At 29.3% G+C, this 51,521-nt stretch carries 55 protein-coding genes and 1 riboswitch; of the genes, 4 read left to right on the top strand and 51 right to left on the bottom strand.

From position 1 onward, the window contains the following. Window positions 1–159 precede the first annotated feature (159 nt). From EK368_RS06190 to EK368_RS06050, 29 genes are all read right to left on the bottom strand, one after another. Window positions 160–672: an acyltransferase gene (locus EK368_RS06190; RefSeq protein ID WP_129597537.1), complete on the bottom strand. Its 513-nt coding sequence runs from the start codon at window positions 670–672 to the stop codon at window positions 160–162. Window positions 673–688: 16 nt separating this feature from the next. Further along, a complete protein-coding gene (locus tag EK368_RS06185) occupies window positions 689–1,447 on the bottom strand; it encodes an acylneuraminate cytidylyltransferase family protein (RefSeq protein ID WP_129597535.1) in 759 nt (252 codons plus the stop codon). Further along, window positions 1,447–2,394 (bottom strand): Gfo/Idh/MocA family protein, encoded by a 948-nt coding sequence (locus EK368_RS06180; RefSeq protein ID WP_243109370.1) that lies wholly within the window; start codon window positions 2,392–2,394, stop codon window positions 1,447–1,449. Before EK368_RS06180 ends, EK368_RS06185 begins: the two co-directional genes overlap by 1 nt. Before the next feature lie 4 nt (window positions 2,395–2,398). Then, window positions 2,399–3,376, bottom strand: a complete 978-nt coding sequence (locus EK368_RS06175; RefSeq protein WP_129597533.1) for a Gfo/Idh/MocA family protein — start codon at window positions 3,374–3,376, stop codon at window positions 2,399–2,401. Window position 3,377: 1 nt separating this feature from the next. Next, window positions 3,378–4,547, bottom strand: coding sequence for a UDP-N-acetylglucosamine 2-epimerase (neuC, locus tag EK368_RS06170; RefSeq protein WP_129597531.1), 1,170 nt, complete (start codon window positions 4,545–4,547; stop codon window positions 3,378–3,380). Next, on the bottom strand, window positions 4,544–5,539 hold the full coding sequence (neuB, locus tag EK368_RS06165) for an N-acetylneuraminate synthase (protein ID WP_129597529.1): 996 nt from the start codon (window positions 5,537–5,539) through the stop codon (window positions 4,544–4,546). The genes neuC and neuB overlap by 4 nt, the downstream gene beginning before the upstream one ends. After that, the gene (locus EK368_RS06160; protein WP_129597527.1) at window positions 5,536–6,180 is read right to left on the bottom strand and encodes an acetyltransferase; all 645 of its coding nucleotides are present in this window, start codon (window positions 6,178–6,180) and stop codon (window positions 5,536–5,538) included. Before EK368_RS06160 ends, neuB begins: the two co-directional genes overlap by 4 nt. Continuing rightward, window positions 6,177–7,226 carry a sugar phosphate nucleotidyltransferase gene (locus tag EK368_RS06155; RefSeq protein ID WP_479722766.1) on the bottom strand — a complete coding sequence of 350 codons (1,050 nt, stop codon included), beginning with the start codon at window positions 7,224–7,226 and terminating at the stop codon, window positions 6,177–6,179. Before EK368_RS06155 ends, EK368_RS06160 begins: the two co-directional genes overlap by 4 nt. Window positions 7,227–7,243: 17 nt before the next feature. Then, on the bottom strand, window positions 7,244–8,416 hold the full coding sequence (locus EK368_RS06150; protein WP_129597523.1) for a LegC family aminotransferase: 1,173 nt from the start codon (window positions 8,414–8,416) through the stop codon (window positions 7,244–7,246). A gap of 15 nt (window positions 8,417–8,431) precedes the next feature. Continuing rightward, the gene (locus tag EK368_RS06145) at window positions 8,432–9,412 is read right to left on the bottom strand and encodes an NAD-dependent 4,6-dehydratase LegB (protein WP_129597521.1); all 981 of its coding nucleotides are present in this window, start codon (window positions 9,410–9,412) and stop codon (window positions 8,432–8,434) included. Between the two features lie 89 nt (window positions 9,413–9,501). Next, complete coding sequence (locus EK368_RS06140) at window positions 9,502–11,364, bottom strand: motility associated factor glycosyltransferase family protein (protein WP_129597519.1); 1,863 nt, start codon at window positions 11,362–11,364, stop codon at window positions 9,502–9,504. Then, window positions 11,354–11,977: a hypothetical protein gene (locus EK368_RS06135; RefSeq protein ID WP_129597517.1), complete on the bottom strand. Its 624-nt coding sequence runs from the start codon at window positions 11,975–11,977 to the stop codon at window positions 11,354–11,356. Before EK368_RS06135 ends, EK368_RS06140 begins: the two co-directional genes overlap by 11 nt. Before the next feature lie 77 nt (window positions 11,978–12,054). Then, window positions 12,055–13,434 (bottom strand): motility associated factor glycosyltransferase family protein, encoded by a 1,380-nt coding sequence (locus EK368_RS06130; protein ID WP_129597515.1) that lies wholly within the window; start codon window positions 13,432–13,434, stop codon window positions 12,055–12,057. A gap of 71 nt (window positions 13,435–13,505) precedes the next feature. Further along, window positions 13,506–14,324 (bottom strand): flagellin N-terminal helical domain-containing protein, encoded by an 819-nt coding sequence (locus EK368_RS06125; RefSeq protein WP_129597513.1) that lies wholly within the window; start codon window positions 14,322–14,324, stop codon window positions 13,506–13,508. Between the two features lie 152 nt (window positions 14,325–14,476). Beyond that, window positions 14,477–15,580, bottom strand: coding sequence for a DUF2920 family protein (locus EK368_RS06120; protein ID WP_165000343.1), 1,104 nt, complete (start codon window positions 15,578–15,580; stop codon window positions 14,477–14,479). Between the two features lie 142 nt (window positions 15,581–15,722). Beyond that, window positions 15,723–15,953, bottom strand: a complete 231-nt coding sequence (gene csrA, locus EK368_RS06115) for a carbon storage regulator CsrA (RefSeq protein ID WP_129597508.1) — start codon at window positions 15,951–15,953, stop codon at window positions 15,723–15,725. After that, a complete protein-coding gene (fliW, locus tag EK368_RS06110; protein ID WP_129597506.1) occupies window positions 15,947–16,387 on the bottom strand; it encodes a flagellar assembly protein FliW in 441 nt (146 codons plus the stop codon). Before fliW ends, csrA begins: the two co-directional genes overlap by 7 nt. 26 nt (window positions 16,388–16,413) lie before the next feature. Next, on the bottom strand, window positions 16,414–16,980 hold the full coding sequence (locus EK368_RS06105; RefSeq protein WP_129597504.1) for a DUF6470 family protein: 567 nt from the start codon (window positions 16,978–16,980) through the stop codon (window positions 16,414–16,416). A gap of 12 nt (window positions 16,981–16,992) precedes the next feature. Next, a complete protein-coding gene (flgL, locus tag EK368_RS06100) occupies window positions 16,993–17,937 on the bottom strand; it encodes a flagellar hook-associated protein FlgL (RefSeq protein ID WP_129597503.1) in 945 nt (314 codons plus the stop codon). Between the two features lie 17 nt (window positions 17,938–17,954). Then, window positions 17,955–19,541, bottom strand: a complete 1,587-nt coding sequence (flgK, locus tag EK368_RS06095) for a flagellar hook-associated protein FlgK (RefSeq protein ID WP_165000342.1) — start codon at window positions 19,539–19,541, stop codon at window positions 17,955–17,957. Between the two features lie 12 nt (window positions 19,542–19,553). Then, window positions 19,554–20,051: a flagellar protein FlgN gene (locus tag EK368_RS06090; RefSeq protein ID WP_165000341.1), complete on the bottom strand. Its 498-nt coding sequence runs from the start codon at window positions 20,049–20,051 to the stop codon at window positions 19,554–19,556. Between the two features lie 46 nt (window positions 20,052–20,097). Further along, on the bottom strand, window positions 20,098–20,373 hold the full coding sequence (gene flgM / locus EK368_RS06085) for a flagellar biosynthesis anti-sigma factor FlgM (protein WP_129597496.1): 276 nt from the start codon (window positions 20,371–20,373) through the stop codon (window positions 20,098–20,100). Window positions 20,374–20,456: 83 nt separating this feature from the next. Further along, entirely contained in the window at window positions 20,457–20,864 is a 408-nt protein-coding gene (locus EK368_RS06080; RefSeq protein ID WP_129597494.1) for a TIGR03826 family flagellar region protein, read from the bottom strand. Window positions 20,865–20,887: 23 nt separating this feature from the next. Further along, entirely contained in the window at window positions 20,888–21,625 is a 738-nt protein-coding gene (locus tag EK368_RS06075) for a ComF family protein (RefSeq protein WP_129597492.1), read from the bottom strand. 92 nt (window positions 21,626–21,717) lie between these two features. Continuing rightward, window positions 21,718–22,116, bottom strand: coding sequence for a hypothetical protein (locus EK368_RS06070; protein ID WP_129597490.1), 399 nt, complete (start codon window positions 22,114–22,116; stop codon window positions 21,718–21,720). 57 nt (window positions 22,117–22,173) lie between these two features. Further along, window positions 22,174–24,393, bottom strand: coding sequence for an SF1B family DNA helicase RecD2 (gene recD2 / locus EK368_RS06065; protein ID WP_129597542.1), 2,220 nt, complete (start codon window positions 24,391–24,393; stop codon window positions 22,174–22,176). Window positions 24,394–24,642: 249 nt separating this feature from the next. After that, on the bottom strand, window positions 24,643–25,266 hold the full coding sequence (locus EK368_RS06060) for a hypothetical protein (protein WP_129597488.1): 624 nt from the start codon (window positions 25,264–25,266) through the stop codon (window positions 24,643–24,645). Window positions 25,267–25,329: 63 nt separating this feature from the next. Next, on the bottom strand, window positions 25,330–26,520 hold the full coding sequence (metK, locus tag EK368_RS06055) for a methionine adenosyltransferase (protein ID WP_129597486.1): 1,191 nt from the start codon (window positions 26,518–26,520) through the stop codon (window positions 25,330–25,332). A gap of 95 nt (window positions 26,521–26,615) precedes the next feature. Next, a riboswitch (SAM riboswitch) is annotated at window positions 26,616–26,718 on the bottom strand. A gap of 61 nt (window positions 26,719–26,779) precedes the next feature. Continuing rightward, entirely contained in the window at window positions 26,780–27,247 is a 468-nt protein-coding gene (locus EK368_RS06050) for a COG2426 family protein (protein WP_202976436.1), read from the bottom strand. A gap of 188 nt (window positions 27,248–27,435) precedes the next feature. Between EK368_RS06050 and EK368_RS06045 the strand changes: the two genes are divergently transcribed. The 4 genes from EK368_RS06045 to EK368_RS06030 all read left to right on the top strand — a co-directional run bounded on the left by EK368_RS06045 (window position 27,436) and on the right by EK368_RS06030 (window position 30,219). Next, on the top strand, window positions 27,436–28,149 hold the full coding sequence (locus tag EK368_RS06045; protein ID WP_129597482.1) for a tRNA 2-thiocytidine biosynthesis TtcA family protein: 714 nt from the start codon (window positions 27,436–27,438) through the stop codon (window positions 28,147–28,149). 56 nt (window positions 28,150–28,205) lie between these two features. Further along, window positions 28,206–28,748, top strand: a complete 543-nt coding sequence (yyaC, locus tag EK368_RS06040) for a spore protease YyaC (RefSeq protein ID WP_202976435.1) — start codon at window positions 28,206–28,208, stop codon at window positions 28,746–28,748. Between the two features lie 119 nt (window positions 28,749–28,867). Then, window positions 28,868–29,803 (top strand): aspartate carbamoyltransferase, encoded by a 936-nt coding sequence (gene pyrB, locus EK368_RS06035; protein WP_129597480.1) that lies wholly within the window; start codon window positions 28,868–28,870, stop codon window positions 29,801–29,803. Next, window positions 29,791–30,219: an aspartate carbamoyltransferase regulatory subunit gene (locus EK368_RS06030; RefSeq protein ID WP_129597478.1), complete on the top strand. Its 429-nt coding sequence runs from the start codon at window positions 29,791–29,793 to the stop codon at window positions 30,217–30,219. Before pyrB ends, EK368_RS06030 begins: the two co-directional genes overlap by 13 nt. Before the next feature lie 237 nt (window positions 30,220–30,456). Here EK368_RS06030 and EK368_RS06025 read toward each other — a convergent pair whose 3' ends face one another. The 22 genes from EK368_RS06025 to EK368_RS05920 form a co-directional block, all read right to left on the bottom strand. Then, window positions 30,457–31,437: an acyl-CoA dehydratase activase gene (locus tag EK368_RS06025; RefSeq protein ID WP_129597476.1), complete on the bottom strand. Its 981-nt coding sequence runs from the start codon at window positions 31,435–31,437 to the stop codon at window positions 30,457–30,459. Then, a complete protein-coding gene (locus tag EK368_RS06020) occupies window positions 31,412–32,521 on the bottom strand; it encodes an acyl-CoA dehydratase activase-related protein (protein ID WP_129597474.1) in 1,110 nt (369 codons plus the stop codon). The genes EK368_RS06025 and EK368_RS06020 overlap by 26 nt, the downstream gene beginning before the upstream one ends. Then, on the bottom strand, window positions 32,475–33,482 hold the full coding sequence (locus EK368_RS06015; protein WP_129597471.1) for an acyl-CoA dehydratase activase-related protein: 1,008 nt from the start codon (window positions 33,480–33,482) through the stop codon (window positions 32,475–32,477). The genes EK368_RS06020 and EK368_RS06015 overlap by 47 nt, the downstream gene beginning before the upstream one ends. Window positions 33,483–33,583: 101 nt before the next feature. Then, a complete protein-coding gene (locus EK368_RS06010; RefSeq protein WP_129597469.1) occupies window positions 33,584–33,814 on the bottom strand; it encodes a glutaredoxin family protein in 231 nt (76 codons plus the stop codon). A gap of 69 nt (window positions 33,815–33,883) precedes the next feature. After that, window positions 33,884–34,369, bottom strand: coding sequence for a 4Fe-4S ferredoxin (locus EK368_RS06005; protein WP_129597466.1), 486 nt, complete (start codon window positions 34,367–34,369; stop codon window positions 33,884–33,886). A gap of 176 nt (window positions 34,370–34,545) precedes the next feature. After that, entirely contained in the window at window positions 34,546–35,625 is a 1,080-nt protein-coding gene (locus tag EK368_RS06000; RefSeq protein WP_165000340.1) for a GerAB/ArcD/ProY family transporter, read from the bottom strand. Between the two features lie 138 nt (window positions 35,626–35,763). Further along, on the bottom strand, window positions 35,764–36,936 hold the full coding sequence (locus tag EK368_RS05995; RefSeq protein WP_129597462.1) for a polysaccharide deacetylase family protein: 1,173 nt from the start codon (window positions 36,934–36,936) through the stop codon (window positions 35,764–35,766). Between the two features lie 152 nt (window positions 36,937–37,088). Continuing rightward, window positions 37,089–37,913: a metal ABC transporter permease gene (locus EK368_RS05990; protein WP_129597460.1), complete on the bottom strand. Its 825-nt coding sequence runs from the start codon at window positions 37,911–37,913 to the stop codon at window positions 37,089–37,091. Between the two features lies 1 nt (window position 37,914). Next, complete coding sequence (locus tag EK368_RS05985) at window positions 37,915–38,676, bottom strand: metal ABC transporter ATP-binding protein (protein ID WP_129597458.1); 762 nt, start codon at window positions 38,674–38,676, stop codon at window positions 37,915–37,917. Window positions 38,677–38,686: 10 nt separating this feature from the next. Then, window positions 38,687–39,550, bottom strand: coding sequence for a metal ABC transporter solute-binding protein, Zn/Mn family (locus tag EK368_RS05980; RefSeq protein ID WP_129597456.1), 864 nt, complete (start codon window positions 39,548–39,550; stop codon window positions 38,687–38,689). A gap of 229 nt (window positions 39,551–39,779) precedes the next feature. Continuing rightward, complete coding sequence (locus EK368_RS05975) at window positions 39,780–40,922, bottom strand: Ger(x)C family spore germination protein (RefSeq protein WP_165000339.1); 1,143 nt, start codon at window positions 40,920–40,922, stop codon at window positions 39,780–39,782. Between the two features lie 4 nt (window positions 40,923–40,926). Then, entirely contained in the window at window positions 40,927–41,136 is a 210-nt protein-coding gene (locus tag EK368_RS05970; protein ID WP_129597451.1) for a hypothetical protein, read from the bottom strand. Between the two features lie 3 nt (window positions 41,137–41,139). After that, on the bottom strand, window positions 41,140–42,288 hold the full coding sequence (locus EK368_RS05965; protein ID WP_129597449.1) for a Ger(x)C family spore germination protein: 1,149 nt from the start codon (window positions 42,286–42,288) through the stop codon (window positions 41,140–41,142). Window positions 42,289–42,291: 3 nt separating this feature from the next. Continuing rightward, window positions 42,292–43,839, bottom strand: a complete 1,548-nt coding sequence (locus tag EK368_RS05960) for a spore germination protein (protein ID WP_129597447.1) — start codon at window positions 43,837–43,839, stop codon at window positions 42,292–42,294. 100 nt (window positions 43,840–43,939) lie between these two features. Next, the gene (locus EK368_RS05955; protein ID WP_129597445.1) at window positions 43,940–45,397 is read right to left on the bottom strand and encodes a 4Fe-4S dicluster domain-containing protein; all 1,458 of its coding nucleotides are present in this window, start codon (window positions 45,395–45,397) and stop codon (window positions 43,940–43,942) included. A 342-nt stretch (window positions 45,398–45,739) separates the two neighbouring features. Next, window positions 45,740–46,894 carry an AI-2E family transporter gene (locus EK368_RS05950; RefSeq protein ID WP_129597443.1) on the bottom strand — a complete coding sequence of 385 codons (1,155 nt, stop codon included), beginning with the start codon at window positions 46,892–46,894 and terminating at the stop codon, window positions 45,740–45,742. A gap of 110 nt (window positions 46,895–47,004) precedes the next feature. After that, window positions 47,005–47,397 carry a 30S ribosomal protein S9 gene (gene rpsI, locus EK368_RS05945; RefSeq protein WP_129597441.1) on the bottom strand — a complete coding sequence of 131 codons (393 nt, stop codon included), beginning with the start codon at window positions 47,395–47,397 and terminating at the stop codon, window positions 47,005–47,007. Window positions 47,398–47,419: 22 nt separating this feature from the next. Continuing rightward, entirely contained in the window at window positions 47,420–47,848 is a 429-nt protein-coding gene (gene rplM / locus EK368_RS05940) for a 50S ribosomal protein L13 (protein ID WP_129597439.1), read from the bottom strand. Window positions 47,849–47,981: 133 nt separating this feature from the next. Beyond that, entirely contained in the window at window positions 47,982–48,722 is a 741-nt protein-coding gene (truA, locus tag EK368_RS05935; RefSeq protein WP_129597437.1) for a tRNA pseudouridine(38-40) synthase TruA, read from the bottom strand. 11 nt (window positions 48,723–48,733) lie between these two features. Next, window positions 48,734–49,531 carry an energy-coupling factor transporter transmembrane component T family protein gene (locus EK368_RS05930; RefSeq protein ID WP_129597435.1) on the bottom strand — a complete coding sequence of 266 codons (798 nt, stop codon included), beginning with the start codon at window positions 49,529–49,531 and terminating at the stop codon, window positions 48,734–48,736. Window position 49,532: 1 nt separating this feature from the next. Next, a complete protein-coding gene (locus EK368_RS05925; protein WP_129597433.1) occupies window positions 49,533–50,387 on the bottom strand; it encodes an energy-coupling factor transporter ATPase in 855 nt (284 codons plus the stop codon). Further along, the gene (locus EK368_RS05920; protein WP_129597431.1) at window positions 50,375–51,211 is read right to left on the bottom strand and encodes an energy-coupling factor transporter ATPase; all 837 of its coding nucleotides are present in this window, start codon (window positions 51,209–51,211) and stop codon (window positions 50,375–50,377) included. The genes EK368_RS05925 and EK368_RS05920 overlap by 13 nt, the downstream gene beginning before the upstream one ends. Window positions 51,212–51,521: the final 310 nt, after the last annotated feature.

Below are 51,521 nucleotides of genomic sequence, written 5' to 3'. Positions count from 1 at the left end.
GCTTTATCGAATTCTTAAATAATAAAATTAACCTGTAAAATTCATATAGATTAAAAAATCCCATAGATCAACTAATTTATTAGTCTTTCTATGAGATATATTGATTATATCATCAATGTAGCTGTCACTTTAATTTTCCATTTACTCTCAAATAAATAATTAAATCTTTTTTATAACCTTTGCAGGAACCCCTCCTACAACTGTATAATCAGGTACATTTTTGGTAACAACAGAACCTGCAGCTACAACCGCATGCTTTCCTATTATTACTCCTGGCAATATTATTGCACCATATCCAATCCAAGCACCATCACATATTATAATATCTTTAAAAGTATATCCTTGACTTTTAATTGGTATATTTTTATTTTGATAATTATGATTGCTTACCGTCATATATACATTCGGTCCTATCAATACATCATTTCCTATTATTACTTTTTTGCCTTCATCATTATCAGCATATATACTTGTATATGGTCTTATCGTAATATTATCACCGATTTCTACATTATTAGTCCCTACAATAGTTACATACGGTCTTATATCTAAATTCATTCCATATCTTCCTAATTTTTTATAAAGAAATGATCTTAATGATTTAAAATACAACATCCAATGAGTAAAAATTATATCTGGCCCAAACCTATTTTTAAACTTTGTTAGCAACATTTTCTAGTCTCCCAATTTAAATAAATCTATCATATATATATTTATTTAACTCTAAAAATTCATTATTCAATAAATGAGGTGCTAATAGCTCCATTAATTCAAAATCTTCTTCAGAATCTATATCTAATACTGCTGTATCTTTCATAAGTATAATATCAAATAACCCATCAAACGGAGATGCTTTAAAAACATTATATAAACTATCTCTTTTATAGCAATAAATAGATGCATTCATATCATATACCTGTGGTGCTTGTTGTCTTGCAACAAAACTACTATTTATTACCTTTTTTGCCTTATTATCTTTTACTTCAACCATATTAAAATAAGGATTTCTTCTAGAAGGTACAACAGAAAAAGCAACATCAACATTACTATTTTTTATACATTTTGATAATGCATTTTCTATATCCTCTACTTTCCTTAGTGGAGATGTAATATCTAAATCTATTACATAATCATATTTTATACTTCTAAGTTCTTCCATATATTTTAGTGAATATACTATAACAGGTATCTTTGGTGAATGATCTTGAGCTAACTCTATCGATCTTTTTATGCCTATAACAACACTTGTTTTTGTAGCTATTGAAATTAATTCTTCACTATCACTGTTTACACATATATCTATATTATAATTTGAATTCTTTTCTTTAAATAACATTGAAGATGCAATTGTATAGTTAATAAGTGGAGTTCCAAGAAATTGTTTAATGTTTTTATTTTTTACTCCTTTTGATCCTGCTCTTCCACATATAGTAAATAGAATATTCATTATGATTTTCCTTCCTTCGCAATTTTTAAAGTATTTATAGCAGTTCGAATATCATTCTGATTTTCTTTTTTATTTTTTATTACATCAAAAAAATACTCTATTTCTTTTCGTTGAAAATCATTTCTCTCTTCTTTGAAAGAAATAACTTTATTATTATTCATATAGCGAATTTCACTATTAGCTATATCTGCAATAATAGTATCTTCCTTAGTAAATAACTGAATTTCACGCATGTTATTTCTTCCAAAATAATCCAGATGTACTTCTGCTAGCATTTTAGGGTATTTAGCAATATACACTGATAAATCATCACTATCTATCTCTAAATCAGAATATTTTCCTCTTAAATTATAAACTTCTTTTGGTTTTCCAAATAAATAATTGATGTAATCCCATTCATGAATAAGGTCAATGGAAACCCCCCCACCTTCCTCTAAATGAGCACTATAAGTATTTCTATAATCAACACCTGGTCTCCAGTCAGGTAAATAACTGGAACAAATCACTCTTACGCTATAAACTTTACTCAAGTCAACTTCATTTTTTAAGTATTGGATAACATTTGTATATCTCAAAGGACAAGCAATATAATAAATTCCTGACCTCTTTAAGGATAAATTCTTTATAGATTTATTAGCATCATCAAAGACTGGTTTTTCAATAAACATATGCTTTGTATTCGGTACGTATTGTTTTATGGTTTCATAATGTAGATGAGTAGGATTTGTTATAAATATTACATCATAATCTTTTGGAACATCTTCATATGAACAATAAACTTTATCAATCAACTCTTTTAATTCTTCATTAATACCTTTACCTTTGTTGCTTCTTATTAGATCAATTGAATAAGTTATATTTTTTTCGGATAAGACTTTAGCTATATTTAATAGATGCCTACTTCCTATTGATCCAAGTCCAATAATTGCAATTTTATAATGATTCATTATATCACGCCTCAATTTCATCAATAATTTTTAGTATTGATTTGTCCTTTTCAAAACTGTAAATGGGCTCATTATTTCCATTCACCGTTTCAAAAAAAGATACTATTTCGTTAAAATATGCATTTTCAACAATAAAGCTACTATATTGTTCAAGTTGATCAATCTTATCATACAATTGAATTGTTTTCTCTTCTTTTTTATGATAATCAAATATTTTAAGTCCTTCTGGTGATCCATCCCATTGTAAAAATAGTTTTTCTCCAAAAATCTCTAAATTTCTTACAGCTTTTCTTGACACAACATCTACAATAAATACCCCTTTATGTCCTGTAGCATGTTGCACCATCACCAAATAATTGTCATTATAATTTATATTGAGATTGCTCATTTTACTTTTAACAACATCAATCTTTATAATATCACCGAACACATCTATTAACCATGGTAGTTCAATTGCAAAAAGTTCTCTACAACCATTTGAACGTTTATTACCTACAAAAAAATTGTTGTAATTTTCCCACGGATGCCAGTCTGGCAAATATTGTCCAACATGATAAGTATAGTTTAATAAACAGTCCGCCTCATTTATAAGAGATCTAATTTTATTTATTTCCTCACGATATAAAAATGTTGAGGACATAAATAAAACTACTCCATTCTTTTTGGACAAAGTTATATTTTTATCATATTCATCAGAAACCAAATTAAGCTCTGTAAATACATGGATTTTTCTTTCTAAACACTGGGTAATAATTTTACTATGAGATAAAGGAGCTGTACAAACGAAAGCACAATTTATTTTAATTTTATCAAATAAATCATTTAAACTACTATATGCCTCTATATTATATTTCTTCTCACATTCTTCTCTTCGCTCTTGATTGTTATCCACACCATATATTTCTATATTTGAATCATATTTTTTTATTAATCGTATTCTTCTCTTTCCCATAGATCCTAAACCGACGACAACTATATTCAAGCTATCTCACCTCACAATCATAAAAATTCTTCTTAAGATTTACTTTATTGTTCAATAAATAATCCATTATAACTTCAACAATGTTTGCTGATGTATTTCCATCTCCATAGGGATTCGCTGCATTTTTAGCTTTTTCTCTAAATGTATTGGTTAAAGCCATTTCAATTGCTTTCTGAATATCATCTTTTTTCGGTTCACAATTGATTATACTTTCTCCTTGAATTCTACCTTTTTGTCGATCTCCAATATTAATTGTTGGGATTTGAAAACTTGGAGCCTCAATTAACCCACTTGAAGAGTTTCCAATAACGAATATACAGTGTTTTAAAGCACTTAGATATCTAGTCATTCCTAAAGATGTAAATGCAGTGATATGATCATTTTCTTTGGAATATTCATCAATCATCTGATTAATAATACGTCCATTAGCATCAGCATTGGCTTTAGTAAATATAAATTTAATATCTTTATACATTTGACAAGCATCTAATAATTCTTTTATTTGTTCCTCAGACTTGTGATCTTCTAAAGTAACAGGATGAAATGTAACCATCACATAAGGTTTATCCAGCTTATCATTTATTGATTCCTCAAGCTCTAATTTACTTAGAAGTTTTTCATTAAGAATATTTTCAATACCAATAGCACCTACAAAAAAAACCCTCTCTGGATTTTCTCCAAGTTGGATTACACGTTTACGATATTCTTCTGTACTTGTAAAATGTAGATAGCTTAGTTTTGTAATTGCATGACGAATAGACTCATCTACTGCACCTTCTGTTTTTTCCCCACCATATAAATGAGCAATTGGAATCCTCTGATTCATGGCAGCAACAGCTACTGCCAACGTTTCATATCGATCTCCTAATACAATTAATAAATCTGGCTTTAGTCTTTCAAAATAATCTGCAAAACTAATCATAGCTAATCCCATAGATTTTGAAATTGAAGATGGGGTATCTGCACTTAGAAGAATTTCTATCTTTTCATCTATATTAATACCATCTTCTTCTATCTCTTTATATGTCAATCCAAATTCAGGTGAAAGGTGTGCCCCTGTTACAACAACACGTACATCAAAATCTTCAACTAAATTTAATTTTTTAATAATTGGCTTTAATAATCCATACTCAGCCCTTGTAGCTGTGAGTATACTAATCTTTTTTTTCATAGCTCTATCAACTCATCTTCTTCAAAATTTCTTGTTGCTATCTTCCCAATTACATCAAACCATCTCATTGGTGAAATGCCACTGCCCGGTCTTTTCACAGTAATATTTACTTCTGTAAAGACTTCACCTTTTGATATTTTTCTGCTGGCTATAATACTTTTTCTTGCGATTTCCATATTTTTTATTTCAGATTTTGCAGGCTTTTTCTCACCACTACCTATAGCAATCTCAACATTTCTAATAGCAGTTACCATTGCTTTTAATTCAATAGGTTCAAGACTTGCTTTGTGATCAGGTCCTTCCATATTTCTATCAAGAGTAAAGTGCTTTTCTATTACATTCGCTCCCATAGCTATAGCTGCTATTGGAATTTCAATTCCTCTAGTATGATCTGAATAACCTACTGAAACATCAAACTCAGCTTCAATAGTCTTCATAGCCTTTAAGTTTACATCTTCATAAGGTGTCGGATACTCCGTAGTGCAGTGAAGAACAGTAATTTCACCAGAACCATTCTCTTTGAGTACTGAAATTGCAACTTTAATATCCTCCATTGTACTCATACCAGTAGATAAAATAACAGGCTTTCCTAACTTTGCTATTTTCATCAAATATGGTAAGTTTGTAATATCCCCAGATGGAATTTTCCATTTTTTCATATTAAGACTATTCAAAAAATCAATACTGTCAAAATCAAATGCAGTAGAAAGAAACTCAATATCTTTTTCTCTACAGTACTCAATAAGTTCAACAAATTCATCAAAGGATAATTCCAATTTTTTTAGCATATCAAACTGACTTTCATTCTCATCTGTATGATATTTTTGATATTCTGCTTTTTGAGCATTCTTTGAGACAATATTTTTAGAGATAAATGTTTGAAATTTAATGCAATCTGCCCCTGCTTCTTTTGCTTTATCCACCATCATTTTTGCTAACTTTAAACTTCCATTATGATTAACCCCTGCTTCTGCAATTACATAAACACTCATCTTATTCTAACCTCCTTACAAGGATTACCATAAGCCATCACATTGTATTCAATATCTTTTAATACAACACTTCCCATTCCAATAATTGTATTCTCCCCAATATTAACCTGCTGCTTAATCACACTATTAGAACCTATGTGGGAATTTTTACCGATACTAACTTCTCCACTTAATACTACTCCAGGAGCAACATGTACAAAATTACTAATTTTACAATCATGCTCAATTATAGCTCCAGTATTAATTATAGCTCCCTTATGTAATATAGAACCAGCATTAATAACAGCTCTTTTGCCAACAAAAATACCTTCTTCTAACCTTGCTTTAGCACTTACAATAGCAGAAGGATCTATTATGTTAGGAATCTGAAAACCGATTTTTTCTATCATATCAAAAAGTTTTATTCTTAAATTTGGATTACCTATACTTCCAACTGTAACAAATGCATACTGATATCCATCATTAAAAAGCTTTTCTAAATTATCATCACATCCAATAACAGAAATACCCAAAATATTTTTCCCAATATTCTCTTTCACATCAATAATTCCTATATCTTTAAATTGATTAAGTTCAAGAAGACTGTCTAATACAGACTTACAATGACCTCCTCCTCCAACTAAAAGTATTTTCTTACTCATCCCTCTAACCTTCTTCTCATCTCTTCCATCTCGTCTAACTGTCCCATATCAAGCCAACTATTCTCACTAATTGGATAGACTCCAATCTTTTCACCCGCTTGTTTATATTTCTCAATTATATCCGGAAAGCCTACTGCTTTATTTTCTTCAATTTCTTCAATAATTTTAGGTTCTACAATATACATCCCAGTATTTGTGAAAAATGAAAGTTCTGGTTTCTCTCTCATTTCCTCTATTTCACCTGTTTCACTTATTTCAATAACTCCATATGGTATTTTTATGTTTTTTAATGAACATACCATTGTAATTAAATTATTTTCTTTTTTATGGTAATTATATATTTTTTCATAGTCTTCTTCTATCAAAATATCGCAATTTGACAATATAAATGTAGAATTAATTTTATCTTTTAGTAAACTCAATCCTCCACCTGTTCCTAGTGGTTGGTCTTCATCTGCATAATAAACTTGATAGTTTTTTTCAATTTCATTAAAATAAGCTTTTATCATATTTTTCTTATGATTTACTACTAAAAAAAACTGATCACTACCATATTGGTTAAATCTATTTATAATATGTTCTACAATTGGAATTTCTCCAATAGGAATAAGTGGCTTTGGTAAAACTTTTGTATAGGGATAAAGCCTTGTCCCCATTCCGCCAGCCATAATAACTACTGGAACATCTAATACTCTTTTGGATTCAACTTCTTCATCATTCCATAACACAACTGATACAATATCATTTTTCTCATTTAAAATTGGTAAGGCTTCAATAGAATGGTTCCTCATAAATTTCTTAGCAGAAGCTTTTTCTTTTTCCTTCAAATACTTAGGTCTATAATTTGCAATATCTTTTACTTTAGCACCAAGATTTCCTTTTCTAAGAATCCATCTTCTAATGTCTCCATCTGTTATAGCAGCAACAAATTGTCCGTCTCTCACAACAAAAAGAACTTTCTTAGCTACTTTATCTAAAAGTGCCATAGCATCAAGCATTGTACATTCTTCATCAATTAAGAAATCTTTAACATCCAACCTTTCCACCCCTCTGCATCTATAAACTAAACTTTTTCTGGATGCTTAAGACATTCAATGACATATAATACATCTTCCTTTTTTAAATTGGAACTACAAGGAATATTGATAACATGTTTTAGATAAGTCTTAGCTTTTTCTATCTTATAAGTTTGACTACTCAAATAAGGCCTTTGGTCATTAATCAATCCCCATATAGGTCTTGATTGAATTTTCTTTGATAATAGGTATTGAATGATCTCGTCCCTATTTAGTGGATATTTTTCATCACAATATAGTGCATAAAACCAATAATTTGGTCTTATATTATCTTTAAAGGTTAAAATTGTTAAACCTTTAATTTCTTTTATAGCTTCTTTATATAAATCATAATTTTCTTTTTTTACATTAATAAACGTATCAAGTTGTTCTAATTGAGCTAGTCCTAGAGCAGCCTGTAAATTCGTCATCCTGTAATTATATCCAATTTCATCATGAATGTAATAAAGTTCATCGCTTTTAGCTTGTGTCGTGAGATGTTTCGCTCTTTTAAGTATTTCTTCATTATTAGAAACAATCATTCCCCCGCCACCAGTTGTAATGATTTTATTTCCATTAAAAGAATATACCCCTACATCTCCTATAACACCTGCATATTTCCCTTTATATTTTCCTTTAAGATAGTAAGTTCCTATAGCTTCCGTTGCATCTTCAATAACTTTTAAATTAAACTTTTCTGCAATATCCATAATCTTTTCCATGTTTGCCATGTTTCCAAATACATGTACTACTAAAACAGCTTTTATGTGTTTATTCGTTCTTTTATTAATGAGTTTTCCTTCCATAAAGCTACATTCTGTCTCACAAAACTCCAATAGCTTGTCTACATCCATAGTAAGAGAATCATCACAATCCATAAAAATTGGTTCTGCTCCAATATACTTTACAGGATTAACTGCTGCAATAAAAGTCAATGTAGGTACAATAACTTCATTTTCTTTTGTAATTTTACATACCTGTAATGCTATATGAAGTCCTGCTGTTCCATTTTGACAAGATACAGCCCCTTTTGCTTTAACATATTTGGCAGTTTTTTTCTCAAATTCATCAACATAGGCCCCACCCGTTGAGACCCATTCTGTTTCAACAGCATGAGTTACATATTCAAGCTCTCTTCCCTTCAAGTTCGGTACAGAAAGAGGGATAAATTTCTGACTCATGGATTCCCCTCCTAACTAAATATTATAGATATCTGTTTTGTATTTATCCAAATTGTATTTGAAAAATTCAATAGTTTCTGCAAGCCCTTGTTCAAAAGTATAATTTGGCTTCCAGCTTGTAAGTTTCTTAATTTTCTCATTAGCTCCTAAAAGCCTATTTACTTCACTCTTTTGCGGTCTAAGTCTTTGTTCATCACAAATAATTTTAGCATTTGGATTAATTTGTCTGATCAGTTCTTCTGCAAGTTGTCCAATAGATATCTCTTGTTGTGTTGCAATATTTATTTCTTCCCCAATCGTCTTGTCAGACTTTGCAATTTCAATAAAACCATTTGCCGTATCCTTTACATAATTAAAATCTCTTGTTGGTGTTAATGAACCAAGCTTGATTTCTTCTTTTCCATCTAAAAGTTGAGTAATAATAGTAGGAATCACAGCTCTTGCAGATTGTCTTGGTCCATAAGTATTAAATGGTCTAACTATTGTAATTGGCATGTTAAAACTCCTATAAAAAGACTCTGCCAATCGATCTGCTCCGATTTTTGTAGCTGAATATGGAGATTGTCCTTGATAAGGATGTTTTTCATCTATAGGAACATATTGAGCTGTTCCATAGACTTCACTAGTTGATGTTACCAAAATCCTATTTACATCCAAATCTCTAGCTGCCTGCAATACATTTAGAGTTCCTTTTATATTTGTATCTACGTAAGAGTCAGGAGAATGATAGCTAAATGGAATAGCGATTAAAGCTGCCAAATGATATACCTCTTCTATGTTTCTCATAGCTTCTCTGACTCCATTTGGATCTCTAATATCTCCTGTAAATACCTCAACTCCTTTCATAACTTCTTTTGGCAATGTATCTAACCAGCCCCATGAGTTAAATGAATTATAATAGACAAATGCTTTAACTTTTTTACCTCTTTTTACTAATTCTTCTGTAAGATGACTTCCTATAAAACCATCTGCTCCTGTAACTAAAACTTTAGACATCTCTATACCTCCTACATATAGTTTATAGTATTTACGTAAACTATATTTAAAAATATTCCCTCCGTACAATCTTTTATTAAATATTAAATTTATTGATGATCTTCTAAAAATTCATCTATTGTTTCTTGCATTTCTTCATAGATAGGCTGTATATTTTGTATCGTATCTTTACATATCTTCATAAAATTTTTGAAACTATATACTATTTTTTTCCCTTTTTCCATTGGATTTGTTTCTTCATTTAAGCGATCTATACTATCCACTAATATTTTATAATAAACTCTGTTCATAGGTAAAATAAATATAACATAAAAATCATTTTTTTCTACTTTTTTCAAAATCTTATCTAATTGTATATACATTTTTTCTGCTTGGTCAAACTTTCTATTCTGGATAAGTTTATCTATTTTATTTAATACATCAAAATATTCATCCATAAGTTTTAATGCTCTTTTATATGCTTTATTCATATTTTGGGATTGAGACTTCAAATAATCTTTATCATAATCCGTAATACTTCCTTCTAACCAATTTTTTTCCACTATAGGTTCTATGAGATCTTTTTCTATTATTTTTTCTAATTCCATAAAAGTTGTACCTTCTATATGTGCTCCACCTTTAGTAGTATTTATAACCCTTATGTTCGAAAATTCTTTTATATAATATTCCATTTGTTGTCTCATTCTATTAAAACCATCATTAGTTAATATTTCATTACCATATACATCTTTAATCTTAATAGCATCTTTAAATTCTTCTTCTGTAACTTCATTGCTATAATCAATACCTTTGGAATAATTTTCTTTGCCTTTATAAGCTAAATTTTGTCCTACTAATATTATAGAGCTAAAACCTAATTGATATAATAATTCAACTGCAACTACAGCAATAGATGGAGCATCATGAACTATATCTAAGCTACTATGATCTTTATTTTTTAAATAATAATTAGAAACAGAATCTTGACCTGTTATCATATGATATTTATCGCCAGGGTACTCAATTAAAATATCATATCCAATACTACTACCAAATATTATAGGAATCTCTTTTATCTGTTCTTCTTTAATCTTTTGAAACACTTTTTGGTCATTGACTGTTGGATCATATGCACAAGTAGCATGCGGATATATATTATGATAAATTAATGTATTTACAGCAGATCCTACACTAAATATATAAGCTAATCCATTTTCTTTAATGTATCTAATATTCTCTATCTCTTCATTTAAAGATGGACCAGCAGCAACTAAAATAGCAGGTTTATCCTTAAATTCCCCTTTTTTATCCATGATAATATTAGGGGTAGATAACACCTCTCCTAAGTTTTTCATACTGTTGATGATCCATCTTTTCTGATAAGCATAATTCGTATATAAACTACTTTTTTTATGTTTTACGATTGATTTAAATAACTCTTGAAAATTCTTATATTCCTCAGAAAAAATTTGTTTGTGTACTGGAAAATCAATTAAAAGTATATCCCCATTGCTCTTATCAATAACATTATTTAAGAACATATCTATTTCTTCCACACCATTCCCTAATACTATATCTTTTAAATTTTTGTTAGGTAAATTTTTAATAGATTTATTACATAAATAATAATATATTAATTCTGATATTGGTTCATATATATAATAATTCACATTAGGATATCTATTTAAAAATAGATCTATATGGTATCCTAAACCCGTTCCATAAAATATTACTATTGTATTGTCGCTAACTTCTTTATATTCCTCTATTATAGACTCCGCTTCTTTTAAAGGATTATATTTACTATGTATATATGTTTTTTTACTATCTCTTTCTACCAATAAAGTTTTATATCCATTTCTCGTTTCTTCCAATCTTACAATATCCTTGTTCAAATTTTGTTCAAGAAATTTAACTTTATCATGCATCTTAGGGTACATTTTTTTTAATATATTTATATTATCAATTAGCACCTGGGGATACCTCCCTATATACTAATTTTTCTAGTTTTTCTTTCATTTCATTAAATATAGGTATTATTTCATAAAAAAGTATATCCGCTGTAGAAACCAAATCATTATTTTGAAGAATATTTTCAAATTCTATGATTATATTTTTAAGGGAGTAAATATCCTTTGCATAAAGATTCCACTCTTCATAATTATTAATAATATTTTTAAGCTCATTATGAGAATCTATAGATATAAAAGAAGTTATAATCCAGTTTATTCCTTCAATCAAATCTGCTAGTTTATTCCATGTTGTATTTGTGGGTGTCTTATAAAATTCATTAGATAGTATTTCTATTTCTGGTACAGCATTTTTTAGATAATCCATTGTTAACAGTAGCGTATCTGTACAGATTTCATTTTCTGTTTTAGCTATAACCTTTACTTCTTTTATATTTTTTATATGATCTATAAAATAATTCTGAAAATCATTATATACATCATATCCATCTATAGATATACAACTTAATATTAACTTTGAGTTTTCTATCATTTGATTAATTTTTTTAAACATGTTATCTAGAATATTTCTATCATTTTCATACTCTAAAACTTGATCCAATATATATATTTTCATTAAAATTACCTCCAAAAATTTAAAGTCTATTTTTATTATCGACAAAACTAGAGGACTTTTTTATCTTTTGTTAGAATTTATATATTTAGCTTTCTAATAAAATTCAGTTCATCAAAATTTCTGTTAGAGTAATTTTGTATAGTTTCTTTTAAAGTTACTATTCTCGTCCCTTCTATTTTTGCTCCACCTTCTGTTGCATCTATAAATATTTTGTCTTTTTCCATAGCAATTCTATTTTGTATCCATCTTAAATAAATATATAAATTCTTAGAAGTATAAACTATATCTCCATTTATATCTTCTACTTCTCTTAAGTTATTTAAATATTTAATGTCTTGAGAATAAGTAGCTTCTGAATGAGTTTTACTATTCGTAAATGCTAAATCTTGCCCCACAAATACTATAGGATTACATCCCATATTTATTGCTGTATCTAAAGCTGTTGTAGCCACAGATCCTCCTGTTTGAATTAATTTTTTTCTTTTCTCCTTAGCATAATTTTCAGCCAAAGAATATCCATTTTGTAATGCTATTAATTTATATCCTTTATAATTTGTCATAACATTCCTATCACATGTAGATAATACTATAATAGGTACATCTATATTCAAATCTTTGAATTGCATATCATAAACCTGTTCAGAAGGATCTGTAACTATAATCACATCTGGCTTTATATACGCTTTCATTAAAGATCTAACTGCTCTACCAACCGAAAGGATTATTCCTTTATTCTTTACATGTAAAAGTTCTTGTATATTTTTATCTAAAGATGGTCCTGCAGATACAATGTATAATGGAACATCTTTAAATTTATTAAATAAAATATCTACATTTTCATTGTAATTTTTAATATTAGCTTTAAAATTATTCTTCATAATCAAAGAATAATTTTCTGATGAGTTTTTAAACATTCTAAATTCCTCTAATAAATACTTTACATTTATTAAATCCTCAGACATTATACTTAAAGATGTATTATGCATAACAAGTTTTATATTATTTAACAATATTAATTCTTTTAATATTATACTTATTTCTGAGATGCTATTTGGTACATACAATTTAACATTACTATTATCTATGATATTGCTTAAGTCTAAATTATCTAAAGCTAATTTAAAAACTTCTTTGTTTGTTTCTATAATATAAAAATTAGCATTTGGATCCATTTTCATTAACTCTTCTACATGATATCCAAAACCCAATCCAAAAATAATATAATTCTCAATCTCTGGATCATAATTCTCCTCAGCTATATTTATAGCTTCTCTTTGTGGATCATATCTACTGTGTAGATATATAGATTTGTCTTTTAAATTGATTTTCAAAGTAGATTTATTTGTTTTTGTATTCATTAACTTGTATATATTTTGATTAGGATTTAGATTAATAATACTTTTATAAATTTTGTTATATTTATTAAAAAGTGTTTCTATATTCTTTTTATACCACATAATACTAATCCTCCAATATTATAAAAAGACTGGGGTCATCCCAGTCTTTTTATATATTTTGCTTTGTTTAATTATCTTAATAATTGAAGTACTCCTTGAGGAGCTTGATTTGCTTGTGCAAGCATTGCTTGAGAAGCTTGTTGTAAGATATTGTTCTTTGTAAATTCCATCATTTCTTTAGCCATGTCTACGTCTCTAACTCTAGATTCAGCAGCTTGTAAGTTTTCTGCAGAGTTATCTAAGTTTTTAATAGTATGTTCTAATCTGTTTTGAACTGCTCCTAAACTTGATCTTTGATTAGATACTTTTTCAATAGCTGTATTAATAGTTGTTATTGCAGTATCAGCACTTGCTTGTCCACTAATTGAAATACCAGATACTCCTAATCCAGAAGCTTTCATACTACTTATTTTAAGTTCCATATTTTGAGTTGCATTTGCTCCTATATGGAATTTTAATCCAGCTGCTGATAAACCACCACTTAATAATTTTTGAGTATTGAATTCAGTATTTCCTGCAATTCTATTTAATTCTGCTTCTAATTGTTTAACTTCATCTTGTAAAGCTGATCTATCAGCAGTAACGTTTGTATCATTTGCTGATTGAACTGCTAGTTCTCTCATTCTTTGAAGAATTGCATGAGATTCATCTAATGCACCTTCAGCTGTTTGAATCAAAGAAATACCATCTTGAGCATTTCTAGATGCTTGATTTAATCCTTTAATTTGAGCTCTCATTTTTTCAGAAATAGAAAGTCCTGCTGCGTCATCTCCAGCTCTGTTAATTCTCATACCTGAAGATAATTTTTCGATTGATTTTGCTCCATTTCCATTGTTAATTCCTAATTGTCTGTGTGAATTCATTGCCATCATATTATGATTGATAATCATGATTCATTCCTCCTTGATTTTTTTATTGGCATCCTTGCCTTATTTTTTACTTACACTATTATTATCGGTAAATCTTTTTTATACTTTAGTATTTTTTTAAAAAATATTAAACTTTTTTTATTCCTCTACAGTTTATTATTTTTAATATTTAACTATCCATTGTTAGTTGGTGTTCTTGTCAATATAGGTACTTCTTTACTATAATCAATAATATACTTATACATATTTGTATTAAAATTTGTTTGTTCTGGATATTTAAAATTAATATCTTTTTTAAAATTAAAGTTATATTTTTTCATAACATAATCAAATAGAAGTAAAAAATCCGCACCTAAACCATGTTTATTAGATTTGAATATTTTACCATCTACTTTTTTCTGATCAATCAACTCAAAAAAACATGACTTTAAATTACTGCAAAAATTTTTTTTATCTATATAATGAACAAGATTATCGTCATCTCCTTGAAAAGAAACAATAGTACAATTACTTTCAAATTTATTATATAATGACAGTAAATATAGCAATTCTTTATCATACCTAATCTTATTTATTAGGTATTCAAACTTAATATTTATCATCAAATTATCTTTTTTAGAGAATAAATATCTAGGCATCTCAATATACTTTGGAAATAGCCATGCACTATTATCTATTATTAGAGAAAAGAAATCTCCAGTAAATGCATTACATAGATATGAAAGATATGCTCCGTGAGAATATCCATAACATAAGATCTTATTCCCATTAATTTTATATCCATTATCACGAATAATAGCTATTACTAAAAACAATGCTGTAATATTATCTAAAGCTTGCATTATACTCATATCATTAAAATCACTTAAGTCTTCTTTTAAAATAGCATCTACTATTAATTGCTCAATATTATTTTTTTTGCACCAATCCATCACATCTTCAGAATTTTTGCTACTTAATAAATCTATCTTTAACTGATCATCAAGCTTATTAAAATACTCTTCATTTATCCTTATATCGTCAGAATCGCCCATAAATTCAATACCAAAGTAATCACATTGAATCGTTATCAAATTATATTGATCTGAAAAATTTCCCCTCATTTTTTTATATACATTAGAGTTTGAATTTGCTCCGAACCCATTAATTAACAACAATAATCCAGTTTCTTCGTTTATTCCACTATCTGGTTCACAAAAATATATATCTAAATCTCTATCATTTGGTTGATAAATACTTGGATGTGCTGGAACTGATATATTATATTCTTTAGCCACTATTATAACCTCTCTTATTAATAAAAAATACTATTATTACTTTTTTTATACTTTAATCTGTTGTGATATTTAAACCTCTATATCATTAGAAGCACTGTACTAATTTTAAAATTTCCAAAATTAACTATCACAACGAGCTACTTTAGTATTTTTTATAAAATAAATTTTTAATTTCTTGAAAATCAAAATTCCCAGTAGCTGCCTTTTTATTTTCATCTTCTATTTCTATATATACTTCTTTTCTATAAACATCTATTTCTTTTGGAGCTGATATACCCAGCCTTACTTTTCCATCCTCTATGCTTATAACTTTTATTTCTATTTTATGATCTATGACAATAGTTTCGTCTTTCTTTCTGCTTAAGATTAACATACTTCTCCCTCCTCAAATAAATAATATTTGAGAGGATATTTTCCATCATCTAATAGTAACTGTTTTCCACTTTTATTTTTAATATTAATTACAAGAGGTCCCCTTAAATTCATAGTCATTTTTTTCATATCATCTGGTACCACTACTATAGTAAAAATAATCACGTCTTCTTCTTTTTCAATTTTTAATTCTTTTATTACTTGGTCTGGAATATTAAATTCATAATTATTTTTAAATAAAAAAGGATTTGTAATGACAAATGCAAGCTCAGGTTCTTCTAGCGATTGTAACCAGTGAAAAGGAATTTGTTCGTCTGGATTTGTAATAATAGTATATTTTTTGGTATTTTCAAAGCCTGGAATCCCATCTTTGAATTCAATGATTTTTTGTTCATCTATTTGTATTTCTCCAAAATGCTTTGTGTTTAAGATCATGTATTTCCCTCCTATACTTTGAAAGTTCAACCAAGCTGGTTGAACTTTTCTTTTATATATTCTATATGAATACTATTTTTTTGTCTTAAATAAATATCTACTTTTCCTGGAGTATAATCTACTATAGGTTTGTTGACTTTAACATCCATGTTTACTTTTCCTTCTTTAACTTGAATATCCACAGTACCGCCTTTAAAATCTATACTCGGTCTACTGGTAGGGATAAATCCTATATTCCATTCTTTTTGGAATATAAGATAAGCATTTTCTATCGCTTGATCAGCTAAAGCATTTTCATTTTCATGAATATTCATCATTTCATTTCCTTGTCTTGCAATCCTGTCAATCGTCTCACTCATCTTTTGCTTTGCAAATTCTATATTATCTTTTGTTAAGTCTCTATAATTTTTTAGACCTGCCTCTGCAAAGCATGGATACTGATCAATTTGTACCTTTACATGTTCTGTATGCATTTCTATCTTTGGATGCTCTATATTCATATTCATATCTGCTTTTGGTTGCTCTATATCAAGCTTTGCATTTGTAGTTTGTATACCAATAAGAGCTGGTTGTGTTTCTATACGAAAAGGCATAGTCTCCTCTCCCTATCTCATAAAATCTACAAGACTTGGTTGTATGACCTTTGATCCCGCAGCTAGTGATGCTCTATACACCGTTTCTGCAGTTTTTAAGTCAATACTCACTTGTGCCATATCTGCATCTTCATTTTTAGATAAAAGACTTGTAAAATTCATAATATCTTTATCTATACGTTTGATGGTCATTTCCATTCTATTGGATTTTGCACCTATTTCTCCTAAAACTCCTAAAACATTTTCATGATGTTTGTCTATCATTCCAAGAGCCTCTTCTATTTGATCTTGATTATTACCTGCTAGAGCAGTACTCAAATAATCAAATACAGCTATAAGTTGAGCTGACTCATTTTTATTCACATTATCAGGTATAGCAGGTATAGTTCCCGCCGATGGATCTGCTATTCCCACACCAAACAATTGATGCCCTAGAGTATTTACATCTATTAAATCAGATTTTCCTATTTGATAATCCATTTTTTCATCTTTTTTCACATCGATTGCATACTTACCATCCTTATCTAATAATGGTTGATTGGTTTTATATCCTGAGAATATATATTTCCCTGAATATGTACTGTTTCCTAATTTGATCAATTGATCTTTTAAGCTATCTATTTCTATTTGTATTTTTTCTTTATCTTTTGGTGTTTCTACCCCATCTGCACTTACTGCTAATTCTCTTGCTCGTTGTATAACGCTATTGACATCTTGTACTGCTGATTCTGTAATTTCAAGCCAAGATAATACCCCTTGAGCACTTTTTTGATTTTGCTTTAATTCGTTAACAGTAGTATTTAGCACCAAGCTTTTAGATACTCCTACAGGATTTTCTGAAGGAAGTGTGAATTTTTTAGTAGTCGAAAATTGTTTGTTATAAAAATCTAGCCTTCTTAAATTATTATTTAAATTTAACATAGTTGTATTAGTCATCATTGTATTTGTTACACGCATTATTGATCACTCCTTATCTATCTGCCTACAACACCCATTCCATTAATAACTTTATCTAACATTTCATCTACAGCAGTAATCATACGAGCAGATGCATTGTACGCATGTTGGTATTTAATTAAATTTCCCATTTCTTCATCTAAAGATACACCTGATATAGATTGTCTTTTATTCTCTATTTGTGCAATCAAAACCTTTTGATTGTCTACCATTCTTTTTGCTTCTTGTCCATCTACCCCTACATTTGAGATCAATGAATTTACATAATCATCTGGAGTTCCCCATGAAAACATATTTGTATCATGACGCATTTTTAAAAGTGCTAATGCATTTCTTCCATCCCCCGGCATATCTTTTTCACTAGCTGCTGCAATTCTATTTGGGTCATTTTTAATTTTTTCATCTAAATCGATTTTCCCTGCTGAAATAATATCTGTCTTATACCATACCCCTTCAGCTTTAAATATAGTTTTTCCTGGATTTTTCTTCTCATAATCTTTAATAATGTCCTGATCTGAGCTGTTTTTTAGACTATCTGGTACATCATATATATCTGTATACTTGGCAGGTACATTAAAAAATGGGATTTCTGTTCCTGCATCTGCTAACCCATATCCTTTTCCATGTTGCATATTAAATCTTGAAGCAAATACAGTAGCAAATTTATTAAGTTGATCCATATAATAAGGAATTCCTTTATCTTTTCCGTCTATATTGTCCCTTACATTTAAGAATCCTCTTAATTGTCCTGATTTACAGGTAAAACTCGATCCATTTTCCCATTTGATTTCTAAAAGTCCAGGTGCATCTACATAATTTTTAGGTTCTTGCCTTTTTTCTGTTTTTAAAAGCTTATAGTCTTCATGAGATACTAATAAATCTCCTCCGATCAAAATATTCATAGTACTCTGTTTGCTATTTGGAACTGGAATATCTTGTACTTCTATATCTACTAGTTGTGATAATTCATCAATCAATAGATTTCTTTGATCTCTTAAATCATTTGCATGACTTCCATCTATTTCTGCAGTAAATATTTGTTTATTTAATTTTGATATTTCTTTTGCATATCCATTAATGGAATTTACTGTGGTTTGAATAGCAAAATCTGTATTTTTCTGAAGATCTACAAGTTGTTGAGACATGTGGTTAAGTGTTTTTGTAAATGCAATTCCCCTTTGTGTTACTGCTTTTCTTACAGTAATATTATCAGCTTTTTCCCCTTCACTTAATTCTTGTAGGGAAGCATAAAAATTATCCATAACTTTTCTGATTCCATCTTCTGAGGGTTCTCCTAAAATTGCTTCTACTTGTTGTAGTGTCTCTCCTCTTACATCCCATTCTCCTGCTACTGTAAATTCCTTTCTAATCTTAAAGTCTAAAAATTCATTTCGAATTTGTACAATGCTAGTCATCTCTACTCCAGAGCCTAACATTCCTTTCCCCCCATATAATGCTTGGGGATTGGCCTCTGTTTGATTTAATCTTTGTCTAGTGTATCCTGGTGTATTTGTATTTGAAATATTATGTCCTGTTACATGGATTCCTCTTTGACTTGCAAATAGTCCTGATCTTGCAATACTCAATCCAAAAAAACTGCCCATATTCATCCTCCCTTATACTTTTGCATCAAATAATTTGGATGTATTATTTAAAGTTTGATCCTCTGTAGAATTTCCGTATATATTTCCTTCTATTGTCGTATTGGTTAATATGTTTAAGTTAAATTCAACATAATCTAAAGATTGAAGAATCATTTTTTCATTGATTTCATTTATTTTTTTTATTTCAACCAACAAATTTTTTAGTTTTTCTTTTTCCTCTAACAATTGTGTTTGATAAGGCTGCTCTATATACTGTGCCAAATCAGTAATATTTTGAATCCAATCTATTTTTTGTTCAAATAAAATATTTCCTATAATCGTTTGTCTAATTTGATCAATTTTTTTCATATTTTTCTCTATATCTTGTTCACGAGATATGACTTTTTCAAGTTTTTTGATATCTCCTTCTATTAATATTTCTTGTTTATTTTTTACAAGACTTAGATAATCTTTATAAATTTCTATTTCTTTTTTTAATGCTAAGATGAGTTGTTCTGTAGACTTAGACATTAACATCCTCCTCAAAGAAAATGTGAAGGGCATTACCCTTCAATATTTAAATATTTTTGTTTAAAATACGATCTGCTACTTCCTCTAAAGAAGGATTGTATTTTCCAGATGATATTTGATTTTTTATATTGTCTACCTTAGATTGTCTAATATCTGCTACTTCTCTATATGCCTTTAAAGCTACTTGATATTCTCTAGCTCCTTCTGAGATTTGCATTTGATCTGTTGCTAGTTTGACTTTTTCTGTTTTGTTGACATGATTTACACTTTTTTTATAATTATTTAATATCTTTTGTATGTTATGATTGTTATTAATTTTCATAAAAAAACCCCTCCACTCTACCGATGATTCTACTTTAGTATCGGCAAAAGGAGGGTATATGTTTACCTATTTTATGAAATTTATTAACGTCTCTTTTTTCGTTCTGCTGTGTACATTTTTTCTCCAGAACTTCTAGGCGCCTGTGGTCTTGAAAACCCACTTTTTAGTTCTGATTCTAATTCTTTGGCACATTTAGCACAAAATCTCCCTGTTCGAATACCTGTTCCACATCTTTCACACTCTAAAAATAGTGTAGCATCATCTCCTACAATTTCCAATCTTCCTTGTCTTAAATAACGAAGAATTTTATCTTCCTCTACTCCTGTTTCTTCTGATACTTCTACAAGACTAGCTCCTTTATTTTCATAAATATATTCTTTTACAATTTTAAAATCATCTTCATCGTTTCTTTGACATCTACTACATATTTTACTGATTCCATTATATTGAAAAAGCCTTCCGCATTCTTTACAATTTCTGATTTCTGCCATGATTTTTCCTCCTCTATTTTGATCTAAATATTTTTGCCTGTAGCAAAGGTTAATATATAAATTTCTTTTGGATTTTCTTTTAAAAGTTCTTTACAACAAGCATCTACAGTGCTTCCGGTGGTATATACATCATCTACTAGTAATATAGTTTTATTTATTATGGATTCTTTTGAAGATACTACAAATACATTTTTTAAGTTTCTTTTTCGATCCTCTTTTGATAATTGATTTTGAGATAAAGTATCTTTTATTTTTAATAGGGTTTTTTTTTCTACTTCTGTGTTCATCCATTTTCCTAAATACTTAGATAAAAGATACGATTGATTAAACCCTCTTTTTCTTTCTTTATTTTTATATAAAGGAACTGGAATGATACAATCTATATCTTTTATATTTTGCTTTTGTAACTGATCTTTCATGATTTGTGCCATATGATAAGATAAATACCTTTGATTTTGATATTTCAATCTATGTACAATTTTTTTGATCTCTTTATTATATTCTACACAAGATATTCCTTTTGTAAAATAATGATTTGTTTCGATGCAGTCCGGACATTTTTGAGGAATATAAAGTTTTTCTAAAGGTTTGCCACATTTTTCACAAGATTTATCAATAAAATATATTTTCTCTTTACAATGTGTACACAAGGAATATTTTTCATCTTTTGTAATAGGTTCATTACATAATATACAATAGATATTTCTAGGGTAAATAAAATTAATAAAAATATCTAAGTACTCACATAATAATTGATACATCTAATCCCCTCCATGCTTATGCAAGGAGTGATAAAATAAACCTTGCAATATAGATTGATAACTATTATGCAAAGTTTTTTATAAATTATTCACTATTTTATTAATTGTAATTTTATTTCTTGATGCTCTACCTTATCTGTTAGCTTATTCATTTCTTCTTTTAGCATATTTATTCCTTCTATACTTTGCTTATACCCATCATAAAGTGCTTTGTGATTTTCATCCATTTTATTTTCAAGCCTTACAATTTGTTGGCTAACTTTATCTACTTCTCCTCTTAGTTCCCCTCTTACTTCATCTAATCCTTCTTTTAGTTCTCCTCGTACTTCATCTAATCCTTCTTTTAGCTCTCCTCGTACTTCATCTAATCCTTCTTTTAGCTCTCCTCGTACTCCATCTAGTCCTTCTTTTAGCTCTCCTCGTATACTTTTAAATCCGTCTTGTATTTCTTTATACATTAAGGTTAATAATTCCAAGGTTTTATCTTCCATTTGCTCAACTCCTCTTTTTAAAATTTTATCATGATTTTTCTCTATTGTCGAAGGTTTTTAAAATTCTATCAAATTTTCATTCATAAATCTTTTAAGGCGAATTCCCAATCCTGAATTTCTCTCAATAGCTCTATAATTATCCACCATATTTTTAAGACTTGCTTCCATTCCTACCATAACTACAAGCTCTTTTGCTCTTGTGACTGCTGTATACAAAAGATTTCTTGTAAGAAGCATTGGAGGACCCCAAAATATTGGCATGACTACAATAGGAAATTCTGACCCTTGACTTTTGTGTATGGTAATAGAGTAAGCTAGCTCTAATTCATCTAATTGTGAAAAATCATACGTGACTATTTTTTCTTCATCAAATAGAACACAAAGCTCCTTTTCTTCTTCATCTATACTATGAATATACCCAAAGTCTCCATTAAATACCCCTTCTCCTTCTGTATCATCTATTCCTTTCCATTTAAGATTATAGTTATTTTTCATTTGCATCACTTTATCCCCTACTCGAAAAATTTTATCCTTCATTTTCTTTTCATCTTTATATCTACTTGGAGGATTTAAAACCTCTTGTAAAACATTATTTAATTGAAACATTCCTGTGGTTCCTTTTTTCATAGGGGTGAGTACTTGAATACTTTTTACTGGATCACAATGGTTAAACTTTGGGAGACGCTCTTTGCAAAGTTCTTTGATAGTACTTAGTACCTGTTCTGGTGTTTTTCTATTCATAAAGAAAAAATCTTTTTCTTTTTTGTTTATACATGGGTATTCCCCTTTGTTGATTTTATGTGCATTTACAATAATCATACTTTCTTGGGCTTGTCTAAAAATTTCATCTAATTGTACGACTTCAATAATTTTACTATCTATAATATCTTTAAGTACATTTCCAGGTCCTACAGATGGAAGCTGATCCACATCTCCTACTAATATAAGCCTCGTTCCAGGAAGCAGTGCACGAAGTAATCCTTTCATCAAAACAATATCTACCATAGACATTTCATCTATAATCACTACATCTACTGAAAGAGGTTCTTCTTCATTTTTTCCAAAGCTCATGCCTATATCTTCATCCATATAACTATATTCTAATAATCTATGTATAGTCTTTGCTTCTTTTCCTGTAGCTTCACTCATTCTTTTTGCCGCTCTTCCTGTAGGAGCTGCAAGTGCCATAGATAAGTTGTTTTTTTCAAATAATTTCATAATAGTATTAATAGTTGTAGTTTTTCCAGTTCCAGGTCCTCCAGTGATTACTACTACACCATGCTCAGCTGATGCTTCAATAGCTTTTCTTTGTTTTTGTGCTAGGGTTATTTCTTCTTCTTCTTCAATTTTTTTAATTTCTTCTTCTAAGTTTTCAGATATATCGTCTATATTTATTTGTGCCAGTTCAATTAATTTTTTACAGACATAAGTTTCTGCATAAAAATAAATCATTGAAAAGACTACTGTTTCATCTTCTAAATTTTCAAGATGAACTGAATTTGAAAAAGCCAATTGCAAAAGAGCTTCTTCTACTAAATCCTCTGGTACTTCTAATGTTTTTGCAGACTCTTCTATTAATGTTGTTTTTTTCGTATAAGTATGTCCTTCTAAATTGTATTGAGTCAATATATATTTAATTCCACACATAATCCTATAAGAAGAGACCGGACTTAGTCCCATTCTTTTGGCAATAGCATCTGCAATTTTAAATCCTATTCCAAAAATATCATCTGCTAGTCGATAAGGATTTTCTTGTATATAAGTTATGGTATTTTCTTTATATTTTTTATAGATTTTAACTGCATATTTAGGTGTAATTCCATATTCTTGTAAAAAAAGCATGACTTCACTAAGCTCTCTTTGCTCTTTAAATGCTTCTGAAATTTTTTGTGCCTTTGCAGACCCTATTCCACTAACCTTTGTTAACATATGTGGTGTATACTGCATGATATCTAGTGTTTCTTTTCCAAATTTTTCTACAATTTTTTGAGCAATTTTAGGTCCGATACCTTTAATAATTCCTGAAGATAAATATTTTTCTATTCCTTCTATCGTATTAGGTGTCACCTTTCTATAGGAATCTACTTCTAGCTGCTGTCCATACGTAGGATGTACAATCCATTTTCCCGAAAACAAAAAAGTTTCTCCCTTGTTTAAAAGAGGCATATAACCTACTATGGTGATTTGATCCTTTTCTGATTCAACAATTGCTACTGTATATCCATTAGATTCATTTTGAAAGATGACATCTGTCAAAACCCCTTGTATCTGTACCAACATAACGTCCTCCCAATATATATTATTAACTTTATTATAACAAATAAATAGTAAATAGGGACGGTTAAGAAGTTTTTGTCTTATTATTTTCATCTTCTCTCTTTAGTACATAAGTAATTAAAAATGATTAACCGTCTCTAAAACCAATAAAACACTAAAACCAAGAACTAAAAAAATCTAATACAATCCATTATGTCTTATTGAATAAAGATCATAGATTGATTAGATTTTTATATAATGTTTATCTAATTATTTTGTTAAAATATCTATAATTTCAACAATACTTGCACCTCTTTGAATCGTTTTATCTCCTGGAACTAATTTTTTTGTATGATGTAAAGTATTAACTAAAAATGAAACACTTTTTTGATTTTCTAAAACTTTATTTTGATAAATAGCAGAAGAAACATCACTAGATTTTTTGCTCAAAATTCCTAATAGTTGATTTATTTTCCATCCTCCACTAATTATTCCGTTCTTTGTCAATACATCTCCTGCTTTAAACGGATCCAATCTTTTTAAATCTAGCAATAACTGAAAATCTTCTTTATGCTCAATTAAATTATTTTCATATAATATATTTGCTATTTCTTCAGAAGTAGTATTTTCTTCAATACGAATAGTAATATAATCTTCTTCCTGATCTTCTTTTTTTTGCAGTTCTTCATTTTCTTTTTCTTCTTTTATTTTTTCTTGTTTCATCTTTTCTTCTTCTTGCTTGAGGATTTCTTCTTTAGAAAATTGATCTTGTTTTTTTTGTTCCACTATAGTTTTTGGACGATCTTGTGTGTTGTAGATGATGTGAATAGAAGAAGAAAGAATAAGTCCTATTCCTATTCCTGCTAAAAATGTATAGACTATTTTTTTACCCAAAAATGAATCTCCTCCTTAATTGTTTTTTATATATTAGAAAAAAATGAGGGATGCCCCTCATTTTTATTGTTCTAATCCTTCTTTTCTTAAAATTTCTGCTTTATTTGTATTTTCCCATGGAAGATTTATATCTGTTCTTCCAAAATGTCCATAAGCTGCTACTTGTCTGTAAATTGGTCTTCTTAAATTTAAATCTCTAATGATTGCAGCTGGTCTTAAATCAAAATGTTTGTTTACTAATTCTACTAATTTATCTTCTGATATTTTAGCTGTTCCAAATGTTTCAACTAAAATAGATACAGGTTTAGCAACCCCTATAGCATAAGCTAGTCCAATTTCACATTTGTCTGCAAGACCTGCTGCTACAATATTTTTGGCTACATGTCTTGCTGCATAAGCTGCAGAACGGTCTACTTTTGTTGGATCTTTTCCTGAGAAAGCTCCTCCACCATGTCTTGCATATCCACCATAAGTATCTACAATAATCTTTCTTCCTGTTAACCCTGCATCTCCTTGTGGTCCACCAATTACAAATCTTCCTGTTGGATTGATATAGTATTTTGTTTGATCATCTAATAATTCATGCGGTATAATTTTACGAACTACATGTTCAATGATATCTTTTTTGATTTGTTCTTGTGTTACTTCTGGACCATGTTGTGTAGAAATAACTACTGTATCGACTCTTACAGGCTTATCATCTACATATTCTATGGTAACTTGTGTTTTACCATCTGGACGCAAATAGTCTAATGTACCATTTTTTCTGATTTCAGTTAATCGTCTTGATAACTTGTGTGCAAGAGCAATAGGCATAGGCATCAATTCTTTAGTTTCATTACATGCAAAACCAAACATAATTCCTTGATCTCCTGCTCCTATAGCTTCTAATTCATCACTCATAGTTCCTGCTTTGCGTTCTAATGCTTCATTGACACCCATTGCTATATCACTAGATTGTTCATCAATAGCAGTAAGTACTGCACATGTATCACAGTCAAATCCATATTTTCCACGAGTATATCCTATTTCTTCAATTGTTTTTCTTACTACTTTTGGAATGTCTACATAGCAATTTGTAGTAATTTCTCCTGCTACCAATACAAGACCTGTTGTTACTGTTGTTTCAGCTGCAACACGTGCATTTGGATCTCTTTCAAATATAGCATCTAAAATCGCATCTGATACTTGGTCACAAATTTTATCTGGATGTCCTTCCGTAACAGACTCTGAAGTAAATAGTCTTTTTGCCATTTGTATCCCTCCTTGATTCTATTTCATTTATTATTTTACCCTAAAAATATAAACAAAAACCTCTTCATAATTAAGAAGAGGTTTAATTTTATTTCTCCTCATCTTCCAGAAAATAATTTCTGTAGGATTTAGCACCGTGCTACAATACCGGTTGCCGGGTTTCTTCGGGCCTATTCCCTCCACCACTCTTGATAAGGCATCAAGATTTGTATTTTATTGAAAGAATTCTATCATATACATTTATAAAAGTCAACTCTTTCTACAGGTTTACTACAACATGGCTAAGTGTCATAATAATAAGGGCTGCGATACAATTTCCAATAAATATGGAAAAAAAAGCACTCTTTAAAGGAATATTTAGTAACGATGCAGCTATAGATCCTGACCATACCCCTGTTGTTGGAATGGGAATTGCCACAAATAAAAGAAGCCCCATACTTTTATATTTATAAATAGTTGTAGTTTTTCTAAGTGTTCTTTTTGTAATCCAATCTACAAGTTTTCTCCAAAATGGTTTTTGTCTTAATTGTTTAAAAACAGGTTTTAATAAAACAAGCAAAAAAGGAACTGGGATCATGCTACCTAGTAATGCTAGCATAGTTGCATGAATAGGACTCATTCCTAAAGACACCCCTATAGGAATTGCCCCCCTAAGCTCCATTATAGGCATAGCAGACACTAACAATACCATGACTTCGTTTGATAAAATTTCTAATATTTTGTTCATCATTCATCCTCATTTTCTACTTTCAACAAGTTTCTATTTGCTGTTATCATTATATATGATTTTTTATATTTTATGAAGATCTATTTGTTTGTAACAATAATTTAATATGTATTGGTTCTTTCTTTCGCTATAATTATCTAAATGAAACATGGTAAAATGAAATTGAATGATATAGAAAGGATTTTATTATGAGAAAACTATTAGGCTATGTAAAAAAAGCTGTTTTGGATTTCAATATGATTGAAAATGGAGATATAGTAGGAGTAGGTGTTTCAGGTGGAAAAGATAGTATGGCTCTTTTATATGCACTAAAGCTTTTTCAAAGATTCTCACCTGTTAAATATGATCTTAAAGCATTTACCTTGACTTTAGGATTTAATGATTTTGATATTTCTCCCATACAAAATTTTTGCAAAGAATTAGAAATTCCTTATATAGTACAGCATACAGATATAGGAAAAATAGTATTTGAAGATCGAAAAGAAAAAAGTCCTTGTAGCCTTTGTGCTCGTATGAGGAGAGGAAAGCTTCATTCTCTTTGTAAAAATCATGGTGTTACCAAACTTGCATTAGGTCATCATGGCGATGATGCAGTAGAAACTCTTTTTTTGAGTATCTTTTATGAAAGTCGAATCAGTACTTTTTTACCTGTAACTTATTTGGATCGAATAGATCTTACCATGATTCGACCTCTTATTTATGCCAAAGAACAAGATATTATAGATTCAGTATCTAGGAACGATCTTCCTATTGTAAAAAATCCTTGTCCCGCTGATGGAAAAACAAAAAGACAGTATATGAAAAATTTATTAGATCAAATTTATAAAGAAATACCAAATGGTAGAAACCATGTTATTGAGGCGTTAAAAAATAAAGATCAGCTTCATATATGGGATCGATAATTTTGACATAATTTCACTTGCTTATATATATATTCATATGAGGGGGTGTTTTTTCTTTGAAATCTCAATTTTATCCATATCCATATCGTACCCGTATCCATTATGCAAAAGAAAATGCTTCACTAATCTTGTCCCATGCACTAAAAGAAAAAATCAATGACCAATGTGTCATCATTTGTGTGGGAACAGATAGATGCATTGGAGATGCACTAGGACCTTTAGTAGGTACTTTACTCAAAGATAAAAATTTTAGATTGCCTGTCTATGGTACTTTAGACGAACCCATTCATGCTATCAATTTAGAAGAATCTATTAGTAAAATCAAATCAAAACACCCTAAAGGATTTTTTATTGCCATAGATGCTTGTTTGGGAAATGAAGATTTAATTGGTCATATACATATTAAAAAAGGCCCCATTTCACCAGGAAAAGGGGTAGGGAAAAGTCTTCCTAATATAGGGAATCTATCTATTATAGGCATTGTAGATCAATTAAATCATGAAGATTGTTTTTCTATTCACAGTATTCGTCTTAATTTGGTCATGAAAATGGCACAAGTCATAGTAGATGCCCTTAAAAACTCTACTTATCTTTCTTAATCGATCACCTTGTATTCATATGTATATTTTAAATAAAATATGGTATAATAAATATCATTATCACAATTTTATTTTACCTTTAAACTGGTCCTGAGAGACCATCAAGGAGAGGAGTACCTATGAATACAAAACATTTGATTCATCCAGAAGATTTTACAGTACAAGAACTAAACCAATTGATTCAAATTGCACAAAACATCTTAGAAGACCCTCAAGATTACAAAAATATTTGCAAAGACAAAATACTTGCCACCCTTTTTTATGAACCTAGTACTCGTACAAGACTCAGCTTTGAATCTGCTATGCTTCGTTTAGGTGGAAATGTACTAGGCTTTAGTGATGCTAGTACAAGTTCTGTCTCTAAAGGAGAGAGTATTGTAGATACTATTCAAGTCATATCTAGTTATGCTGATTTAGCAGCCATCAGACATCCCAAAGAAGGTGCTCCAAAGCTTGCCTCAAAATATTCAAAGATTCCTATTATTAATGCAGGAGATGGAGGACATGAGCATCCTACTCAAACTTTAACGGATCTATTTACTATTTACATGAAAAAAGGAAATATCAAAGATCAAAAGATTGCCTTTTGTGGCGATTTAAAATTTGGTAGAACCGTTCATTCTCTTATTCGAACTTTATGTAGGTACAATATAAAAGAATTTATACTTATTTCCCCTGATGAACTCACTCTTCCCTATGAACTTAAAAATAAATTGATTGAAGAATATGATGTAAAATTACAAGAAGTTTCCACCATGGAAGAAGTTATAGGGGAAATTGATATTTTATATATGACTAGAATACAAAAGGAAAGATTCTTTAATGAAGCAGATTATGAAAGATTAAAAAACTCTTATATACTCGATTCTTCAAAGATAAAATTAGCAAAAGACGACATGATTATTATGCATCCACTTCCTAGAGTCAATGAAATTTCATATGAAGTAGATAAAGACCCTAGAGCTATTTATTTTGAACAAGCAAGCTTTGGTGTATACATTCGAATGGCACTCATTTTAAAATTATTGGGGGTGGACTGTACATGCTTGAAGTAACACAAATCCAAAATGGTATTGTACTTGATCACATCAGTCCTGGGAATGGACTTAAGATATTTAATAAATTGATGCCTACACAAACTGACAATCCTGTGGTGCTTCTTATGAATGTATATAGTGATTATATGTCTAAAAAGGATATTATCAAGCTAGAAAATGTAGAAAATATAAACTTAGAGTTTTTAGGTTTAATCGACGAACATATTAGCATCAATATTATTAAAAATGGAGAAGTTATTCACAAAGAAAGAGTCACCATTCCAAAACAAGTAAAGGGAATTCTAACTTGTCACAATCCAAGATGTATTACTCACTCAGAGCCTTTGTCCAATCCTACTTTTGAATTGGTATGTAAAAAAACTCTCTCTTATCAGTGTGAGTACTGCGAAACTATTACAAAATATACTTTATAAATATTTGCTTTAAAATCTTGATGCTTGATTTTTTTATTTTACAAATCATATATTAAAAAGCAAGTACACGACATAAAAAGAACTTTGTAAGAAAACTTGCTAAGAAATTATAAAAAATCCGTAAAACCTTTAACTGTTTGAGTAAAAGCGAGTTTTAAAGGTTTAGGATTTTTTATAATGCGAAGCTTAGTTTTCTCAAAATTATTTTTTGGAGTAACTTGTTTTTAATATGTGATTTTATGCCAATTTTGTATTTTTCACCTCAACATTGCTCCATCTTCCACACTTATCTCCCCATCTAGCAACCATATTTTTATCTCTAAAAAATTCTACTACCTCACACATATTTGGACAATGGTCACATTCAAAGCTTTTTACTTGATAACTACTATTTGCCACTTCAAAACCTTTAAAGTTTGTTCTTCCACTTTTTCTTACTTCTTCTTTTGCCAAAAGTGCTACTCCAATAGCACCCATTACACTTGCATAGGGAGGCACGATTACTTCTTGTCCTAATATTTTTTCAAAAGCTTTCTTAATCCCTACATTAGCAGCCACTCCTCCTTGAAAAATAATAGGTGATTTGATTTCTTTTCCTTTTCCTAAATTATTTAAATAGTTTCTTACCAATGCTTCACAAAGTCCATTAATAATATCTTCTTGATTATGACCCATTTGTTGTTTATGAATCATATCTGATTCTGCAAAAACTGCACATCTTCCTGCAATTCGCACTGTTGCCTCTGACTTTAATGCCAAATCTCCAAATTCTTCAATAGGTATACCCATTCTTTCTGCTTGTCTATCTAAAAACGAACCTGTTCCTGCTGCACAAACAGTATTCATAGCAAAGTCGTATAAAATTCCATTTCTTAAAAGAATAATCTTAGAATCTTGCCCTCCAATTTCTAGAATTGTTTGTACATTAGGTACAAAATGAAGAGCAGCTACACCATGAGCTGTAATTTCATTTTTGATCACATCAGCTCCTACCATGATTCCTCCTAGCTGTCTTCCACTTCCTGTAGTTCCTATTCCTGCAATTTTTATTTCATTGTTTATTCTTTCTTTTATTTTATAAAGTCCCTTTTGAATCGTTTCAATAGGTTTTCCTTGCGTTCTAATATATAATGTATCTATTATTTTTTCATCCTCATCCATTACAATCACATTTGTACTTACAGATCCTATATCAACTCCAAGATAACATTTTTTCATTTTGAAATTTGTCCCTCCTATTTCTTAATAAATCAATATAGGCTTCAAGCCTTGTAATATATCCTGCCTCTCCTGTCATTTCATCAATGATGAGTGTCAATATTGGAATATGATAATCATTTTGTATCTTAGGAAGTATACTCATAGCTACAATTTCAGGCATACAAGTAAATGGCATAATATGTATCAATCCATCATATCCTTCTTTTGCATACAAAATTGCATTCCCAACTGTTTCTCTTCCATGTCCTCCTACCATAGTTTTTACATAGGGTGCTGCTGCTTTTCTTATATCTTTTTCTCTACTTCTTCCTATGCTTTCATAAAATAGATGTTCTAATACCCAACCAGAAGTGCTATGAGATTTATGTACCTCTACTCCTAAATTATTTAATTTTTTTCCTATATCAATATTTGAAAAATCTTCAATAATAGTATAAATCTCACCAATGATTCCAACTTTGAGTACATCTTGTCTTTTTTCTAATGCTACGTTCATAAAATTTTTTTCTGCTTCTTTGATATATTGAAGCATCTCTTTTGATCCTGTACTTTTTCTTAATTGATCAATCAAATGATTATAAATTTTATCTATTTCTCCTTTATTTTTTTCATAAGGTCTATATTTTAATACTTTTTCTTCTATTTCATCTATTTTTTTCAAAATACCAAAAGCATTTTTAAAAGTTTTCACGATTTTAAATATATTTTTTGTCTCTAGCATCTGACTGACCCTATTATAAAATTCTTTTATGTCACCATCTGGTGCTTCAAGGCTTATAATCTCTACTTCATAACCTAAATCTTTTAAAATTTCTCTTTCAACTTCCATAAAATATCCATATCTACAAGGACCACAGCTACCTGTAACTACAATGGTGTCTGCTCCTTTTTCTATGCTTTGTATATAATTTCCCAAGTTGATTTTCATAGGTAAGCATATTTGCTCAGGTGCATATTTTGTTCCTATTTCTAATGTCTTTTTACTATTGATAGGAGGAGTAATCACATCTACCCCCAAATCATCAAACATGGCTTTAACGGGCAGATATGTATTGCCCATGTGTGGAAACGTAATTTTCATTTTCTACCCTCCATTTGATCATATCTACAAAAGCTTCAATTCTCGTATCTATTCCAGCCTCTCCTGTATGTTCATCCATAGTAAGGAGTATATAAGGCTTTTTAGAATTTCTTCTGGTTCTTCTTTCTACAATATCTGCAATCACTGAATCAATTCCACATCCAAAGCTTGAAAGATATATAATTCCTTGAATATCCTCTTGTTCCATTGCATATAAAGCTGCTCCTAACATCTTTCTTCCAAAGGTCCAAAACATTTTCTTTTGTAACTCATTCATTTGTGGATTGATTTGATCTTTAGAAAAATGATCTTGAGTGATTACAGTCATGCCATATTTTCTTAATTTCTCTACAATATTCATGCTTAAATATTCATCATAAATGTTATAAGGATGTCCAAGAAGAAGAATCTTTTGTGTATCCTCTTTATGTTTTGCCTCATGTTTTTCTTCATGTTTTTTATCTAGATCCATAGGAAAAAATCCTTGTTTCATTTTATTTTTATAATTTTGATGAGATTTTAAAGCTTCCTCAAAGCTTAATCTAATTTTTCTTTTGTCATAAGTTACATATCCTCCTATTTCATATACAATTTCTAATAAATGTTTTTTATTTTTTATAAAATCTATAGTAGGATCAATGATAGTCGGTAGATTAGAGATAGAAGTTTTGATCATTTCTGGCAATCCACAAAACTTGGGACAAATATATTCTTTTTCATGAATACTCATTATTTTAGGCACAAAAATAAAATCGACTTTGTCTCTTAAATCCATCACATGACCGTGATATACCTTAACAGGCAGACATGCTTCATCTACCGTAACCGCTACTCCATCATCTACTATTTTTTTGTTTGTTTTTTGAGATATTACAACTTCAGCTCCTAAATTTTCAAAAAAACTTTTCCAAAGAAACTGATAATGATCGTATAAAAGTCCTCTAGGTATTCCTATTTTCATAAATCTCCTGTCCTTTCTATACAAAATCCTTTTATCATTATTAACAATTTTTTATTATTCTAAACAAAAAGTTCCTAGATTTTTATCTAGGAACTTTTTGTTTATTTTAATAATTCATCTATTTTATCTTTATCAAATCCTTGAATTGCTTCATCTTCTACTATAATAACTGGTACACCCATAAATCCTTTTTTCATCAATTCTTTTCTAGCTTCCATATCTGTAGATACATTTTTTTCTGTATATTCTACTCCTATATCATGTAAATATTTTTTTACCTCATGGCAATACACACAAGTATTACTTGAAAAAACTACTACATTTTTATCCATTAAAAATTCCTCCTTTTATTTTTTTCACTTTAATTATTATTTACCCTTAAATATTATTTTAACACATATTTATAGTGCCTTCTTATTTTTTCCATTTTGTTTTTCTTTAATCAAACCTGTTGCATGACCCATAGGGCAAACTTGGCACCAACTACGAGGCTTGAAAATTACTCCCATAATGGTTCCAACGATAAAGGATGCAAACATCAATCGAAATACAGCTTTTGCAATATTTATTGGAACAAATTGAGAATGATATAGAGAAATTCCAAACATCGTTATCATTAGTATGAGTAAAAAATTCTTAAAATATTTTGTTCTCATGAATTTAGGCAATGTCTTGTTTAAAGATATATAAGGAAGAAATTTACCTAAAAAAGATCCTCTAGGACAATATTTAGAACAATGTACTTTTCCTCTTCCTCTTAAAGCATGATAAATTGGCATTCCCATACATACAAATCCAAATAATCCAAACCAAATATTTACTACTGATAATGCAAAGAAAGTAACTATTATAATCCAACTCCATTGTTGATGATTTTTATTTTTCATTTCTCCCTCCTTTTATCACCCCCTCCTATCAGGGGTGGTCTATACTTATATAATAATCTAATTTTATTTTTTCGTCAACCTATTTATATTTTCTCTAAAAATATTTTTTTCAAACATACAAAATTGTCATATCCTTATATCTTCATTAAAAATTCGTTTCATATGAAACGCTACATTTATATCCTGTCCTTTTTAAATTTTGAGGTAATTAAAAGTAAAATCGGAAATACTGATTCAAATATAACTGCATAATAAGACCAGACATAAGTATTCCAATATAAAAATTCCATTCTGCTAGGATGATAGATTTCTGATCCAATTAACATCATCAATACTACAGGCATTGCTAGTGATTTATAATTCAATACATTAAATATTTTCCCTAAACCTTTACAAACACCTAGTAGCAAAATACTATTTTTCAAAAAAGCTCCAAATACCCCTATGAGAACCGTAAAAATTTCTAATCTTTGTATAAAATCTCCTATATCTATGCCTGCTGCTGCATGAAATACTGGGAAATAAGAACTCGTAGAAATATCAATTCCTAAAAACAAAACAGTTATTAATGAATTGCTCATTCCAATTATTCCAGCAAAAATTAATCCTCCTATATAAATTTTTTTAGAAGACTTTTTTGTTTTAAAATTTTCAAAAACAAAAGCTAACATAATCACTTGTCCAAAAGGAAAAGCAAAAGCCATAAATGTACCTTCTAAAAGTGGTTCTACTCCATTATATAAAATAGGCTCCATATTGCTTAATTCTAATCTAGGTAATAAAAGAATACACATACAACTAACTACTATCACAAATATAATCATAAAAAGTTTTGCCCATCTTCCTATTACTTCTATTCCTAATTTTACTGCCCAAGCACATAATAAAGCTAAAGGTATAACAGTAATAATTTGAGGTGTCTCTAAAATACCTGTTTCTGTAATAAATTGCTTAGTATTCGTAAAAACTGCAATTCCCTCTTCAAATAAAAAATACATATATAAAAAGCTAATTATTTTCCCTAAAAATCTCCCATAGCAAATTTCATGTATATCATATAAATTTTTTCCAGGAAATTGATTATGTAATCCAATCAGTATAAGACAAATAACAAGAGACAATAAAAGAGCTAAAATAATAGCAATCCAGAAATCACCCTTTGCAGACAATGCCATTACTAATATAGTAGATGTTCCTGAAAGAAATAAAACAGCAATAGATATTCCTTGGCTATCTGAAATGATCTCTTTATCCACTATTTTCCTCTCCAATCCTTTTTTCAAATGTTATAATATAGTTTAACCAAATTATTTTATTTCTATTTTTCATTATTTATAAGTCATATTAAAAGTATTTATATCCTTGTCTACAAAAATAAGACTATTATAATAGTCTTATTTTTTTTGATTCCAAAAATTGATAGGTTCTTCTCTATAATCAATAGGAATTGTAATATATCCTTCAGCTTTTAAATATTTTAAAAGCTCTGGAAGAGCTTTTACTGTAGCTTTTCTTTCATGAAGTAAGATTACTGCTACGTTTTTATTCTTCACTTGTTTTTTTACATTTGATAATATTTGATTGGGTGAAATATTCTTTTGAGAACTATCTTCACTATCTACATTCCAATCCCACATTTTATATCCTGCTGTGTTTACAGCCTCTACATAATTTTTTTTCATATGAGGAATACTTCCATAAGGAACTCTAATTAAATTTGTTCTTATCCCTACTACTTTTTGCAACTCCTCATTACATTGATTCATTTCTCCAACTACCGTATGTTCTGACTTATAAATTTTATTTACATTATGACTTACTCCATGAAGCCCTACACTATTTCCTTGAGCAATAATTTCTCTTACTACTGATTTGTAGTTTCTAATTCTATCAGAAAGCATAAAAAAAGTAGCTTTAGAATCATATTGATTGAGTATATCTAATATTTCTTTTGTATAGGGAGTAGGCCCATCATCAAATGTAATATATACTACTTTAAGATTTTTTCTCATTTCAATTCTTTCTCTTGCTATTTGCTCTTCTTTTTTTCTTTGTATTTGAATTAAAATTTTTTCTTTTTCTTGTATAATTTTGTTTTGAAGTATATCAAACAAATCTTCATCTTCTACACATAGGCTTTGGTTCGTAGCTCTTGCAATAGGTCCTTTGTCAATATAGCTTACTTCATATCCAAAATATTTAGCTATAAACTTATAAGGAACCATTGTTCTTCCGTCTTCTAAAAAAATACCATCCGTAATAATTTGTCCTTGATTTGTAAATAAAGCATTTAAAGTTATATCTAAAATGATTTGCTTACTACCTTTTGTCAAAAAAATACTATTACTTTTTTTATCCCATTTTATTTTTACTTTTAAATGATCTGCTAAAAATCTAATAGGGACATAGGTCATACCCTCTTTAATTACAGGATAAGTTTCTTCAAAACTTACCAATTGATCATTTACTACAATATAGACCATACTGTCTATATCTTTATCAATCCCAAAACATTCTATTGGAAACAAAGCAATAATCAATACAATATACCATTTTATTTTTTTCATGATGATTGTCTCACACCATTTCTTATTGATCTACATATTTTTATTTTAATTTTTATCTTCCTTTTGATTTTTAGTATATGTATTTTATTTTTAAAGATACTTTACAATTTTATCAAATATATAATTTCCTATATATTACAAAAAAACTTTCTTTAAATAGAAAGTTTTCCTTTTTTTATTTTATTTTTAATGATACAAATGATTAAATAAGAAATCACTAATGAAATCACAATACTAGCACCAGAGGGAATCTGCAATAAATAGGAAATAAATAGACCAAAGAGACAAAATAAAATTCCTACTAAACTTGAAAGAATCATAATTTTTTTTAAATCATAGCTAAATTCCTTTGCAATTGCTGTAGGGACTGTAAGTAGAGCTATAATTAGAATAATTCCTACTACTCTTATCAATATTACAATAGTTAACGCAATTAAAATAAAAACTATTTTTTCTAAATAAGAGGTTTTCATTCCTATTACTGCTGCAAACTCTTCATCAAATAAATACGCCTTAAATTGTTGAAAATAACCTCCTACTATACCTACAATCATCACATTTACTATAATCATCATATACAAATCCATTTTAGAAACTGTCAAAATATCTCCAAAAAGATAAGAGGATAGCTCTGGAGGATATCCAGGTGTCAACCATATAAATAAAATTCCAAGAGCCATTCCTAAAGACCAAAACATACCTACTAATATATCTTCTCCTGTATGAGTCTTTTTATGAATTTTATTTACTCCTAGAGCTGCTACAATAGAAAATACCAACGCTCCAAATATAGGTTCAATTCCTATAAAGTAGCCCATTCCAATGCCTCCAAAAGCTGTATGCGCAATTCCTCCACTCATCATGATCAAATTTTTTTCTGTAATAATAGTTCCAATAATTCCACATGCAATACTTGCAAAAATTGCACTTAAAATAGCATGTTGTAAAAATTGGTAACGAAAAATTTCTTCTAGCATATCAATTCTCCTTATGTTTGTGTAATACTCTATGAGAAACTCCATGGGCAATCATATCAATAGGACATCCATAGACTTGTCCTAATATAGATTCTGTTAATAAAGGTTGTCCATGGTAAAATAATTTTTGATTTAAACAAGCAATATTTTTTACATAAGTAGATACAGCACTCATATCATGAGTTACCATCACAATAGTCATCTCCTTATTCAGTCCTTTTAGTACTTCATGTATTTGAGTTTTAGCACTTGCATCTAAACTTGCAGTAGGCTCATCTAAAAGAAGAAGTTTAGGCTCTACTGCTAATGCTCTACCAATCAACACTCTTTGTAATTGCCCTCCTGATAATTGCCCTATTTGTCTATCTTTTAAATGAAAAATATCTAATTGTTTCATAATATCATCAGCTTTTTTAATATCCAATTCTTTATATTTTGCAAATGGACTATTCTTATTTTTTAAAAATCCTAAATGTACTACCTCTCGTACTGAAATAGGAAATTTTCTATTAAATTTACTAAATTGAGGAACATATCCTATATTTCCCAAACTTTTTTGAATAGATTTTCCATACAGCATAATTTTACCCGATGTAGGTTTTAATAATCCTAATATGGTTTTTAAAAGAGTACTTTTCCCTCCTCCATTAGGTCCTATAATAGCTAAAAAATCTTTTTCTTCTACCTTCAAACAAATATCTGAAAGAGCATGTACTTGATCATAAAAAACATCTACATTTTCTAACTCTAATACATGAGTCATATCCTCACCTCTACTTTAAACTTTCCGTAAAAGTTTTTGCCATATCTCTTAAGTTTTGTATGTAATCTTTAGCTAAAGGTTCAATTTCTTTTGTTTTTCCTCCTATTTCATCTGCAATAGTCCTAGATTGTCTAGAATCAATTTCTGCTTGATAGAATATCACTTTTATGTTTTCACTCTTCGCAAAATCAATAACTCTTTTGATATCTTCTATAGTCGCTTCTTTTCCTTCTTCTTCAATAGAGATCATATCTAATCCATAATCATCTGCAAAATATCCAAAGGCTGGATGATATACAACAAAAGACTTTTGGGGAAGTTTTTCAATAGATTTTTTTATTTCTATATCTACTTCTTTTAGTTGTTGTATATATTTATTGGCATTCTCTTCATAAATTTCTTTATTTTGTGGATCAATTTTTATAAGCTCATCTTTAATTACTTCAGTTATGACGACTACTCTTTTAGGAGAAAGCCATATATGGGGGTCTCTTTGGTTTTTAGCAAATTCTCGATCTTTATAAACTTTTGATACTTCATTTTCTAAAGATATCAATTGAATATCTTTATTCATATCTTTTAATTTTGGCAAAATATTTTCTTTTTCTGATGGAACTCCTATAGAAAAATACAGTGTAGACTCACTAAGCATTTTTAACTCTTTAGGAGATGGTGCATAATTTTCAGGGCTCATTCCTGGTGGAATCATTTCTACTGTTTCAACTAAATCTCCTCCTACAGCTTCTACAAAAGTCTTTTGTGGAACAATAGATACAGCTACTTTTATTTTTTGGTTATTCTCTGCCTCTTGACTACAACCTGTAAACATTAAAATCACAAAGCTCATACATAAAATACAAAAAAAATTTTTCATATCCATACTCCTCTCTATTTTCCTCTATTCTTATTATATGTAAATCTTGATGCAAATGCAAGTCATTTGCATTTAAAGGAAGTATAAAAGTCTGGCAATATACCAGACTTTTATACTTTGAAAATACCCATAGATTCTATAAAAACTTGCATCATTTTGTTTAATTCTTCTATGGTGTATGCTATATCTTCTATAGCATTACTTTGTTCTTGAGTAGGTGTATTAAATATTATTTTATTAAAATAGGTTTTGATTTTAAAGCACTTCCCCTTATATTTATCTTTACTTCTATATTACATTTTATTTGACTAAACATTTTATCCCAATCTTTATATATATTTTTCCATATATGAGGCATTGTATTTTTAATTTTTTTACTAAATTGGAATATGTCGCTATTATAATCTTTTTGTACCTTCTTAATGACTTCTTCTACCTGATTTTTAATATATTTTTGTGCTTGTTTTTGTACAATGGCTCTCCCTTCTTTACCAATCACATCTATCGATCCAGCAATTTCACCTATTGCTACATCTGTTGTAATTTCTATATTCATAATGATTTCTCCATCTTTATAGATAGGCTTTACTGTAGTTTTGCTTTTTAATATTTCCAACGTTACATTTACTTTTTCATTTTCTACTTGTGGATCGATTATGATTAATCCCCCTTTTATTTCATCTACTGCCCATAAAAATGCTTTTGTCTCTGATTCTGTAAGCCATCCTACAAGACTATCTTTTTGAAATACTGCCAATTCTCCTAAAATAGGATAGATTCTTTCATTTCTCTCTACGTTTTTAATAGCTGGAAGAGTAGCCGAAATTCCTTCTTCATATAATGCTTTTATAAATTTCCAGGATTCTATTCCAGTATATTTAGATATACTTTTTTCTGATTTGATTCCTTGATGTATATGATAGCCTAAAATAGAACTAAATTCTTCTCCTGTATATCTTTTAAAAATTTCTTGGGCAGTTTTTTCTTTTGAAACAATAAGATAAACTTCTTGTCTAAACTCTGAATCCCTATAAATATAATCTAAAATAGGAATCATTTTTTCCTTTGCTATATCTTGACTAATAATAATAATCTTTGCATGTGGCCAATATAATTTTTTTCCTGTTTTTATAATCATATCTCTTACGCCTTCAAAAGGAAGGTTTCCTCTACTTTGATAAATTTGTCCTTTCATAACTCCTCTTTGCCCTGCTTGTAGATTCACAATCTCAATAGTAGTAATATATTCATCTTTTTCTTGATCATAATCTATGGCCATTCCTGCTACTAATCTAGTATTATTAATATCTTGGTAATTCCAACACCCACTTAATAAAAATAAAGTTATACTTAGTAGTAAAAATTTTTTCATCATATCATCCTCCTATGACTGCTTTTACCACTCTTTCAATAGGCTTAGCAGGACTAGGAATCTCTACTCCCAAGCTTAACAATACACTCATTACAAAAGCTGTTAAAAATAATGTTACATAAAGAATGATTTCTTTTTTCTGTCTTTTTTGGATAAGAGGTACAATCTCTATTACTCCAATAATCAAATATGCTAATATAATTAAAATCACCATATTTTATTTTTTCACCTCAATCGGTTTTGATCTTAATGCACTTCCTCGAATCAAAATTTCTGCATGTACATTGATCTTTAATTTTTTAAAAACTTTATCCCAATTCGGTTTGATTTCTGTCCAAAGTGTTGGATATTTTTTTTCTATACTTTGAGAAAATCTAAAAATATCACTATTGTATTCTTTTTGAACTTTAGCTACTAATTTTTTTATATCTTCTTCTATTTTTTTCTCTGCTGTTTTTTGAATTTTATTCATTACCTTCTTATCCATAAAATCTATTTCACTTTCTAGATCATTAATATTCACAGTAGTTTTTGTATGAATAGTAATATCTAACTGTCCATCTTTATAAATAGGTTCAACTTTTGTATTATTCTTAAGAATTTCTAATGCAATTTTTTTATATTTTCCTTCTTCTTTTTGATCAATTACTATAGTTCCTCCTTTGAGCTTATCTAAAATAAATAATAAACTCTTTGTTTCTTCTCCATCTAGCCATCCTACTGGTTTTTCTTTTTTAAAAACTTCTGTACCATATATTTCTACAATTTTCTTCCCTTCAAAGCTATGTATCCTAACTGTAGGAAGAATAGGTGATATTCCTTCTATAGATAAGTCATCAACAAATTTCCAAAGAGGAGTCCCTATATACTTTGATACTCCTTTTTCATTTTTAAAAATATCTTCTATCTGAAAAGAGGCTATATCCTGAATTAAAGGCTCCATTGTCAGTATTTCTTGTGCAGTATTTTCTTTAGATAACATTAACCACAAATCGTCTCTAAACTCTGCATCTCTTTTGGCAAAATCTATCAAACTCATGAGTGCTTTCTCATTTTTAACTACCTCTTCACTGATCACAATTATTTTTGCATGAGCCCAAAATACTTTTTTACCTGTGGTTTGAATCATATTTCTAATTGCCTCAAAACTATTTTTCCCTCTCCCTTGTATCATCTGGCTTTTTAAAATACTTTCTCCTCCTTCAATACTAGGGTAGATAATTTCTGCATTTAAAATCACTTGATCTTTCTTTTTATCATAATCTACTGCTAATCCTGCTGAAATAGATGTATCATCAATTTCTCCATAATTCCAACATCCTGATAAAAAAATCATACTAAATATTATCATCATTATTTTTTTCATTTTTTACCTCTTTTCAGGAATCTGAGAGTCCTTTTTTCGAATAGAATTATGAGATAAAAGCTTAGGTCTATAATACATATACCACCAAGGAGCTCTAATACTAGTATCCTTCATATCTTGAATCTTTAAACTTCCGATATGTGACATATAGGGAATACCAAAAGATCTTAAAGACATAAGATGAATAAATAATCCAATGACTCCAAATATATACCCATATAACCCTAAAAACGCAGAAAGCATTAAAAAAGTAAATCTTATGACAATAACAGGTCCGATCATTTTAGGTATTAAAAAGTTTGTAATTCCAGTAAGTGCTGCTACAATAACGATTGGGGCACTTACAAATTTTGCATCTACTGCTGCTTGCCCTAAAATAATAGCTCCAACAAAGCCTATCGTAGTTCCTACAGGAGCAGGAAGACGCACTCCACTTTCTCTTAAAAGCTCAAAAGCTAATAGCATCAATAACGCTTCTACAATAGTAGGAAATGGGACTCCTTCCCTTGCTGCAGATATACTAAGAATCAAAGGGGTTGGGATCATTTCTTGATGAAAAGTAGCAAGTGCTATATAAATAGCTGGTACACTAGTAGTTAAAAAAAATGATAAGATTCTAAGCATTCTATTAATGGTTGCATAAAAAGCTCGATTATAATAATCTTCGTTTGCTTGAAAGTCTTGAATAAATAAATGAGGTATACTTAATACAAAGGGAGTACCATCTATTAAAATAGCAATTCGCCCTTCTAATAAATTTCCTACAATAACATCTGGTCTTTCTGTATGTCCTACAGTAGAAAAAGGAGAAAAAGGAGCATCTTCTATAAATTCTTCTATGTACCCTGACTCTAATATTCCATCAATCTCTATATCATCTAATCTTTTATGTAGCTCTTTGAGTATTTTTTCATGAACTACACTTTCAATATAACATATACATACTTTGGTATTTGTTCTTGTTCCTATCTTTTTAAATTGAAATTTTAAATCTGGGGTTAAAATTTTTCTTCGAATCAAAGATAAGTTTACAATTAAAGTCTCTGTAAACCCTTCTCTAGGACCTCTTACAACTTGCTCTGATATAGGCTCTGTAATAGCACGAAATGCCCATCCCTTTGTATCTAATATAAGAGCCTCTTTCACTCCTTCTATCAAAAGAACACTATCTCCTGATAAAATAGCTCCCACTAAATGATCTATATCCTTTTGTTTTTGTATTTCTGCTGTAGTTATGATTTGATTAGACAATCTTTCTAAAATATTTAAATCTTGATTTTTAGGGTCTTTGCTTTCTACAACAGGCTGAATAATAAAATCCTGAATATCCTCTTTTTTTACCATTCCATCTGCAAGAATTAAACAGCATTTTAGATGTTTCCACTCTCTACTTTCTATTTTTCTAAAAATAATTGTCTCATCATGATCAAAAATAGTTTGAAATACTAAAATATTTTCATCTAGAGATTTTGTCAAATAAGTAGGCTTATATATATTCTTTCTAGTTATGTGATCTTGTCCGAAAAGTTTATTTTTTAGGATTCTAAACATATCAACACCCTCTACATCCTTTATAGTCTATAGTATTATTTGCTAAATTGATTTTTTCTATTCTAACCCATAAATAAAACCACCTATAAAATAGGTGGTTTTATTTATGGGTTGTATGAAGATTGATATCTTTCATTTCAAGTACTTTTAATGCATCCTTAGCTTTCTTTTCTAATGCTTTTTCTCCATATTGATCTACTGCTTTTTTATCCTTTGGTCCATGATGAAGTGATGCAGCTCCTCCAATACATCCTCCTATACATGCCATACCTTCTATGAAATTTCCTTGAAGTCTTCCTACTTTTGCCAATTTCAATGCTTTGTCACATTCCTTGATTCCATCACAACATACTGCAGTTAAATCTACATCTATTCCTTCTTCTTCTATAATATGTCTAACTGCTTGTGTTACTCCTCCTGATTTTGCAAAACTTCTTCCAAAGAAAGAAGCATTATTAAGTTGATCTTCTTCACATTCCTCTACATTTATATCAGCTGCATCAATCATAGCACAAAGTTCCTCAAAAGTGAGCACATAATCTGTACTACCCTTTACATTTTCATTTTGAATTTCTGCTTTCTTTGCAGTACATGGACCTATAAATACTACTTTTGCCATAGGATCTGTTTTTTTAATGTATCTTGAAATAGCAATCATTGGGGATACAGTACTAGATACATGATCTAAAAGAGTAGGATACTGCCTTTTTATATACTCTACAAAAGCAGGACAACAAGAAGTTGTCATAAAACCTTTTTCGTTTATTGTATCTTTAAATTCATGAGCCTCATGCAGCGCTACCATATCTGCTCCTAAAGCTGCTTCTACTACATCATAAAATCCTAATTTTTTGATGGCTGTTATAATCTGTTCTATTTTTACTTCTGTAAATTGACTGGCTATAGCTGGTGCAACCACTGCATATACATGTGTATCTTCTTTTTCATTTTTTAAAAGTTCAATAACCTCTAACACATAAGATTTATCCATCAACGCTCCAAAAGGACATTGTATGATACACACACCACATTGTATACATTTATCATTATCTATAACTACTTTTCTATCTTCATCAATAGATAAAGCTTTTGTAGGACAAGCTCCTCTGCAAGGACGCATTACATCTGAAACTGCATTGTATTGACATGCATCTCTACATCTTCCACACTCAATACATTTTTCTTGATTGATATATGCTCTTTGTCCTACATGAAAAATAGCTCCTACAGGACAGGCTTCTGAACATCTATGTGCAAGACATCCCCTACAGGCCTCTGTAATAGTAAATCGATCTATAGGACATTCATCACAGGCACTTTCTAAAACTTCTATAATATTAGGATTATTTTTATCTCCTCCAATACCAATCTTTACCCGTTCTGTAACAATAGCTCTTTCTTTATATATACAACACCTATTTCTCGTCTTTGGATCTGCTAAAACAATATTCGGGATATTTTCTAAATTTTCATGCAATGTTCCTTCCATGGCAAATTTAGATACTTCTTTTAAAACTTTATACTTAATCATCTGAACATTATTTTCAAATTTTCTCATAACAGATCTCCTTATATATTATTTTTATATACGTTTTCCTAATTCTTTCATGAACTCTACCAGTTCATCTACTACTCTCAATTTTATAGTCAAATCTATGATCCAATTCATATTTTCATTTGGTAGATTGATAGTCATAATTAGGATATCTACTGCTTCATATCAAAATCTACTTTTAGTATACTATATTGTTAAAAATTTATCAAGATGTATCCTTCTTTTCTAAGTAATACTTTTATTCACTTCTCATTTTCATCATACGCATCATTTATTCTTTTATGATTGTATAAAAATTATATTGAAAACTAAGTAAAATGCTATTGGAAGTTTTCCAATAGCATTTTACTTAATTTTCATTTCCAATCTTTTGTCTACAAACCTTCTTACTACTACAATAATCATAGATATAGCTGGTACTCCTAAAAACATACCGATCACACCAAACAAACTTCCTCCTAATGCAATAGAAAAAATAATCCACAAAGGACTGATTCCCATTGTATCTCCAAGTATTTTGGGACTTAGATAAAATCCATCAAATTGTTGTAAAATCACAAGATACAATAATACCCATAAAGCTTTTATTGGGCTATAAAAAGAGACAAATATAAAGCTTACTAATTCTCCAATTAATGGTCCAAAGTAAGGAATCATATTTGTAATTCCTACTATTAAGCTAATCAACAATACATAAGGACTTTTCATAATAGATAATCCTACAAATGCTATAACACCTATAATAAATGAGTCTATAGATTTTCCTATTACAAATTTTACAAATATATTATCTGCTTCCTTACAAAAAGCTTTAAGATCTTCTATATGATTTTCTTTAAATATTGCTTTAAGTATTCTTTCTAATCCTTTTATTAATGAGTCTTTGTCCATCAAAATATAAAAAGATGCAATTAAAGTAACAAATATATTTAAAGTCTTGGAAGTAAGTTCGATCACACTGTCTAAAACATTATTTAATATCCCTTGAAAAATCTTACTAACATTTAAAAATACATGATTAATATTTTTTTCAATAGTTGGAGCAATATTGTACATATCATTTTTATAGAGATTATGTACCCAATCAATGATTTTATTTTGATGATCATAAACAAAGTGAGGTAAACTGCTTAAAAGGTCTTTTATACTTATAGATATTCGTGGAATTACATATATCAACGCAAGTGAGATCATCAATATAAATATTATAAATACACATATGGTACTAATGGTTCGATTATATTTTTTATACTCCTTAGATAATACACGACCTACTACTTTTTTTTCAAGCCATTTTACAATAGGGTTAAAAATATAAGCAATGACGACTGCTAATAAAAATGGTTTGCACGCATTTATAAAAATTGTAACCTTTTCATAAATAGAAAAATACAATCCATCCATATTGTCCATAAATTTATAAAATACAATAGACAATATAATAATCATTAAAGTATTTAAAGATCTCTTCCATTCTTTCTTTGAAAACCAATATCTCATACAAACACCTCCCTTTAAGATTCATTCTACAAGATGATAGAAAAACACTACCTGGATATCCAAGTAGTGTTTTTTGTCTATCTTGATCCATAAAAGAATCGTAGAAAATACTATCTTTTTGAGAATTGTGGTGCACGTCTTGCTTTCTTTAATCCATATTTCTTTCTTTCTTTCATTCTAGAGTCTCTAGTTAAGAAACCAGCTTTTTTAAGAATTGGTCTTAATTCTCCTTCAGCCTTTAATAATGCTCTTGAAATACCATGTCTTAATGCTCCAGCTTGTCCTGTAAATCCTCCACCATGAACTTTTGCTAAAACATCAAATTTTCCTTCCGTCTCAGTTAATACAAGAGGCATTCTTACTTCTCTTTTTAATGTTTCATAATCCAAGTAATTATCTATATCTCTTCCATTGATTGTAATTTTTCCTTCTCCAGGAACTAATCTTACTCTTGCAATAGAAGTTTTTCTTCTTCCTGTTCCATAATATTGTACACTTGCCATTGTATTTCCTCCTCTCCTAAGACTATATATCTAGAGTTTCTGGTCTTTGAGCTTCATGTTTATGCTCAGCACCAGTATATACTTTTAATTTTTTAAACATTTGTCTTCCTAAACTATTTTTTGGAAGCATTCCTTTTACTGCTAATTCAATAATTCTTTCAGGTTTTTTAGCAAGCATATCCTTAAAAGCAACTTCTTTTAAGTTTCCTACATAACCTGTGTGGTGTCTATACATTTTTTGATTCATTTTTTTACCTGTTACAGCAATTTTTTCTGCATTGATTACAATAACGAAATCTCCAGTATCTACATGTGGTGTATATGTTGGTTTATTTTTTCCTCTTAAAATCGCTGCTACTTGAGAAGCTAAACGACCTAATGTTTTTGCCTCAGCATCTACTACATACCACTTTCTTTCAACCTCTTGTGGCTTTGCAACAAATGATTTCATATATTTCCCCTCCTAACACTACTTTTCAAAATTCACACGCATCTATATATACAAAACCCGGGGCTAGTGGATTTTGTTATATACATATCACCAATATAGTTTAATACATAGAGCCGTGTGTGTCAAGGTAATTTTAAAGATTATAATAAACTTTTGACAAATATAATCCTTGTGGTGGAGCTGTATGACCTGCATTTTTTCTATTTTCTGATTTTATAATGTCTGAAATATCTAAAAAATTTATTTTTTCTTTCCCTACATCTATAAGTGTTCCTGCTATAATACGCACCATATTATATAAAAATCCATTTCCTTTTGTTTCTAGTATAATCATTTCATCTTGTTTATATAATTTCATTTCATATATAGTTCTTTTCGTATCTATGACACTACTTTTAGATGACATAAATCCTTTAAAATCATGCTCTCCTATGAAAAATTCACATGCCTTTTGCATCGCTTCTATGTTTAGTACATGAGGTACAAAATAAGAATAATTCCTTAGAATAGGTTTTCTGATAGAACCATTATATATTTTATATATATATTTTTTCCCTAGAGCATCATATCTTGCATGAAAATTTTTATTTTCTTCTTTTACATATTGAATAGAAATATCCTCTGGTAAAATAGAATTTAAAGCTATAGATATCTTATTTATTGGAATCGTAAAATCTTCATAAAAGTTTGCTACTTGTCCTAATGCATGAACTCCTGCATCTGTTCTTCCAGACCCATTAATTTTTACATTCTTTTTTAATATTCTCTCTAGTGCTTTTTCTATCTCCTCTTGTACTGTTCTTGCATTATTTTGCTTCTGCCATCCATAAAAATTTGTTCCATCATATTCTATAATCATCTTTATATTTTTCATATACACACCTTCTATATAAATCGATCTATTAGTATTGCTCCAATCATAAGCATGGTAACAACTGAAGCAATAAAATCTCTAGTATGAAAAGATAATTCTTTCATTCTTGTTCTATTTTCTCCGCCTCTATAACAACGAGCCTCCATAGCCATAGCCAACTCCTCTGCTCTCCTAAAAGCACTAATAAATAAAGGCACCAATAAAGGTACTAAGCTTTTTGCTCTATTTAATATATTTCCACTTTCAAAATCAGCTCCTCTTGCCATTTGAGCTTTCATAATCTTATCTGTTTCTTCTAATAAAGTGGGAATAAACCTTAGAGCAATTGTCATCATCATGGCTAGTTCATGAGCTGGAACACCTATTTTTTTAAATGGATCTAATATCTTCTCTATTCCATCCGTTAACTGTATAGGAGATGTAGCCAGTGTTAAAAGAGATGTTCCTACAATTAATAAAATTAGTCTTAAACCCATAAAAATTGCTTGATGTAATCCTTCTTTTGTCACATCTAATGGTCCTAATTGATATATTACTTCTCCTTTTGTCAAAAATATATTAATACTAAAGGTAAGAATAATAATTAAAAATAATGGTTTAAGTCCCCTTAACATATAAGAAGGTGGCACCTTTGAAAGCATTACTACTCCTGCTAAGAAGATCACGGGATATAGATACGCTGTAAAATCTTTTACAATAAATAATGATAAAATATAAACAAATGTAGACAAAATTTTTATCCTCGGATCTAATCTATGAATGATAGAATCTACTGGATAATATTGTCCTATAGTAATATCCTTTAACATATTATTTTCCCCTTATCAACTTTAATATCTCTTGTGTTGCGTCTTCCACTGTAAAAATATCTTCTTTTATATCTTTACCTGATTTTTTTAATTTCTTCATTAAATTTGTAATCTGTGGAACTCCCAATCCTAAACTTTCTAAATACTCAGATTTACTAAATACTTCTTTAGGGACTCCTGTAAGAACTAAATTCCCATGATCCATGACAAAAATTTTATCTACTAATCTTGCAATATCCTCCATACTATGAGAAACCAAAATAATAGTTATTTTATATTTATCATGAAGAATTTTAATTTGACTTAGTACTTCATCTCTTGACTTAGGATCAAGTCCTGCCGTAGGTTCATCTAATATTAAAACCTCAGGTTTCATAGCAACTACACCTGCAATAGCCACCCTTCTTTTTTGTCCTCCGCTCAATTCAAAAGGAGAGCGATCCTTTACATCTTTAAAAGAAAGTCCTACAAGTTCTATAGATTCTTTTACTCTTTTATCAATTTCTTCTTCTGTAAGCCCCAAGTTAGTAGGTCCAAAGGCTACATCTTTATATACAGTCTCTTCAAAGAGTTGATGTTCTGGATATTGAAAGACAAGTCCTACTCTTTGCCTTATTTCTTTTAAAGCTACTCCTTTTTTTGTAATATCAAATCCATTGATACTAATTTTTCCGGAAGAAGGTTTTAAAAGTCCATTTAAATGTTGAATGAGTGTTGACTTTCCTGACCCAGTGTGCCCTATAAGACCTATAAATTCACCCTTTCCTATCTCTACATTTACATTATTTAAAGCAGTAGTTTCAAAAGGAGTATTTTGATTATATATATGAGTTAAATTTTCTATTAAGATTGACATAAATATCTCACCATCTCATCTATTGTTAGTATATCTTGTGGAATTAAAATTCCTTCTTTCTTTAATTGATAAGCAAGTTCTGTTACTTGAGGAACATCTAAACCTAATTGTTTTAAAGTCTTAACTTGTGAGAAAACTTTCTTAGGGCTTCCCTCTAATACCATATGTCCATCTTCCATAACAATTACTCGATCAGCAGATACTGCCTCATCCATATAATGAGTAATATGAACAATGGTAATTCCCTCTTCTTTATTGAGTCTATAAATCGTATCCATTACTTCTTTTCTTCCTGATGGATCAAGCATCGCAGTAGGTTCATCTAATATAATACATTCAGGTTTCATGGCGATCACACCTGCAATAGCTACTCTTTGCTTTTGTCCTCCTGATAATAGATGAGGCCCCTTTTTTCTAAATTCATACATTCCTACAGCTTTTAGAGCTCTCTTTACTCTTTCTCTTATCTCACTTGGAGGAATCCCTAAATTTTCAAGACCAAAAGCTACATCTTCTTCTACTACAGTAGCTACAATTTGATTATCTGGATTTTGAAAAACCATTCCTGCACTTTGTCTTATATTCCATAATTTTGATTCATCTAAAGTATCTAAACCCTTTACATAAACTTTTCCTCCACTTGGTAATAAAAGTGCATTTATATGCTTTGCCATAGTAGATTTTCCTGAACCATTATGACCTATGACTACTAAAAATTCACCTTCATCTACATTCAATGTAACACCTTTTAAAGCTTGTATCTTTTCATCTCCATCTTTTCTATATTCATATATAAGATCCTTTATTTCAATAATGTTCTTCATATTATCCGTCCTTCATCTATAGTATACCTATATATTATACCTCGTATGAATAAGAATACCAATAGGTTGTTCTTTTTTTTATTTCATATAGTTTACCAAAAATTCAATTTTTAAAATTTACATAAACTTGTATTTAGAAAGATCAACAAAACCATCAGGCTGTTAACAAAGTATATTGTAACAAAGTCATAAAAATTAGGAACATTTATTGAGAATTTGTGAAGATATAGAATAAGTGAGAAAATGCTTAGCATTACACTGTTTGAGCATAGCGAGTTTGTAATGCTATTTTCGATCGTTTCTTCATATT

This window comes from Anaerophilus nitritigenes, from assembly GCF_004138215.1.
In the GTDB taxonomy this organism is placed as follows: Bacteria; Bacillota; Clostridia; order Peptostreptococcales; family Thermotaleaceae; genus Anaerophilus; species Anaerophilus nitritogenes.
This window is presented reverse-complemented; position numbering and strand designations above follow the sequence as displayed.

Coding starts and splice junctions, on each gene's coding strand:
- EK368_RS06070 (WP_129597490.1), bottom strand. CDS start 22,116: ATGGAAGATAAAACCTTGGAATTATTAACCTTAATGTATAAAGAAATA.
- EK368_RS05925 (WP_129597433.1), bottom strand. CDS start 50,387: ATGTCAATCTTAATAGAAAATTTAACTCATATATATAATCAAAATACT.
- EK368_RS06005 (WP_129597466.1), bottom strand. CDS start 34,369: ATGAAAAATAAAAATCATCAACAATGGAGTTGGATTATAATAGTTACT.
- EK368_RS06180 (WP_243109370.1), bottom strand. CDS start 2,394: ATGAATCATTATAAAATTGCAATTATTGGACTTGGATCAATAGGAAGT.
- EK368_RS06025 (WP_129597476.1), bottom strand. CDS start 31,437: ATGAAAAAATGTTATCTTGGAGTTGATATAGGATCTGTAAGTACAAAT.
- EK368_RS05975 (WP_165000339.1), bottom strand. CDS start 40,922: ATGAAAAAATTTTTACTACTAAGTATAACTTTATTTTTATTAAGTGGG.
- truA (WP_129597437.1), bottom strand. CDS start 48,722: ATGAAAAATATAAAGATGATTATAGAATATGATGGAACAAATTTTTAT.
- EK368_RS06020 (WP_129597474.1), bottom strand. CDS start 32,521: ATGAAAATTACGTTTCCACACATGGGCAATACATATCTGCCCGTTAAA.
- EK368_RS05960 (WP_129597447.1), bottom strand. CDS start 43,839: ATGTTTAGAATCCTAAAAAATAAACTTTTCGGACAAGATCACATAACT.
- EK368_RS06045 (WP_129597482.1), top strand. CDS start 27,436: ATGAGAAAACTATTAGGCTATGTAAAAAAAGCTGTTTTGGATTTCAAT.
- neuC (WP_129597531.1), bottom strand. CDS start 4,547: ATGAAAAAAAAGATTAGTATACTCACAGCTACAAGGGCTGAGTATGGA.
- EK368_RS06075 (WP_129597492.1), bottom strand. CDS start 21,625: ATGTATCAATTATTATGTGAGTACTTAGATATTTTTATTAATTTTATT.
- EK368_RS05980 (WP_129597456.1), bottom strand. CDS start 39,550: ATGAAAAATTTTTTTTGTATTTTATGTATGAGCTTTGTGATTTTAATG.
- EK368_RS06185 (WP_129597535.1), bottom strand. CDS start 1,447: ATGAATATTCTATTTACTATATGTGGAAGAGCAGGATCAAAAGGAGTA.
- EK368_RS06015 (WP_129597471.1), bottom strand. CDS start 33,482: ATGAAAATAGGAATACCTAGAGGACTTTTATACGATCATTATCAGTTT.
- EK368_RS06090 (WP_165000341.1), bottom strand. CDS start 20,051: ATGTCTAAGTCTACAGAACAACTCATCTTAGCATTAAAAAAAGAAATA.
- EK368_RS05965 (WP_129597449.1), bottom strand. CDS start 42,288: ATGAAAAAAATAATGATGATAATATTTAGTATGATTTTTTTATCAGGA.
- EK368_RS06135 (WP_129597517.1), bottom strand. CDS start 11,977: ATGAAAATATATATATTGGATCAAGTTTTAGAGTATGAAAATGATAGA.
- pyrB (WP_129597480.1), top strand. CDS start 28,868: ATGAATACAAAACATTTGATTCATCCAGAAGATTTTACAGTACAAGAA.
- EK368_RS05990 (WP_129597460.1), bottom strand. CDS start 37,913: ATGCTAGAAGAAATTTTTCGTTACCAATTTTTACAACATGCTATTTTA.
- fliW (WP_129597506.1), bottom strand. CDS start 16,387: ATGATCTTAAACACAAAGCATTTTGGAGAAATACAAATAGATGAACAA.
- EK368_RS06130 (WP_129597515.1), bottom strand. CDS start 13,434: ATGTGGTATAAAAAGAATATAGAAACACTTTTTAATAAATATAACAAA.
- EK368_RS05955 (WP_129597445.1), bottom strand. CDS start 45,397: ATGAGAAAATTTGAAAATAATGTTCAGATGATTAAGTATAAAGTTTTA.
- csrA (WP_129597508.1), bottom strand. CDS start 15,953: ATGTTAATCTTAAGCAGAAAGAAAGACGAAACTATTGTCATAGATCAT.
- metK (WP_129597486.1), bottom strand. CDS start 26,520: ATGGCAAAAAGACTATTTACTTCAGAGTCTGTTACGGAAGGACATCCA.
- flgK (WP_165000342.1), bottom strand. CDS start 19,541: ATGGGCAGTTTTTTTGGATTGAGTATTGCAAGATCAGGACTATTTGCA.
- EK368_RS06145 (WP_129597521.1), bottom strand. CDS start 9,412: ATGTCTAAAGTTTTAGTTACAGGAGCAGATGGTTTTATAGGAAGTCAT.
- rpsI (WP_129597441.1), bottom strand. CDS start 47,397: ATGGCAAGTGTACAATATTATGGAACAGGAAGAAGAAAAACTTCTATT.
- flgL (WP_129597503.1), bottom strand. CDS start 17,937: ATGCGTGTAACAAATACAATGATGACTAATACAACTATGTTAAATTTA.
- EK368_RS05995 (WP_129597462.1), bottom strand. CDS start 36,936: ATGAAAAAAATAAAATGGTATATTGTATTGATTATTGCTTTGTTTCCA.
- EK368_RS06050 (WP_202976436.1), bottom strand. CDS start 27,247: ATGAACAAAATATTAGAAATTTTATCAAACGAAGTCATGGTATTGTTA.
- EK368_RS05950 (WP_129597443.1), bottom strand. CDS start 46,894: ATGAGATATTGGTTTTCAAAGAAAGAATGGAAGAGATCTTTAAATACT.
- EK368_RS06105 (WP_129597504.1), bottom strand. CDS start 16,980: ATGCCTTTTCGTATAGAAACACAACCAGCTCTTATTGGTATACAAACT.
- EK368_RS06010 (WP_129597469.1), bottom strand. CDS start 33,814: ATGGATAAAAATGTAGTAGTTTTTTCAAGTAATACTTGTGTGTATTGC.
- EK368_RS05930 (WP_129597435.1), bottom strand. CDS start 49,531: ATGTTAAAGGATATTACTATAGGACAATATTATCCAGTAGATTCTATC.
- EK368_RS05970 (WP_129597451.1), bottom strand. CDS start 41,136: ATGGTGATTTTAATTATATTAGCATATTTGATTATTGGAGTAATAGAG.
- neuB (WP_129597529.1), bottom strand. CDS start 5,539: ATGAGTGTTTATGTAATTGCAGAAGCAGGGGTTAATCATAATGGAAGT.
- flgM (WP_129597496.1), bottom strand. CDS start 20,373: ATGAAAATTAATAACAATCATAACATACAAAAGATATTAAATAATTAT.
- EK368_RS05985 (WP_129597458.1), bottom strand. CDS start 38,676: ATGACTCATGTATTAGAGTTAGAAAATGTAGATGTTTTTTATGATCAA.
- EK368_RS06190 (WP_129597537.1), bottom strand. CDS start 672: ATGTTGCTAACAAAGTTTAAAAATAGGTTTGGGCCAGATATAATTTTT.
- rplM (WP_129597439.1), bottom strand. CDS start 47,848: ATGAAATCATTTGTTGCAAAGCCACAAGAGGTTGAAAGAAAGTGGTAT.
- EK368_RS06160 (WP_129597527.1), bottom strand. CDS start 6,180: ATGAGTAAGAAAATACTTTTAGTTGGAGGAGGAGGTCATTGTAAGTCT.
- EK368_RS06150 (WP_129597523.1), bottom strand. CDS start 8,416: ATGAGTCAGAAATTTATCCCTCTTTCTGTACCGAACTTGAAGGGAAGA.
- EK368_RS06080 (WP_129597494.1), bottom strand. CDS start 20,864: ATGGCAGAAATCAGAAATTGTAAAGAATGCGGAAGGCTTTTTCAATAT.
- EK368_RS05920 (WP_129597431.1), bottom strand. CDS start 51,211: ATGAAGAACATTATTGAAATAAAGGATCTTATATATGAATATAGAAAA.
- EK368_RS06030 (WP_129597478.1), top strand. CDS start 29,791: ATGCTTGAAGTAACACAAATCCAAAATGGTATTGTACTTGATCACATC.
- EK368_RS06125 (WP_129597513.1), bottom strand. CDS start 14,324: ATGATTATCAATCATAATATGATGGCAATGAATTCACACAGACAATTA.